This window comes from Pseudomonas sp. GW821-FHT12A04 (assembly GCF_058807755.1).
The window spans coordinates 450,513-508,183 of record NZ_JBXAQZ010000001.1; the positions used below are offsets into that span (position 1 = coordinate 450,513).

The 57,671-nt window shown below is 58.4% G+C and carries 50 protein-coding genes and 1 tRNA gene (2 of these 51 cut by a window edge); 33 read left to right on the forward strand and 18 right to left on the reverse strand.

What is annotated here, in order from left to right:
* From AC1RS8_RS01915 to AC1RS8_RS01935, 5 genes are all read left to right on the forward strand, one after another.
* A protein-coding gene (locus AC1RS8_RS01915; protein ID WP_493162250.1) for a type I restriction-modification system subunit M crosses the window boundary here: on the forward strand, positions 1-1,725 show its 3' portion. The gene continues 255 nt to the left of window position 1, outside the view; only the last 1,725 of its 1,980 coding nucleotides appear in the window; its start codon lies beyond the left edge, outside the window; it ends in the stop codon at positions 1,723-1,725.
* Positions 1,722-3,164 (forward strand): restriction endonuclease subunit S, encoded by a 1,443-nt coding sequence (locus AC1RS8_RS01920; protein WP_493162252.1) that lies wholly within the window; start codon positions 1,722-1,724, stop codon positions 3,162-3,164. The genes AC1RS8_RS01915 and AC1RS8_RS01920 overlap by 4 nt, the downstream gene beginning before the upstream one ends.
* On the forward strand, positions 3,164-6,364 hold the full coding sequence (locus AC1RS8_RS01925; RefSeq protein WP_493162254.1) for a type I restriction endonuclease subunit R: 3,201 nt from the start codon (positions 3,164-3,166) through the stop codon (positions 6,362-6,364). The genes AC1RS8_RS01920 and AC1RS8_RS01925 overlap by 1 nt, the downstream gene beginning before the upstream one ends.
* Before the next feature lie 1,377 nt (positions 6,365-7,741).
* Positions 7,742-8,821 (forward strand): hypothetical protein, encoded by a 1,080-nt coding sequence (locus tag AC1RS8_RS01930; RefSeq protein WP_493162256.1) that lies wholly within the window; start codon positions 7,742-7,744, stop codon positions 8,819-8,821.
* Between the two features lie 71 nt (positions 8,822-8,892).
* Entirely contained in the window at positions 8,893-9,699 is an 807-nt protein-coding gene (locus tag AC1RS8_RS01935; protein WP_057712418.1) for a TSUP family transporter, read from the forward strand.
* A 30-nt stretch (positions 9,700-9,729) separates the two neighbouring features.
* Here the strand turns inward: AC1RS8_RS01935 and AC1RS8_RS01940 are convergent, their stop codons facing one another.
* Entirely contained in the window at positions 9,730-10,179 is a 450-nt protein-coding gene (locus tag AC1RS8_RS01940) for a carboxypeptidase regulatory-like domain-containing protein (RefSeq protein WP_489339585.1), read from the reverse strand.
* Positions 10,180-10,432: 253 nt separating this feature from the next.
* Between AC1RS8_RS01940 and AC1RS8_RS01945 the strand changes: the two genes are divergently transcribed.
* From AC1RS8_RS01945 to AC1RS8_RS01960, 4 genes are all read left to right on the forward strand, one after another.
* On the forward strand, positions 10,433-11,491 hold the full coding sequence (locus AC1RS8_RS01945) for a PDDEXK nuclease domain-containing protein (protein WP_489339584.1): 1,059 nt from the start codon (positions 10,433-10,435) through the stop codon (positions 11,489-11,491).
* A 68-nt stretch (positions 11,492-11,559) separates the two neighbouring features.
* Entirely contained in the window at positions 11,560-12,534 is a 975-nt protein-coding gene (locus AC1RS8_RS01950) for an alpha/beta hydrolase family protein (RefSeq protein ID WP_090452585.1), read from the forward strand.
* Positions 12,535-12,572: 38 nt separating this feature from the next.
* On the forward strand, positions 12,573-12,989 hold the full coding sequence (locus tag AC1RS8_RS01955; protein WP_489339583.1) for a hypothetical protein: 417 nt from the start codon (positions 12,573-12,575) through the stop codon (positions 12,987-12,989).
* A gap of 6 nt (positions 12,990-12,995) precedes the next feature.
* A complete protein-coding gene (locus AC1RS8_RS01960; RefSeq protein WP_057712423.1) occupies positions 12,996-13,448 on the forward strand; it encodes a hypothetical protein in 453 nt (150 codons plus the stop codon).
* Positions 13,449-13,519: 71 nt separating this feature from the next.
* On the opposite strand, the gene gabP is transcribed toward AC1RS8_RS01960, so the two are convergent.
* Positions 13,520-14,911, reverse strand: coding sequence for a GABA permease (gabP, locus tag AC1RS8_RS01965; protein ID WP_057712424.1), 1,392 nt, complete (start codon positions 14,909-14,911; stop codon positions 13,520-13,522).
* A 564-nt stretch (positions 14,912-15,475) separates the two neighbouring features.
* Here gabP and AC1RS8_RS01970 point away from each other — a divergent pair.
* The 13 genes from AC1RS8_RS01970 to AC1RS8_RS02030 all read left to right on the forward strand — a co-directional run bounded on the left by AC1RS8_RS01970 (position 15,476) and on the right by AC1RS8_RS02030 (position 26,748).
* Positions 15,476-16,249: an ABC transporter ATP-binding protein gene (locus tag AC1RS8_RS01970; RefSeq protein ID WP_007972784.1), complete on the forward strand. Its 774-nt coding sequence runs from the start codon at positions 15,476-15,478 to the stop codon at positions 16,247-16,249.
* Between the two features lie 13 nt (positions 16,250-16,262).
* On the forward strand, positions 16,263-17,012 hold the full coding sequence (locus tag AC1RS8_RS01975) for an ABC transporter substrate-binding protein (protein WP_015093061.1): 750 nt from the start codon (positions 16,263-16,265) through the stop codon (positions 17,010-17,012).
* Positions 17,013-17,084: 72 nt separating this feature from the next.
* The gene (locus AC1RS8_RS01980) at positions 17,085-17,780 is read left to right on the forward strand and encodes an ABC transporter permease (RefSeq protein ID WP_057712425.1); all 696 of its coding nucleotides are present in this window, start codon (positions 17,085-17,087) and stop codon (positions 17,778-17,780) included.
* Positions 17,777-18,466 (forward strand): ABC transporter permease, encoded by a 690-nt coding sequence (locus tag AC1RS8_RS01985; protein ID WP_057712426.1) that lies wholly within the window; start codon positions 17,777-17,779, stop codon positions 18,464-18,466. Before AC1RS8_RS01980 ends, AC1RS8_RS01985 begins: the two co-directional genes overlap by 4 nt.
* Positions 18,447-19,676: a methyltransferase gene (locus tag AC1RS8_RS01990; protein ID WP_489339582.1), complete on the forward strand. Its 1,230-nt coding sequence runs from the start codon at positions 18,447-18,449 to the stop codon at positions 19,674-19,676. Before AC1RS8_RS01985 ends, AC1RS8_RS01990 begins: the two co-directional genes overlap by 20 nt.
* A 343-nt stretch (positions 19,677-20,019) precedes the next feature.
* Positions 20,020-20,844, forward strand: coding sequence for an FkbM family methyltransferase (locus tag AC1RS8_RS01995; protein ID WP_057712428.1), 825 nt, complete (start codon positions 20,020-20,022; stop codon positions 20,842-20,844).
* Between the two features lie 78 nt (positions 20,845-20,922).
* Positions 20,923-20,998 (forward strand) — tRNA-Thr (locus AC1RS8_RS02000).
* A 274-nt stretch (positions 20,999-21,272) separates the two neighbouring features.
* Positions 21,273-22,310, forward strand: coding sequence for an Abi family protein (locus tag AC1RS8_RS02005; RefSeq protein WP_057712429.1), 1,038 nt, complete (start codon positions 21,273-21,275; stop codon positions 22,308-22,310).
* A 160-nt stretch (positions 22,311-22,470) separates the two neighbouring features.
* Positions 22,471-22,887 carry a hypothetical protein gene (locus tag AC1RS8_RS02010; protein WP_057712430.1) on the forward strand — a complete coding sequence of 139 codons (417 nt, stop codon included), beginning with the start codon at positions 22,471-22,473 and terminating at the stop codon, positions 22,885-22,887.
* 806 nt (positions 22,888-23,693) lie between these two features.
* On the forward strand, positions 23,694-24,476 hold the full coding sequence (locus AC1RS8_RS02015) for a transporter substrate-binding domain-containing protein (protein ID WP_154861232.1): 783 nt from the start codon (positions 23,694-23,696) through the stop codon (positions 24,474-24,476).
* A 55-nt stretch (positions 24,477-24,531) separates the two neighbouring features.
* Entirely contained in the window at positions 24,532-25,260 is a 729-nt protein-coding gene (locus AC1RS8_RS02020) for an ABC transporter permease (RefSeq protein ID WP_057712432.1), read from the forward strand.
* Positions 25,257-25,967 carry an ABC transporter permease gene (locus AC1RS8_RS02025; protein WP_057712433.1) on the forward strand — a complete coding sequence of 237 codons (711 nt, stop codon included), beginning with the start codon at positions 25,257-25,259 and terminating at the stop codon, positions 25,965-25,967. Before AC1RS8_RS02020 ends, AC1RS8_RS02025 begins: the two co-directional genes overlap by 4 nt.
* A gap of 16 nt (positions 25,968-25,983) precedes the next feature.
* Entirely contained in the window at positions 25,984-26,748 is a 765-nt protein-coding gene (locus tag AC1RS8_RS02030) for an ABC transporter ATP-binding protein (RefSeq protein ID WP_489339577.1), read from the forward strand.
* 91 nt (positions 26,749-26,839) lie between these two features.
* Here AC1RS8_RS02030 and AC1RS8_RS02035 read toward each other — a convergent pair whose 3' ends face one another.
* From AC1RS8_RS02035 to AC1RS8_RS02065, 7 genes are all read right to left on the reverse strand, one after another.
* Positions 26,840-27,469: a LysE family translocator gene (locus AC1RS8_RS02035; RefSeq protein ID WP_057712435.1), complete on the reverse strand. Its 630-nt coding sequence runs from the start codon at positions 27,467-27,469 to the stop codon at positions 26,840-26,842.
* 528 nt (positions 27,470-27,997) lie between these two features.
* Positions 27,998-28,708 carry an SDR family NAD(P)-dependent oxidoreductase gene (locus tag AC1RS8_RS02040; protein WP_057712436.1) on the reverse strand — a complete coding sequence of 237 codons (711 nt, stop codon included), beginning with the start codon at positions 28,706-28,708 and terminating at the stop codon, positions 27,998-28,000.
* A 43-nt stretch (positions 28,709-28,751) separates the two neighbouring features.
* Positions 28,752-29,408, reverse strand: coding sequence for a DsbA family oxidoreductase (locus AC1RS8_RS02045; RefSeq protein WP_489339576.1), 657 nt, complete (start codon positions 29,406-29,408; stop codon positions 28,752-28,754).
* Complete coding sequence (locus AC1RS8_RS02050) at positions 29,405-29,626, reverse strand: tautomerase family protein (protein WP_008046542.1); 222 nt, start codon at positions 29,624-29,626, stop codon at positions 29,405-29,407. The genes AC1RS8_RS02045 and AC1RS8_RS02050 overlap by 4 nt, the downstream gene beginning before the upstream one ends.
* A 789-nt stretch (positions 29,627-30,415) precedes the next feature.
* Positions 30,416-31,003 (reverse strand): PBECR2 nuclease fold domain-containing protein, encoded by a 588-nt coding sequence (locus tag AC1RS8_RS02055; RefSeq protein WP_223473864.1) that lies wholly within the window; start codon positions 31,001-31,003, stop codon positions 30,416-30,418.
* 178 nt (positions 31,004-31,181) lie between these two features.
* The gene (locus tag AC1RS8_RS02060; RefSeq protein ID WP_407515108.1) at positions 31,182-32,468 is read right to left on the reverse strand and encodes an OprD family porin; all 1,287 of its coding nucleotides are present in this window, start codon (positions 32,466-32,468) and stop codon (positions 31,182-31,184) included.
* A gap of 261 nt (positions 32,469-32,729) precedes the next feature.
* Positions 32,730-33,401 carry a DsbA family protein gene (locus AC1RS8_RS02065; RefSeq protein ID WP_489339574.1) on the reverse strand — a complete coding sequence of 224 codons (672 nt, stop codon included), beginning with the start codon at positions 33,399-33,401 and terminating at the stop codon, positions 32,730-32,732.
* Between the two features lie 263 nt (positions 33,402-33,664).
* Between AC1RS8_RS02065 and AC1RS8_RS02070 the strand changes: the two genes are divergently transcribed.
* On the forward strand, positions 33,665-35,758 hold the full coding sequence (locus AC1RS8_RS02070; RefSeq protein WP_489339573.1) for a TonB-dependent receptor: 2,094 nt from the start codon (positions 33,665-33,667) through the stop codon (positions 35,756-35,758).
* A 227-nt stretch (positions 35,759-35,985) separates the two neighbouring features.
* Here the strand turns inward: AC1RS8_RS02070 and AC1RS8_RS02075 are convergent, their stop codons facing one another.
* The 3 genes from AC1RS8_RS02075 to AC1RS8_RS02085 form a co-directional block, all read right to left on the reverse strand.
* On the reverse strand, positions 35,986-36,198 hold the full coding sequence (locus AC1RS8_RS02075) for a hypothetical protein (protein WP_057712441.1): 213 nt from the start codon (positions 36,196-36,198) through the stop codon (positions 35,986-35,988).
* Positions 36,199-36,441: 243 nt separating this feature from the next.
* Positions 36,442-37,548: an agmatine deiminase gene (aguA, locus tag AC1RS8_RS02080; protein WP_057712442.1), complete on the reverse strand. Its 1,107-nt coding sequence runs from the start codon at positions 37,546-37,548 to the stop codon at positions 36,442-36,444.
* Between the two features lie 277 nt (positions 37,549-37,825).
* A complete protein-coding gene (locus AC1RS8_RS02085) occupies positions 37,826-40,738 on the reverse strand; it encodes an aminotransferase (protein ID WP_489339572.1) in 2,913 nt (970 codons plus the stop codon).
* A 191-nt stretch (positions 40,739-40,929) separates the two neighbouring features.
* On the opposite strand from AC1RS8_RS02085, the gene rfbC reads away from it, so the two are divergent.
* The 4 genes from rfbC (at position 40,930) to AC1RS8_RS02105 (ending at position 45,264) form a co-directional block, all read left to right on the forward strand.
* A complete protein-coding gene (gene rfbC / locus AC1RS8_RS02090; RefSeq protein ID WP_489339571.1) occupies positions 40,930-41,475 on the forward strand; it encodes a dTDP-4-dehydrorhamnose 3,5-epimerase in 546 nt (181 codons plus the stop codon).
* Positions 41,476-41,568: 93 nt separating this feature from the next.
* Positions 41,569-43,377 (forward strand): sensor histidine kinase, encoded by a 1,809-nt coding sequence (locus AC1RS8_RS02095; protein ID WP_090457724.1) that lies wholly within the window; start codon positions 41,569-41,571, stop codon positions 43,375-43,377.
* Entirely contained in the window at positions 43,374-44,768 is a 1,395-nt protein-coding gene (locus AC1RS8_RS02100) for a sigma-54-dependent transcriptional regulator (RefSeq protein WP_489339570.1), read from the forward strand. The genes AC1RS8_RS02095 and AC1RS8_RS02100 overlap by 4 nt, the downstream gene beginning before the upstream one ends.
* 40 nt (positions 44,769-44,808) lie before the next feature.
* Positions 44,809-45,264 (forward strand): YiiD C-terminal domain-containing protein, encoded by a 456-nt coding sequence (locus AC1RS8_RS02105; RefSeq protein ID WP_218495330.1) that lies wholly within the window; start codon positions 44,809-44,811, stop codon positions 45,262-45,264.
* Between the two features lie 37 nt (positions 45,265-45,301).
* Here AC1RS8_RS02105 and cysQ read toward each other — a convergent pair whose 3' ends face one another.
* Both cysQ and nudE read right to left on the reverse strand, forming a co-directional pair.
* Positions 45,302-46,129, reverse strand: coding sequence for a 3'(2'),5'-bisphosphate nucleotidase CysQ (cysQ, locus tag AC1RS8_RS02110; RefSeq protein WP_489339569.1), 828 nt, complete (start codon positions 46,127-46,129; stop codon positions 45,302-45,304).
* On the reverse strand, positions 46,126-46,692 hold the full coding sequence (gene nudE / locus AC1RS8_RS02115; protein WP_090452543.1) for an ADP compounds hydrolase NudE: 567 nt from the start codon (positions 46,690-46,692) through the stop codon (positions 46,126-46,128). The genes cysQ and nudE overlap by 4 nt, the downstream gene beginning before the upstream one ends.
* An 88-nt stretch (positions 46,693-46,780) precedes the next feature.
* Here nudE and yrfG point away from each other — a divergent pair, with 88 nt between their 5' ends.
* On the forward strand, positions 46,781-47,443 hold the full coding sequence (yrfG, locus tag AC1RS8_RS02120; protein WP_057712448.1) for a GMP/IMP nucleotidase: 663 nt from the start codon (positions 46,781-46,783) through the stop codon (positions 47,441-47,443).
* A gap of 127 nt (positions 47,444-47,570) precedes the next feature.
* On the opposite strand, the gene lysM is transcribed toward yrfG, so the two are convergent.
* Entirely contained in the window at positions 47,571-48,011 is a 441-nt protein-coding gene (lysM, locus tag AC1RS8_RS02125) for a peptidoglycan-binding protein LysM (RefSeq protein ID WP_007972838.1), read from the reverse strand.
* Between the two features lie 128 nt (positions 48,012-48,139).
* Between lysM and AC1RS8_RS02130 the strand changes: the two genes are divergently transcribed.
* The 4 genes from AC1RS8_RS02130 to AC1RS8_RS02145 all read left to right on the forward strand — a co-directional run bounded on the left by AC1RS8_RS02130 (position 48,140) and on the right by AC1RS8_RS02145 (position 53,150).
* The gene (locus AC1RS8_RS02130; RefSeq protein WP_057712450.1) at positions 48,140-49,027 is read left to right on the forward strand and encodes a LysR family transcriptional regulator; all 888 of its coding nucleotides are present in this window, start codon (positions 48,140-48,142) and stop codon (positions 49,025-49,027) included.
* A gap of 92 nt (positions 49,028-49,119) precedes the next feature.
* Positions 49,120-49,959 (forward strand): formate dehydrogenase accessory sulfurtransferase FdhD, encoded by an 840-nt coding sequence (gene fdhD, locus AC1RS8_RS02135; RefSeq protein ID WP_057712451.1) that lies wholly within the window; start codon positions 49,120-49,122, stop codon positions 49,957-49,959.
* On the forward strand, positions 49,956-52,304 hold the full coding sequence (locus AC1RS8_RS02140) for an FdhF/YdeP family oxidoreductase (protein WP_489339568.1): 2,349 nt from the start codon (positions 49,956-49,958) through the stop codon (positions 52,302-52,304). Before fdhD ends, AC1RS8_RS02140 begins: the two co-directional genes overlap by 4 nt.
* Positions 52,305-52,658: 354 nt before the next feature.
* Positions 52,659-53,150, forward strand: a complete 492-nt coding sequence (locus tag AC1RS8_RS02145; RefSeq protein ID WP_057712453.1) for a glycine zipper domain-containing protein — start codon at positions 52,659-52,661, stop codon at positions 53,148-53,150.
* Between the two features lie 66 nt (positions 53,151-53,216).
* Here the strand turns inward: AC1RS8_RS02145 and AC1RS8_RS02150 are convergent, their stop codons facing one another.
* The 3 genes from AC1RS8_RS02150 to AC1RS8_RS02160 form a co-directional block, all read right to left on the reverse strand.
* A complete protein-coding gene (locus tag AC1RS8_RS02150) occupies positions 53,217-53,639 on the reverse strand; it encodes an acyl-CoA thioesterase (RefSeq protein ID WP_057712454.1) in 423 nt (140 codons plus the stop codon).
* Between the two features lie 174 nt (positions 53,640-53,813).
* A complete protein-coding gene (locus AC1RS8_RS02155) occupies positions 53,814-55,040 on the reverse strand; it encodes a 3-hydroxyacyl-CoA dehydrogenase (protein WP_489339567.1) in 1,227 nt (408 codons plus the stop codon).
* A gap of 229 nt (positions 55,041-55,269) precedes the next feature.
* Positions 55,270-57,204 carry a RecQ family ATP-dependent DNA helicase gene (locus tag AC1RS8_RS02160; protein ID WP_489339566.1) on the reverse strand — a complete coding sequence of 645 codons (1,935 nt, stop codon included), beginning with the start codon at positions 57,202-57,204 and terminating at the stop codon, positions 55,270-55,272.
* Between the two features lie 448 nt (positions 57,205-57,652).
* Here AC1RS8_RS02160 and AC1RS8_RS02165 point away from each other — a divergent pair, with 448 nt between their 5' ends.
* Positions 57,653-57,671, forward strand: the 5' portion of a protein-coding gene (locus AC1RS8_RS02165; RefSeq protein ID WP_407515117.1) for a hypothetical protein. The gene runs 272 nt beyond the window's last position; 19 of the gene's 291 nt are visible here — the first part of the coding sequence; the start codon lies at positions 57,653-57,655; the stop codon falls past the right edge of the window.

Consider the following 57,671-nt stretch of genomic DNA (forward strand, 5'->3'; position numbering starts at 1 on the left):
CCGCTGACTCTCGGCACCCTGTCCGACACTCAGACCTCGGCCGATCTGATGAGCTACGTACAGGCCTTCAGTAAGGACGCCCGCGAGATATTCGAACACTTCCACTTTGAAGACTTTGTTCAACAGCTGGCCAGCGCCAACCTGCTCTATCAGGTGGTGCAACGGTTTGCTGCCACCGACCTAAGTCCTGAGCGCATCAGCAACTTCGGCATGGGCATCATCTTCGAAGAGCTGATCCGAAAGTTCGCCGAAAGCTCCAATGAAACCGCGGGTGAGCATTTCACCCCGCGCGATATCGTGCACCTAACCACATCGCTGGTGATCACCGATCAGGATCACAAACTCGCGCCCAACAGCATCGTCACCATCTATGACCCAACGGCGGGCACGGGTGGCTTTCTGTCCGAGGGTGATGAGTACATCCAGTCCATCAGCGAAAAGGTCAGCGTCTCCCTGCACGGCCAGGAGCTGAATCCTGAGTCCTACGCCATCTGCAAAGCTGACATGCTGATCAAGGGCCAGGACGTGGCCAGCATCAAGCTCGGCAACACGCTGTCCAACGACCAACTGGCCGACAAGCACTTCGATTTCATGCTCAGCAACCCACCGTTTGGCGTGGAATGGAAGAAGGTGCAAAAGCAGATCACCGACGAGCACAGTCAAAAGGGTTTCGATGGCCGCTTCGGCCCTGGCCTGCCACGAGTGTCTGACGGCTCGCTGCTGTTCCTGTTGCACTTGGTCAGCAAAATGCGTGACCCGCGTGAGGGTGGCTCGCGCATCGGTATCATCCTCAACGGCTCGCCGCTGTTTACCGGTGGCGCGGGTTCGGGTGAGTCGGAGATTCGCCGCTATCTGCTGCAGAACGACCTGGTCGAAGCCATTGTCGCGTTGCCGACGGACATGTTCTATAACACCGGTATTGCCACCTATGTGTGGATACTCAGCAACCACAAGGCAGCTGTACGCCAAGGCAAAGTGCAGTTGATCGACGGCAGCCAGCACTACGCCAAAATGCGCAAGTCGCTGGGCAGCAAACGCCAGTACATCACCGAAGATCAAATCAGCGAGCTGGTGCGCCTGTATGGCAGCTTCGAGCGCACCGCGCAGAGCAAAATCTTCCCCATAGACGCCTTTGGCTACCGGCGCATCAACGTCGAGCGCCCGCTGCGCCTGAACTTCCAAACCAGTGCCGAACGTCTCGGCAAGGTGCTGGAAGAAAAAGCCCTGCAAAAGCTCGACAGCGCCGCTCAGCAGCAACTAATGACGGCCCTGCAAGCCATGGACGCAAGCCAGCAGCACCGCAACCGCGAGCAGTTCACCAAACTGCTGAAAAAAACCCTAACCGCCAACAGCGTCAGCCTCAGCGCGCCGGAACTGAAAGCCTTGCTCAATGCCCTGAGCGAGCGGGACCCCGAGGCAGACATCTGTATGACCAAGGGCCAGCCGGAAGCGGATTCCGGCCTGCGCGATTACGAAAACGTGCCGATGGGCGAGGCGGTGTATGACTACTTCCAGCGCGAAGTTATCCCCCATGTACCAGATGCCTGGATCGACGAAAGCAAGACCGACGCCCAAGACGGCGAGGTTGGTATCGTCGGCTTCGAGATCCCCTTTAACCGCCACTTCTATGTGTTCCAGCCGCCGCGCGCGCTGGTCGAGATCGATCGCGACCTGAAAGCCTGCACCGACCGCATCAAGCAGATGATCGAGGGGCTGTCGGCATGACAAATTTGTCGGGGGAAAATTTGAACAAAGGCGCAGCCGTTGGCCCGCAGAGCGAGGGCATGGAAAACCCGAGTACGTTTCCGAAGTACCCTGCCTACAAAGATTCCGGGACTGAGTGGCTAGGGGAGGTGCCAGCGCACTGGTCCGTTACGCGTCTCGGTAGAGTCTCAGATATTGAGTCGGGGTATCCATTTCCAGCAGAACAGTTCGTTGACGATGGAATACCTGTAACAAGGATGTCAGATCTGAAAGAAGGACGAGTCAGCTTTGATTCAATAAAAAAAGTAGCTGAAAATAACGTTCCAATAAAAGCCATGGCCAAGGTTGACGACTTGCTAATTGGGCTTTCTGGCAGTATCTCGAATTTCGCACAGGTTATAGCTACTGATTTACCGTTGGCTGTAAATCAGCGAGTAGGAATCATCAGGTCGGGAAACCCAATCGCAGCCGCTGTCACCAAGTACTTTATCCTCTCTCGGTCGTTTATCTGTCAAATTGAGTCAGCAGTTCCAGAAACGACGATTTTGAATATATCAATGGAGCAAGTTCGCTCATGCGCACTTGCTTGGCCCCCTCGATTCGAGCTAACCCAAATCGCCCGTTTCCTTGACCACGAAACCGCCCGCATCGACGCGTTGATCGAAGAGCAGCAGCGCCTGATCGAACTGCTTAAGGAAAAGCGCCAGGCCGTGATCTCCCGCGCCGTCACCAAAGGTCTCGACCCCACAGTGCAGATGAAAGACTCCGGCGTGGAGTGGCTAGGCGAGGTACCGGTGCACTGGAAAACAAATGCGCTGAATAAACTCACAGTAAAAATCACTAATGGTTATGTTGGCCCTACAAGAGATATTTTGGTTGAGAGTGGGGTTCCTTACGTTCAGGCCACTCATATAAAAAAAGGCGTTGTCAATTTTGACGATGCTTACTTTGTGACTCCGGAGTGGAGCATGAAAATGAGAAAATCCATCCTGCAAGAAGATGATGTTCTGATTGTTCAGACCGGTGCAGGAACTGGAGATGTTGGTGTCGTATCTTCAAGAGAAAGTGGCTACAACTGTCATGCTTTGATAATTTTGCAGACAGATAAGAGCATGCTTTCTGGCACGTATCTTGGTCAGGTATTGCAGTCGCGCTTTGGGCAGTCAGTATTGTTTTCGATCAGAACCGGCGGTATGCATCCACACCTGAACTGTGGCGAAGTAAAGTTTGTGAAAGTTCCAGTCCCACCATTAAAAGAGCAAGAAGAAATATCAAATTTTATTATGGCGTTTTCTGAGCAAGCGGAAAAGCTAATTATCGAGGCGGGCGCGACAGTTGATCTGCTCCAAGAACGCCGTTCCGCTCTCATTTCCGCCGCTGTCACCGGCAAAATCGATGTACGCGGCTGGCATCCAACGGCTAGCGCACGATCCCATGAATTAGAACAAGAGGCCGTGTAATGGCGGACAGCAAGGAAGCGCAATTCCAGCAGGACATTATCGATGCCTTGGCCGCCCAAGGCTGGCTCGTCGGCACGGCCAGCGGCTACGACCGCCGCACCGCGTTGTACACCGAAGATATACTGGACTACTTCAAGGACGCCTGGCCGGAGCGGTGGGACAAGTTCGCCAAGGCCAACCCGAATGCACCAGAAGATGTGCTGGTACAGAAGCTGGTGCGCGAGCTGGAGCAGAGCGGCACCCTGGATGTGCTGCGCCATGGCTTCAAGCTGCCGTCGGTGAAGGTGGAGCTATGCAGCTTCCAGCCCGACCACGGCATGAATCCGGATACCTTGAAGCGCTACCAGTGCAACCGCCTGCGCGTGGTGCCGGAGGTGTCCTACTCGCTGCATGCGCGTGAGGCTGGCAGCAGTGGGCAGAGCTACAATCCACGGCTGGATCTGGTGCTGTTCGTCAACGGCATCCCCACCGCCACGCTAGAGCTGAAAAGCGAGTTCAAGCAGTCGGTGGAAAACGCCAAGCGCCAGTACCGTTACGACCGCCCGGTGAAAGACCCGATAACGGGCAAGCCCGAGCCGCTGCTGACTTTCAAGCGTGGCGCGCTGGTGCATTTTGCCGTAGGGCAGAATGAGGTGGCGATGACCACGAAACTCGCGGGCAAGAACACCTTCTTCCTGCCCTTTAACCTCGGCAACGAGGAGGGTGGTGCTGGAAACCCAATGCCTGCCGACGATAGCCAATACTCCACCGGCTACCTGTGGCAACGGCTGTTGCAGCCAGATGCGTGGCTCAAGGTACTGGGGCGCTATCTGCACCTGGACAAAAAAACCAGCGAAGCCTTCGACGGCACGCTGATGACCAAGGAAACGATGATCTTCCCGCGTTACCACCAATGGGAAGTGGTCAACAAGCTGGTTAACACCACCCGTGCCGAAGGACCTGGCAAGCGCTATTTAATCCAGCACAGCGCCGGCTCGGGCAAGTCCAACTCCATCGCCTGGACGGCCCATCAATTGGCCTCGCTGTACGACGACGCTGGTCAGCGTCTGTTCAACTCAGTGATCGTGGTCACCGACCGCACGGTGCTGGATAGCCAGTTGCAGAACACCATCTACCAGTTCGAGCACGCCCAAGGCGTGGTCAAACCGATCAGTCGTGATGTCGGCAACCAGAGCAAGTCCGAACAACTAGCTGAGGCGCTGGCTGAGCAGACGCGCATCATCATCGTAACCATCCAGACTTTTCCTGCATTGTTCGATGCCCTGGACAAGTACCCGAAGCTGGCTAGCGGGCGTTATGCAGTAATCGCTGACGAGGCGCATTCCTCGCAAACTGGTTCGTCGGCCAGCAAGCTTAAACAGATTCTAGGCAGCGATGCGCTGGACGCAGAGGAAATCAGTGCCGAAGAGCTGTTGGACGCCGCCGTACAGGCACGCCAACCGAATGAGCGCATCAGTTACTACGCCTTCACCGCCACGCCCAAGGCCAAGACCCTGGAGCTGTTCGGTCGCCCAGCCGACCCCACGCTGCCAGCCAGTTCCAGCAACAAGCCGGAGTCTTTTCATTTGTATTCCATGCGCCAGGCTATCGAAGAGGGTTTTATCCTCGACGTGCTGCGCAACTACACCACCTACAACACCGCCTGGAAGATCGCTCACCCGGATGGCGAAGACGACGAAGTGGACAGCAAGAAGGCGCGCATCAAGCTAGCGCGCTGGGTGCGTTTGCATCCATACAACATCAGTCAAAAGGTTGAGGTGATCGTCGAGCACTTCCGCGCCAATATCCGCAATCTGCTCAATGGTCAGGCCAAGGCCATGGTGGTGACCAGCAGCCGCCAAGAAGCGGTGCGTTACCAGTTGGCGGTGAGAGCCTATGTACAGCAGATGGGTTACAGCGATGTGCACCCGCTGGTGGCGTTCTCCGGCAGCGTGCTACCGGATGAGGTGATCCCTGAAGAGGTGACGGAAAGCAGTAGCCTGCTCAACGCCGGCCTGAATGGCCGGGACCTGGCAGTGGCGTTCGACACTCAAGACTTCAACGTGATGATCGCGGCCAACAAGTATCAGACCGGCTTCGATCAGCCCAAGCTGTGTGCCATGTACGTGGACAAGAAGCTGCAAGGCGTGGACTGCGTGCAGACCCTGTCCCGGCTGAACCGCACTTTCGGTGACAGCAAGGAAACCTTCATCCTCGACTTCTTCAACGAGCCACAGGATATTCTCGACGCCTTCTTGCCGTACTACACCAAGGCAGAGCTGACCGATGTAACCGACCCTCAGATCATCTATGACCTACAGAAGAAGCTGGATGTCGAGGGGATCTATCACTGGCAGGAGGTCGAGGCGTTCGCCATGGCCTTCTTCGACCCCAAGGCGGCAGCCAGCAAGCTCAGCTACTACTGCACTCCGGCAAAGGAGCGCTTTGCCAAACGCTACGCCTTCTCGGTGGAGTCGCGCCAACAGGCGCTGGACTTCAAGCGCACGGCCGAAGCTAATGGCGACAGTAGCGGCCTGAAAAAAGCCGAGCACGCGCTAAAAGAGGCCGGCGAGCAGATCGATCAACTCGACCTGTTCCGAAAGAATTTGCAGAGCTTCGTGCGCCTGTACGAGTTTCTCTCACAAATTGTGCCCTATGAGGACCGCGAACTGGAGCAACTCTGCGTGTACGCCAAGCACCTGCACCCGCTGCTGCGCTTGGATCGCCTGCAACAAGACGACGTGGACGTGGGAGAGCTGCAACTGAGCCATTACCGCCTGAGCAAGCGCGCCGAGCATCAGCTGCGCCTGAGCGAGGAAGAAGGCGAATACACCCTCAAACCTGGCAGTGATGTGGGCAGCGGCAAGCCCCATGATCCGGAGAAGAAGCGCTTGTCGGAAATCATCGAGGCGCTGAACGATATCTTCGGTGCCGAGGTTAGCGATGACGACCAGCTGCAGTTCCTCACCGGCATCGCCCAGCGCATCAGCCGCCAGGAAGATGTGATGGCCCAGGTGAACAACCACTCGGTGGATCAAGTGATGCACGGACTGTTCCCCAAGCGCGTTCTGGACACCGTATTAGATGCAATGACCGACCACGAGAAGCTGTCGTTGGAAGTGCTGGATAACGAGACCAAGAGCCGTGCTTTTGCCTTGGTGATTTTGAAGATGCTGAAATCGGCAGCCGCCCTCGATGAATCCGGCTTGCGCGATGCCTGAAACCATATAAATCGCATCAACGAAATACGCGCCGACATCTGCTTTTTGCCGATTTGCTGCCCGTCGTCACCGGCCGCAATGGGTCCAGGCTGTGTGAAAACGCATTCACTGTTTTGAAGTCTGCGTTGCTACGTAAAATCTGCCGATTGTTGGTTGGTCAGCAGGCCGAAAATTTACGTAGGAACGCGATTCTTGCTCCGATTCTGACTGTCAAATTTGCTCTAAAACGTTTTCACACAGCCTGGGTCGTTCTCGGCCAATCACCAAAGCAGACGCTGACCACGGATGGAAATCGCCCCTATGCAGGTAATTCGAGGTCCGGCGCAGGGCCTCATACGGCAGGGCGTGGCGGATTGGTCGTTGATCCGCAGGCAATGTAACCTGGACAGTTGGTGCTGCTCGATAAAGCCATTAGGGAGGGGGGCAGGTTAAAAGTCTGGAGCCTTCGCCTCAAAGACCGCTCCTGAAAACTCTCTCGCATAAATCCGTAGAATTTTTGGGAAAATAGAAAAAGCAGGACATAGGCGCAAGTCGGCGGCCAGAGGCTGTCTCGTCACTCTCTGGCCCCGAAGAAAGGGGGGATTCACGCCAAAGACCGCTCCGATTTTTTCTTCAGGGCTAACCGAAAAAAAACCTTGAAACGCAAACGCTCTGCCGCAAACCATATCAAGCCGCCAGTCGTGCCTATCCTCAGAGCAGCCGATCTGGTGCATTGGGAATCCATCATGCATGCGCGCGAAGCGGCCCCGTCAATGCGTCCAGAGCGGCGTCAGCGCCCCCCAATGACGACTGCAAAACTTGAGGGGCTAGGATGAAGATCAGATCGCACAGTCCTCGAACGAAAGGGAGGACCTTGCTTAATCGCCAACCCGGAAAAATATTGAGTGCGCGCGTACGCGTGTTTGAAACTACTGGCAAAGGTCAGCAGAGACTCGACCGAGGAAGGGGGCACTTTTCATTTCGGGGGCATTTTGGGGGGCATCAGCAAGCGACGACAACCATACAAACCAGTAAATACGCAGCTTGTAGCCTATGGTTCGATTCCGTCTCTGGGCACCAAATACCGAAAACCCTGAATCGCAAGATTCAGGGTTTTTTTATGCCTTGGATTTGATGAAGCACCGATCTCGTCACCCTCGAAACAACAATTCCCACCTCCTGTTACCACGCCAGCCAGTACCCGTAATGGTTGCCGGGACTAAGTCCCGAAAGCTTCAGACATTGGTTATCGGTCCTTCCTGGCAGTCTCTCGGGTCTGTCGGAACACTCCGTATGCTCTAACGGAAATGGATGACATACGCTGAAAATGAAATTGAGCAGAATCGGGGGAGGAGCTGCCGCATAACCGGGAGCAGATACACAACAGGGATATAGACAATGACTGAGGTGATTCAACCAGACGTCGAAACTGCTGAGTTTTTTACTGAACAAGAAATCAGGACTTTCAGCTTTGATATCCACCAGTCAGCATTGCTGCACAAGTTGGCCAAAGAGCTGACCGCCATCGGCGGGCCTCAAGCACCAGGAGCCAGGTCCAAAGCCTCTCTGGCAGCCACCGAATTAACGTTCCTGTTTTCGAAAGACCAATGCGAACTGCTGGATGCCTATTCCGAAGGCCTTGTTTGCGTGTTGATCTTTGAAGGGCTGCAAAAAATCTCAGACGCCATCCCTCCAGATGTACTACCAGACCAGACATCCCTGGAAAACCGATACGACGTCCTTTGCCTGGCCGCCCGTAATCAGATCTTGTTGAAACTGGTGGGTAACAGTGCCTTTGCCTACGACATGGACAATGAAGGAAAACTGGTTCGACTGGTGGCCAACTTCAAGGGCGGCGGGCTGACCAGAATCCCTGCCGAGCCGGACATCAAGGAACTGAGTTCCCATTCCGGCCTCGCGCTTGGCCCGCATACAGAGGCGCCTTACTGGTGCGCCGTGAACGCGAAAGACGGGCACTCGCCCTCTCCATCGTCGCTCATACTATCCGCCTTGTGGAACCCGAGCATTGAGCCTACGCGAGTCATTCCACTACCTCCCATACTCGAAAAAATTGGCGTCACCAACTGCCTCGCACTGACCACGGGTAACTTCCAGTTCACTCGTAGTGACTCCTTTGTCAGTGGCAAAGGGGAAGATGGCCGCAACGTTTCGATTCTGGAGTTCGACGACAAGGCAGGGTTCGCAGCCCGCTTTAACACGTATCGTTTTTCGGTCAATGACAACGCCTCGACCTTTGTGAAAGCGGCTTACACTGCCCTTTGCCAAGGTGTGGGTGAAGCAACTCCGGTCGAGTACACGCTGAACCAGGAATCGGCCATGGTCATCAATAACATCCGGGCTCTGCACTGTCGCGATGTCATCAAAGACAACAGACGGGTCTTGGTTCGTATTTTCGGACTTTCAAAATTTTCTTGCCCCATCGTTGTTTCCGAAGACCCGCTAGTGCTGCAGGGCTGATTTTTTATATCACCAGCTGTTGAACGACCAGTCATGTGATTACCGGCCAATAACCATAAAGAGAGAATGCAATGTCTTGGGATGTAATTGGCATGTTGGCGCTCGTCGCTTTTTTCGCCGGTTTTTTTGATGCGATTGCCGGTGGTGGCGGTTTGATCACCTTGCCTGCATTGTTCCTGGCAGGTGTAGATCCGATCAGTGCAATTGCCACGAACAAGTTCCAGGCCGCTTCGGCAACAGTTTCAGCAACGGTAACCTTTGCTCGCAAAGGAATGATCGAGTGGCGCGAAGGCCGTTTCCTGGTTATCTGCGGATTTGTTGGCGGCGCCAGTGGTGCCTTGCTGGTCAGCACTATTGATAAGCGCTATCTGGAAGTTTGCGTGCCTATCATGCTGATTCTGGTAGCCATCTATTTTGCGCTCTCTCCAAAGCTGGCCAATGAAGATCGACGCAAGAGAATCAGTGTTCTGTTTTTTTCGTTTAGCGTTGCGCCGATCCTGGGTTTTTACGACGGTATATTTGGCCCCGGTGTGGGCTCTTTCTTTATTGTCGGATTTGTACTGCTCTGCGGCTTGGGCATGATGCGGGCCATGAGCTTTACCAAGCTTGCCAACGCCTCATGTAATCTCGGCTCTCTGTCGGTCTTTATCACTAAAGGTGTGATTATCTGGCCGATCGCCATAGCCATGGCTTTGGCGGCCTTCATCGGCGCTCAATTGGGTGCACGGGCCGCTGTCCGGGTCGGACCACGGTTGATCAAACCCATGTTGATCGTGGTCTGCTGCGCTTTGGCCATCAAGCTGCTGAGCGTAGAAACCAACCCTTTACGCGTTGCACTCATCCAAGCGTATGCAGGTGTTAATCACGATAAACCCTGAGTCGCAGGACTCAGGGTTCAGAGCCTCTCGTTAACTCGCATCATTCCAGTGGAAAACCAGGTTACGGGCTGCACCATTGCCAACATCGGCAACGTCCTGCCGTGTTTCGCCGTTACGCGTCGCAATGACCGTATATTTACCGGCAGGCAGTTTCACGTAAACCAGCGGACCGGCGTCATTGAGCGTCAGTACGGTCTGCCCCGGGGCTTTCTGAATAACTACATTCACGTCAGAAGTGTATTCATTTCTCGTCCCGACAGAGAACGTCATGTGCAGGTTGTAGCCAGTGGTCTGCTGGATGGCCTTGGACTCATCCTCGCCGATACCGCCGGACAGGTAGGTGATGCCGTTTTGCTCCTGGCTTTGCACCTGCACCCCCTGGCTATCGATGGGCTCAAGGCTGGCGGCAGGTGTCATCGCTGGAAACATCAGCATGCCTGCAGCGGTGAGGGGCAACAGGAGTGTATGGAGGTATTTCATGATGACGACTCCCGGGTTCTGCGGAACCCAATCGTTACATCCTTTGGATTTCCAGTCGCAGGGAGGGGTTTTAGATTGATTTGGCCTGAGTACGAAACGTACTACGCCATTTGTTCCTCAGCCCTCGCCCGGATTTAGACCCGTCCTGCCGAAGAGCCCGGTATTTCCTGCCTGTTTCTCAGCAACTCCCGGCATCTTCGAAGGGGCTCTCTTGTCATTCTCTTTCGCTGTTCAACCTGCTGCGGAAGACCTCATGACGGCCCCCACCCCCAACGACACTCACGACCCCTATCTCGCATCACTGCTTGGCAACCTTGGCAAATTGATCCTTCAGGCACGCCAGAAAGTGCTTCGGGCGGCCGACACCGTGCAAGTGCAAACCTGTTGGCAGATTGGCCGGCACATCGTTGAGTTCGAACAGAACGGCGCGCGACGGGTCAGGTATGGCAAAGAGTTACCGTCGACCTTGGCCAAAACGCTAACTGCGGAGTTCGGAAAGGGATTTGACGCTTCCAACCTTCGGTACATGCGTCTGTTCTATCAAGCCTTTCCAATTCGTGACGCACTGCGTCACGAATTGAGCTGGACCCACTACCGCCACCTGCTTCGGGTCGACAACGACAGCGCTCGTCTTTGGTACATGAACGAATCAGCCACCCAAAACTGGTCAAGCCGAGCGCTGGAGCGCCAGATCAATACGTTGTATTACGAACGCCTGCTGGCGAGCCGCGATCGCGGCAGCGTCAAGCAAGAGGCCGCCACCCACATTCAAAACATGAAGGCCAGCCCTCGGGATTTCATCCGTGATCCGGTGGTACTGGAGTTTCTTGGTTTACCCAATGCCGGCAAGCTTCAGGAAAGCGAGATCGAACAAGCGCTGATCGAACAATTGCAGGGCTTCTTGCTGGAACTGGGCAAGGGTTTCGCATTCATTGCCCGCCAACAACGCATCAGCACCGACAGCAAAGACTTCTACATCGACCTGGTGTTCTACAACTACCTGCTCAAGTGCTTCGTCATCTTCGATATCAAGCGCGGTGAACTGACCCATCAGGACCTGGGGCAGATGGACATGTACGTGAGTATGTACGACGACCTGAAACGCAGCGCGCAGGACAGCCCCACCGTCGGCATCATTCTCTGTGCGCAAAAGGATGAATCCGTGGTGCATTACTCAGTGCAGGAAGGAAACGAGCAACTGCTCGCCAGCAAGTACAAGCTTGTCCTGCCGAGCGAAGAGGAACTCCGTAATGCACTGGATCGGGAGCGGATGGCACTTGAAGAACGACGGCTCGACCAACCACTGCGTTGAGGCCAATGGATTGTTCATCAACGACATCAAGACTATTGTTGGCAGCTACCCGCAAAGGTCCGACGCCGATGAATTTGCAGGAAACGCCTTCACTCGTCCCAACTCAAATCGAGTTGCCATTGCAACGCGTTGCGTCCGGTGAACCGTTCAAGGAAACCGCTGCAGACGGCTTTGTCCTCGGTGGCTTCACCTGGCGACACCCTTCTCGGGACGCCGCTCGTCCGGTCGTGATCATCAATGCCGCCACCTCGGTCCGTTGTCGCCACTACTCGCGCTTCGCCGACTACCTGTTCGTCCACGGCTTCGATGTCATCACCTATGACTACCGCGGCATCGGCGAGTCGCGGCCGGCATCGCTCAAGGGTCTTCAAGCCTCGTGGACCGATTGGGGAACGCTGGATTTCGAGGCGATGCTCAAGCGCGCACAGCGTGAGTTCCACCAACAGCCTATCGATGTGGTCGGCCACAGCTTTGGCGGCTGTGCAGCGGGTCTGGGGGCGTCCGGGCACCTGATCCGGCGCCTGGTGACGGTCGGTGCGCAATTCGCCTACTGGCGCGACTATGCGCCCGCTCATCGCTGGCGGATGTTCGGCAAGTGGCATGTGGTGATGCCGCTGGTGACGATGCTGTGCGGCTACTTTCCGGGCAAACGGCTCGGCTGGCTGGAAGACACACCCGCCGGCGTGGTCCGTGACTGGAGCCTCTCCACTGCCCGTTACGAGAAACGCTCCAGCGGCCGCACAATCAGCAAAACCGCCGGGCAGCTGCCCTTTGCCGACGTCACCGCGCAAACCCTGGCCATCAGCATCAGCGACGATCCCTACGGCACGGTCCCGGCCATCGAACGCCTGCTCGGCTACTTCACCGGCAGCACAAACTCTCACCTGCGTATCCATCCTGAAGACATCGGCGAAGAAGAAGTCGGACATTTCGCCTTTTTTCGCAGCGCATACCAAGCCACACTATGGCCCATTGCATTGGCCTGGTTGCAAAACGGCGAACTGGTCCCCGGCACACCCGGGCGAACGGTGCCACGCAGCTGAGCCACCCGCCCCTTTCAACGAATTACGGAACGACACCCATGGCCTCCGCCAACAAGCAGCAAAAACGCGCCTCCCGCGCCAAGGTCAAGGCCAAGCAGAACCGCACCCAGCGAGCTGCCGCGCCGGTGGAACTGGACCCGAACGACGATCGCATCGACTTCGAATCGGTGGACCTGACCGAACTGTTCAAGAAAATGATCGACGCCGAAAAGATCAGCCAGCAAGCCCTGTGCACGGCCTTCCTCGAAGACCCGTTGCTGGAGCTGGTGTACGAGCAGGAAGGCGAGGAAGGCGCGATGGACTTCATCCTTGCCGCGCTGATCGAATATCGCCAATGGTCGACCGAAACCGACGAAGCCGGCGCCCTGGCGTGGATCGAATCACCGGCCTTCCAGGCCGACTACGTGGCGGCGTCCGACGCCATTGCCGCGCAAACCCAACAGAAACCGAACTGAGTTCCCATGGCCTCCCTGAACAAGCAACAGAAACGCGCCAAGCGCGCAAAAGCCAAAGCCAAGCAGATCAATATCCACGGCCGCAAACCCGCAGCGCTGGACGATGATCTTGGCCACCTCGCCGAGCCGATCCCGGAATACACCCTGGCGATGTTCAGCAAAATGCGCGACGCGGAAGCCGTCAGCCGCAGCGAAATGCTCTCGGTGCTGCTGACGAACCTGGCCTTTATCATCATCGACCATCCAGAACTGCTGGACATGGAAAACGCCGACGACGAAGGCATGGCCGCCACCCACCTGGCCGCCGACATGCTGATCGACTACCGCATGTGGGCCGACGGCATGGACCGCGAGACCGCCCAGGCGTGGCTGAGCGAACCGCAGTTCATTGCTGACTTCGGTGACGCACTGGATGTCTACCGTGAGTCGCTGGAAGCGCCGGAAGAAAAAGCCGAGTAAGGGTTACGACTCAAACAAAAACGGCCGCTTGTCATCACTGACAGCGGCCGTTTTGCGATACGCGGTATGGATCAGTTCAGCACTACCGCGCCACGCTTTTCCAGTTTGCGACGGCGAGCCACCAGCAAGCCGGCCGCTACCACCAGAGCACTGAGCAAGCCGGTCGCGAGAATTTCCACACGATGGGCTTCCTGGAACAGCATGATGGTCAGGGCCGCGACGATGAAGACGATCACCGCGTAGGTCAGGCCCGGGAACAGCCACATGCTGAAGGCAATTTTCTCCCCGCGCGCTATACGCTGCTTGCGCATGCGCAGTTGCGAAATCGCAATCACCAGGTACACCAGCAATGCGATGGCGCCGGAGCTGGCCAGCAGGAATTCGAACACCGCAGCCGGAGCTACGTAGTTGGCGAATGTTGCCAGGAACGCGGCACCAGTGGACAGCATCACCGCCCAGTATGGCGTGCCACTTTTGTTGGTGCGGGTGGACATGGCCGGCGCATCGCCGCGCTTGCCCAGGGAGAACAACATCCGCGACGAGGTGTAGAGCGCCGAGTTCAGGCAGCTGGTCACAGCGACCAACACCACGATGTCGACGATCATCTTGGCGTTAGGGATGCCCATGCGCTCAAGTACAGTCTGGTAGGAGCCCAGGCTTGCCAGTACCGGGTCGTTCCAAGGCACCAGAGCCACGACGATGAAGATCGACACGAGGTAGAACAAGCCGATCCGCCAGATAACCGAGTTGGTGGCCTTGGAGATTTGCTTGCCAGGGTTCTTCGATTCCGCGGCCGCGATGGTCACGATCTCGGTGCCCATGAAGGAGAACATGGTGGTCAGGATGGCACCCAACACCGCGCCCATGCCGTTTGGCAGGAAACCCTGGGTGTCGAACAGATGGGAAACGCCGCTGACCTGGCTGCCCGGCAGGAAGCCGAAGATCGCCATGAGGCCCAGAACAATGAAACCGATGATGGCCAACACTTTGATCAGGGCAAACCAGAACTCGAATTCACCGTAGTTCTTCACGCTGAACAGGTTGGTCACGGTCAACAGCATCGTGATGACCAGGGCGAAGGCCCAGATGTCCACACCAGGGAACCAGGCATGCAAGATGGTCGCGGCAGCGTTGGCTTCCAACGGGATCACCAGAACCCAGAACCACCAGTACAACCAGCCGATGGTGAAGCCGGCCCAGTGACCGATCGCGCGGTCGGCGTAAGTCGAAAACGAACCGGTGTCCGGCGAGGCTACGGCCATTTCGCCGAGCATGCGCATCACCAGCACCACCAACATGCCGGCGGCGGCGTAAGCCAACAGAACAGCCGGACCTGCAGCGGCGATGGCGTGACCCGAGCCAACGAACAAGCCGGCGCCGATAACCCCGGCAATCGACAGCATGGTCACGTGGCGCGGTTTGAGCCCCTGTTCGAGGCCATTAGAGCTTTGGGTACTGCTCATTAAAACTACCTTTGTAAGGAGAAGCGAATGCGTGCATCCCGTTCGGCGGACCTTCTCGTAAAAAGAAGCCAACAGGGCGTTCTGGATTCTGCACGCAATAATTGCGCCAAAATATTTCAAAACCCTCTAGCCCGGCGATCTCGCCTCGACCGGACGGTCATCGCAACCCTTTGAATTTAATGGCACTTTGCCAAAGCGTTACCCTGCGACCCACTTTTGCGGATACATCAGCGCACCGGAAACACACCTGAAAAGGGCTCCGCGCACATTAAAAGTGCACAAGCGGTGCATTTGGCCGGATAGCGCTTCCAACACCCTGTCAAAGCTGGCAACATCGCGCCTTTTTTTGCGGCAGCCACCGCGCTTTTTATCGACAGGCAAGGTTCAAACGGCTGTTCGGTTGTTGATGGGGCGACAGTCTGCTGCGTCGATGCGACAACCTGCCACACACCAGCCGATTACCGTCCGTAGCGCTGTTGGCTGCCATTGAAACGCTATGCTAGGTTGGCCGCCTCGCCAGGAAGGCCGCCAACAGCAGGAGCGCAACATATATGAGGAACGCACATGGCTGAGGCCACGCCCGCGCTTGAAATCCGCAACTTGCACAAACGCTACGGTTCGCTGGAGGTGCTCAAAGGCATCTCGCTGACCGCCCGCGACGGCGATGTGATCTCGATCCTGGGTTCCTCCGGCTCCGGCAAGTCCACGTTCCTGCGGTGCATCAACCTGCTGGAGAACCCGCATCAGGGCCAGATCCTGGTCGCCGGCGAAGAACTCAAGCTCAAGGCCGCGAAGAACGGTGAACTGGTGGCCGCCGACGGCAAGCAGATCAATCGCCTGCGCAGCGAAATCGGTTTTGTATTTCAAAACTTTAATCTGTGGCCGCACATGAGTGTGCTCGACAACATCATCGAAGCCCCGCGCCGCGTGCTCGGCCAGAGCAAGGCCGAAGCCATCGAAGTGGCCGAAGCCCTGCTGGCCAAGGTCGGCATCGCCGACAAGCGCCATGCCTACCCGGCGCAGTTGTCCGGCGGCCAGCAACAACGCGCGGCCATCGCCCGCACCCTGGCCATGCAGCCCAAGGTCATCCTGTTCGACGAGCCCACCTCGGCGCTTGACCCGGAAATGGTCCAGGAAGTACTTAATGTCATCCGCGCACTGGCCGAAGAAGGCCGCACCATGCTGCTCGTGACCCACGAAATGGGCTTCGCCCGTCAGGTCTCCAGTGAAGTGGTGTTCCTCCACCAGGGCCTGGTAGAAGAGCAAGGATCGCCACAGCAGGTGTTCGAAAACCCGCTTTCGGCGCGCTGCAAACAATTCATGTCCAGCAACCGCTAACGGAGCTACCCACATGCAGAACTACAAAAAGGTCTTCCTGGCTGCCGCCGTCACCCTGGCGTTCAGCGCCGGTGCCATGGCCGAAACCCTGAAGATGGGCATCGAAGCGGCTTACCCGCCGTTCAACAATAAAGATGCCAGTGGCAATGTCGTCGGCTTCGACAAAGAGATCGGCGACGCCCTGTGCGCCAAGATGAAAGTCGAGTGCACCGTCGTGACCTCCGACTGGGACGGCATCATCCCGGCCCTGAACGCCAAGAAGTTCGACTTCCTGATCTCCTCGATGTCGATCACCGACGAGCGCAAGCAAGCGGTGGACTTCACCGACCCGTACTACTCCAACAAGCTGCAGTTCATCGCCAAGAAAGACATCGACTTCAAAACCGACAAGGCCGCGCTCAAAGGCAAGATCATCGGCGCCCAGCGCGCGACGCTGGCCGGCACCTTCCTGGAAGACAACTATGGTGACGACATCACCATCAAGCTCTACGACACCCAGGAAAACGCCTACCTCGACCTGACTTCCGGCCGCCTGGACGGCATCCTGGCCGACAAGTACGTCAACTACGAATGGCTGAAAAGCGACGCTGGCCGTAGCTACGAGTTCAAGGGTGACCCAGTGGAAGAGAGCGACAAGATCGGTATTGCCGTGCGCAAGAAAGACCCGATCCGCGAGAAGCTGAACACCGCGCTGAAAGAAATCGTCGCTGACGGCACCTACAAGAAGATCAACGACAAGTACTTCCCGTTCAGCATCTATTGATACTGACCTGCCTGACCGGCGCCTGATGGCGCCGGTTCTCGGCCTTGCCTGCCGCGATTTGAAAAGAAATCCATGATTATCGACCTCTACGGATTCGGCCCGGCGCTCGCCGCTGGCGCGCTGATGACTGTGAAACTGGCACTCTCGGCCCTGTGCCTGGGGCTGGTACTCGGTCTGCTCGGCGCCTTGGCCAAGACTTCCCCGTACAAGCCGTTGCAATGGCTTGGCGGCACTTATTCGACTCTGGTTCGCGGTATCCCGGAATTGCTCTGGGTGCTGTTGATCTACTTCGGCACGGTCAACCTGATGCGTGCCCTGGGCGAGTTCTTCGGCAACCCCGACCTTGAACTCAACGCCTTCGCCGCTGGCGTGATTGCGTTGGGCCTGTGCTTCGGCGCCTACGCCACGGAAGTGTTTCGCGGCGCGATCCTCGCCATCCCCAAAGGCCATCGTGAAGCCGGCGTGGCCCTGGGCCTGTCGAAATGGCGCATCTTCACCAAGCTGATCATGCCGCAGATGTGGCGCATCGCCCTGCCCGGCCTGGGCAACCTGTTCATGATCCTGATGAAGGACACCGCGCTGGTGTCGGTGATCGGCCTGGAAGAAATCATGCGTCATGCGCAAATCGGCGTGACCGTCTCCAAGCAACCGTTCACCTTCTATATGGTGGCCGCGTTCATGTACCTGAGCCTGACGGTGCTGGCGATGACCGGCATGCACTTCCTGGAAAAACGTGCCGCTCGCGGCTTCGCGAGGAGCACCCAATGAACTGGGAAGTCATCATCAAGTGGCTGCCGAAACTGGCCCAGGGCGCAACCCTGACCCTGGAACTGGTGGCCATCGCCGTGATCGCCGGTTTGCTGCTGGCCATTCCACTGGGCATCGCCCGCTCGTCGCGCCTGTGGTGGGTGCGGGCATTTCCCTACGGCTACATTTTCTTTTTCCGTGGCACGCCGTTGCTGGTTCAGCTGTTCCTGGTCTACTACGGCTTGGCGCAGTTCGACGCGATCCGTAACAGTTCGATGTGGCCGTACCTGCGCGATCCGTTCTGGTGCGCCACGGCGACCATGACCTTGCACACCGCGGCCTACATTGCGGAAATCCTGCGGGGCGCCATCCAGGCGATTCCACCGGGCGAGATCGAGGCGGCACGGGCACTGGGCATGTCCAAACCAAAAGCGCTGTTCTACATCATGCTGCCGCGCGCCGCGCGCATCGGCCTGCCGGCCTACAGCAACGAAGTGATCCTGATGCTCAAGGCCAGCGCCCTGGCCAGCACCGTGACCCTGCTGGAATTGACCGGCATGGCCCGCACCATCATTGCCCGGACCTACCTCCCGGTGGAGATCTTCTTCGCCGCGGGCATGTTCTATCTGGTAATGGCTTACGTGCTGGTGCGTGGCTTCAAGCTGCTGGAGCGCTGGTTGCGCGTCGATGCCTGCCAAGGGCGTTGATAGCGGCGTGTTGACGGGCGAGGCCCTACTCGCCCGTTTCACTGCGCTGGATGCTTTTCTGACAGAGCATCAGGCACTGTGGAAACCCCGACCGTTCACTCATCGGCATCTTCCCTGGGAAACGTACTACCCTGCTCTGGCCGAATGGCTACGCAAGCGGTCGCTGGAAGACGCGGAAAACGCTCACAACCAACCTGCCCTTCTGAATGCACCGGAGCCCTTTGCTTCCCTGGCAACAATGTCCGTTGCCTTGAGTGCCGTGGATGAGTTGCCGGCTCGCACACTCGAAGCGGCGGGCCATCGGTTGAACGTCGATGTACCGGGGCGCAAATGGCAACAGATCGAAGCCTTCGCCAGTCGGTTGCAGTTTTCCGAAGCACCGCAGCATTGGATGGACTGGTGTTCGGGTAAGGGACATCTGGGCCGCCGCCTGCTGCAACCGGGGCAACAACTGACGTGCCTGGAATACGACCCGGCACTGGTAACCAGCGGCCAGGCACTCAGCCAGCGCCATCACCTGCATGCGCTGCATATCGAACAGGATGTGCTCGCGGCAGACGCAGCTTGTTTACTGGGTACGTATCACACGCCCGTCGCGCTTCACGCCTGCGGTGATTTACATGTGCGGCTGATTCAACTCGCCAGCGTCACAGGCTGCAAACAGCTCGCCATCGCGCCGTGTTGCTACAACCGGATCAGTCTTGCCCAATACTCGCCGATTTCCTCGACCGCCCAAGGCTCCGGCTTACAGCTTTCCCTCGACGACCTCGCGTTGCCCATGAGCGAAACCGTTACCGCCGGCGCCCGCGTGCGACGTCAACGCGACACCTCCATGGCCCGGCGTCTGGGCTTCGACTTGCTGCAACGGCAACTGCGCGGAATGGACGAGTACCTGCCAACCCCCTCCCTGCCCAGCGCCTGGCTGGACAAACCCTTCGCCGATTACTGTCATCATCTGGCCACTCTCAAAGAGTTATCCACAATCGGCCCGCAAGATTGGCCAGCTCTCGAAGCCGCCGGTTGGCAGCGACTGGCCGAAGTGCGCAACCTTGAACTACTACGCGGACTTTTCCGACGCCCACTGGAGATTTGGCTGGTCCTTGACCGGGCACTTTTCCTCACCGAGCAGGGCTACAGCGTCCGCGTCGGCACCTTCTGCGAAACTCCGCTCACGCCGCGTAATTTCCTGCTCCTGGCCGAACGCGCTTAAATACATCCGACCTGTGGATAACTCTGTTGATGAAATAATCGTGGATCCAATATCCACGCCTGTTTCAGGGCTAAATCCACACTGTTCATTTTTTATACACTCGCATAAAAAATCGAAAAAACAGGTATTTGCGAACAAACGAGAACGGATCCACAATTTCGACCTAAACCCAGTGCGCTGCCAATGGCATTGTGCATAAGCATTTAATCAAAACGACATAAATGCCTAATCCCGGATCGCAGACAGGGGAAATTGCACCCTTTCATTACTCTTGATATACACACACGCAAGGGCGCCGGCAGCGCGGCCACGAACAAGAACATTCCTCCGACAGGATGCGCCAGTGACGTTCATTTCCTACGCACAGAATTTCGAAGACATACGCCTGTGGCGCGCCCTCAAAACCGTCGAGAACGGCTTCTACATCGACGTCGGGGCAAACGATCCCACCCATGACTCCGTCACCAAGGCGTTCTACGACAACGGCTGGACCGGCATCAACGTCGAACCGATGCCCAACTATTTCGAAGCCCTGAGCCAGCAACGCCCCAAAGACACCAACCTGCAGTGTGCGGCCGGGGAAAGTGCTGACGAACTGACCTTCTACGGCATCGCCGGCACCGGCCTTTCGACCCTGGACCCGGCCATGGCCAAACTGCACCGAGACGCCGGCATGGACGTGCGCAGCCAAACGATCAAGTCCCGCACCCTGGCCTCCATCTGCGAAGAACACGCCCAGGGCCGCGCCATTCACTTCCTGAAAATCGATGTCGAAGGCCACGAAGAAACCGTCCTGCGCGGCATGGACTTCAGCCAATGGCGGCCATGGGTGATCCTTATCGAAACCCCCTGGGCCCGCGACCAGGCCTGGGAAAACCTCGTCACCGACGCCGGCTACCACTCCATCCTGTTCGACGGCATCAACACCTACTACCTCGCCGAAGAACACCTGAACCTCAAACCCGCCTTCGACATCCCGCCGTGCAACCTGGACGAGTTCCAGTTCTGCAAAGGCCACAATTTCAGCCACCCTGTCGGCGACACCGAACACCAACTCGCCGCCGCCCTGCAACGCGCCGAACAGGCCGAAGCACAGCTGCGCGCGATGCAAAACAGTCGAACCTGGCAAGCCATCCAGAAACTCAAGAAAACCCTGCTGCGAGCCTGACCTGAAGCCCGAACAAAAATAGTCAAAATTCAGGGGTTTACAGAAGCCAACCAATCGCTATAATCGTCGCCCTGACACGCCGGTATAGCTCAGATGGTAGAGCAACTGACTTGTAATCAGTAGGTCCCGGGTTCGATTCCTGGTGCCGGCACCATACAAAACGAAGCCCTTGCAGAAATGCGAGGGCTTTGTTGTTTCTGGCATCCGGAAATCCAACTGCTACCCCCCCTGTAAATACCGCATTACCCCTTACCGACAGCCTGCACCAAAATCTACCTGCACACCTACCCGTTACAATTTCACTTCGGGATGACGTTGACGACCTTCTCCAGCTACCTATAATGCACCCCAACACACCCGCCAAGCCTAGGTTGACCCAGTCAGCAAGCTCAAATCGTGCGGGTTTTTTTTGCCTGGAGAAAACTACAATGAGGCCCTTCGACAAGCCGGCCCTCAGCGTAGAACAGCAATTGGAACTGCTAAAGCAACGAGGCCTGCACGTCGCCAACGACGATCGGGCCATGCGCTTTCTCGAAGTGGTCACGCTGTTTCGACTGAGTCCCTACATGCGCCCCTTCCAGGAGCCAGACCCTGAACACACCTTCAAACCCGGCAGCACTCTGAAAGCAGTCGTCGACATCTACCGCTTCGATGGCTCGTTGCGACGCATAACCATGGATGCCATCGAACGTGTCGAAGTCGCCGTACGAGCGACTATCAGCAATCACATGTGCCCTAAGTATGGGCCTGACTGGATAGCTGACGCGTCAGTCTTCTCCTCGTCATACCCACACCTCGAGCTGTTGCGTCCACTGCGAGAGCAATTGAACAAGGAGCGCAATAAACTCAGACGTGATATTGAGCGCATCAAAAATGGCCGACAGGCCGATGGGCTCCAGCAACAGCGGATCGAAAACCGCATGCGCGATAACTACTTCCGATACTACGGAGCGACCTATGCCCACCCTGAGCTGCCGCCCGCTTGGGCGGTCCTGGAAGAACTCAGCCTTGGGACGGTATCTACCCTCTTCAATGCCATAGGCAGAAGTGCCGATAAAAAAGCTATCGCCGCCAGATTCAATCTGCCCTTCGATGTATTGGCCTCCTGGCTACACACCCTGACTTTCATTCGAAACTGCTGCGCCCATCACTCACGGCTATGGAACCGAGAGCTCTCGATTCGACCAGCCTTACCCAAAGAATGGGTCATCCCAACTGCACCTGCCGACCGGCCTCAACCCAAGCAGCGGCTATACATCGTATTGACGATGCTGGCCTACCTAACCGACTTGATCAGTCCAGACAGCCAGTGGAAGCTTCGCTTGGCCGAAATCATGGATCAGCAAGAACCGGGTTATTTGAGACTCATGGGATTTCCAAATGACTGGAAACGTCAGCAGCAATGGTGCTTGGAACAGGGAAGCCAGAAACTGCAGGTATCGCCTCCACCATTCCCCCCAACCTAAATATCCGAAAATAAATCCGTCCCCTTTTCGCACGCACGCGAAAATAAATCCGTCCCCTTTTCGCAGTCCCTTTTCGCACGCTTTTCGCAAGTCCATAGAGCGTTATGTTGGCAGCCCTCAGGCCTTTGAACGAATCAGTGAATTTTTTGAGCATTGCAATGTGCTACAAGAAGCACCAATACTCGATTTAATCGATCACTTAATAGAGATCCCTGAGATCGATGTTGGCAAGCAGGCCCTCTTCCTCCACGCCAAAGATAATCACGATAAAAAGTTTGATTACTTCATGTTGACTGGTGACAAGAGAGCTCTGCGAGCAATCTGCGCCTATGATCAGCTTGATGCCTTTGAGTTCCTTCGAACCAAGGTGGTGTGCTTAGAATCGTGCATGATGGACATCATCGACTATGCCGGCTTCGATTACATAAACAAAAAAATCTCAGCTGCTCGCCCTCAAATTGCTGAAGAAAAATATGACAAAGTCTTGCGGGCAGCCTTTGGGAAAGAGCGAAATCAAGAGCACTGCGTTGATTGCCTTAGGCATTATTGCAGTGACATCCGTTGGTTGCTTTCTTAATTAAAGCTAATAAAACTCAACGAATACTCTCACCGAAATTGATGTTCACTTAGAACTTTGGACTTCGTAGCCTCAAATTTCACCACTTAGTTGAAATTGGCAAAATTTTCACATGTACAGAGCCAAAAAAGCCGCCTCAAGGGCGGCTTTTTCGTTGGGTGCGATTGTTACCAGTTGAAGTAGATCAGCTCATTGGCCTGCTTACCGCCTTGCTCCCCACCATATGCCGGAATGGCACTTCCTTCAGGCGAAGCCCCGAGAACACCTCCCGGATCTGCGGATGATCGTTGATTGAGATGACCATGTGGCCCTTGATCGATGCTGCCAGCTCTCCTCAAGCACCTGACACATCCAACTGGTCAGGTGGAATGCAAATGGGTGGGCGAGTCGACGGAATTATCAGCCGCACGTCGCTCCGTAGTGTCAGGGCTTCGGCAGTACCAGGATGCGATTTTCGCGTCCGCGAAAATGGAAGCTACCTCATGCTAATCACCCTGTGTGCCCCTGCTCAAAAGTTGAACGGGAACAGTTGAACACCTGGGGCAGTTTTCGGTCAGCGGCAGCACGCCAAATCATCACATAGTCAGTATTGCTCGTCATAATGACCATTAATTCGTTAAATCAACGCACTTTTCGTCTTATCGTCGCACTCGCTTGCTTCTAGACTACTTTCCCCCACGGGCTCTGCCTTCTTGTTCACCAGGAGCGCGACCTGTCGAGTGTTACTTCTTCCATAGTGTCATACGAGCTCCATAACAGTACTCATGTGTCACAAGCGCTCATGTTGGTCCTTAGGAATAAAAACAATGAAAAGAAAATTTCTGACCCTTTCTGCGTTGGCTTTGTGTGTAGCTGCCGGTTCCGCGCTGGCCAAGGAGTACAAGGAGTTGCGCTTCGGCGTTGACCCCTCTTATGCGCCGTTCGAATCCAAGGCCGCCGATGGCAGCCTGGTGGGCTTCGATATCGACCTGGGCAACGCGATCTGCGCTGAGCTGAAGGTCAAGTGCAAGTGGGTTGAAAGCGACTTCGACGGCATGATTCCCGGCCTCAAGGCCAACAAGTTCGATGGCGTGATTTCTTCCATGACCGTCACGCCGGCACGTGAGAAAGTCATCGATTTCTCGAGCGAGCTGTTCTCTGGCCCGACCGCGCTGGTATTCAAGAAAGGCGCGGCCGTCGGCACCGATCCGGCCTCCCTCAAGGGCAAGAAAGTCGGCTACGAGCAAGGCACCATCCAGGAAGCCTACGCCAAGGCCGTGCTGGACAAGGCTGGGGTAGAGACGCAGGCCTACGCCAACCAGGACCAGGTGTACGCCGACCTGATCTCCGGACGCCTCGATGCCTCGATCCAGGACATGCTGCAAGCCGAACTGGGCTTCCTGAAGTCGCCACCAGGCGCCGACTTCCAAATCAGCGAACCGGTCGAAAGCCCCCTGTTGCCAGCCAAAACCGCCGTGGGCCTCACCAAAGGCAACGCCGAGCTCCAGGCCTTGCTGAACAAAGGCATCAAGGCACTGCACGACAATGGCACCTATGCGGCCGTCCAGCAGAAGCACTTTGGCGATCTGAATCTCTACAGCGGCCAATAATGACCCTGCGCCCATTTCCGGATGGGCGCTTTCTGGATTGACGTAGGGCTGCCCAATGTTCGAAAACCTGTTGATGATCCTGGGGCTGTCAGGCTTCAGCCTCAAGGGCTTTGGCCCGCTGTTGCTGCAAGGTTCCTGGATGACTGTCAAATTATCCTTTCTGTGCTTGCTGGTGAGCGTTGGCCTGGGCCTGATCGGCGCCAGCGCCAAGCTTTCGAAATCGGCACTGCTGCGCGTCCCTGCGCAGGCCTACACCACGCTGATCCGCGGGGTGCCGGACCTGGTGCTGATGCTGTTGATCTTCTACAGCCTGCAAACCTGGCTGACCAGCCTGACCGAAGCACTGGGCTGGGACTATATCGAAATCAACCCCTTTAGCGCCGGGGTCATTACCCTGGGCTTCATCTACGGGGCGTATTTCACCGAAACCTTCCGTGGCGCCATCCTTGCCGTACCCCGAGGGCAGATGGAAGCGGCTACTGCCTACGGCCTGACCCGCGCCCAGCGCTTTCGCCTGGTGGTGTTCCCGCAAATGATGCGTTTTGCCCTGCCGGGCATCGGTAATAACTGGATGGTGATCCTCAAGGCCACCGCGCTGGTGTCGATCATTGGCCTGGCAGATCTGGTCAAGGTGGCCCAGGACGCGGGCAAGAGCTCCTATCAGCTGTTCTTCTTCCTGATACTGGCCGCCTTGATCTATCTGGTGATCACCACCGTTTCGAACTACGTCTTGCGCCGGATGGAAATCTTCTACGCCGCAGGCACCCGGGAGGCCGTGCGATGATCGAGCTACTGCAGGAATACTGGAAACCGTTCCTGTTCCAGGACGGCACTCACATCACCGGGCTGGCCATGACCCTCTGGCTGCTCAGTGCCTCGATCTTCTTCGGCTTCGTGATGTCGATCCCGCTGTCTATAGCCCGGGTCTCGACCAATGTCTGGGTGCGCTGGCCGGTGCAGTTCTACACCTACCTGTTCCGTGGCACACCGCTGTATATCCAATTGCTGATTTGCTACACGGGGATATACAGCCTGGCCGCGGTACGAGCTCAGCCAGTGCTGGATGCGTTCTTTCGCGATGCGATGAACTGCACCATCCTGGCGTTCGCCCTGAACACCTGCGCTTACACCACGGAGATCTTCGCCGGGGCGATTCGCAGCATGGCCCATGGTGAAGTCGAAGCGGCCAAGGCCTACGGCCTGACCGGCTGGAAGCTGTACACCTACGTGATCATGCCGTCCGCCCTGCGTCGCTCGCTGCCTTATTACAGCAACGAAGTGATTCTGATGCTGCACTCGACCACCGTGGCCTTCACCGCGACCATCCCGGACATTCTGAAAGTCGCGCGGGACGCCAACTCGGCGACCTTCCTGACCTTCCAGTCGTTCGGCATCGCCGCGTTGATCTACCTGGCAGTCACTTTCTCCCTGGTCGGCCTGTTCCGCCTGGCTGAACGCCGTTGGTTGTCCTTCCTCGGCCCGGCTCACTAATTCAGGATGCTTGTTCATGTACAAACTGACCGTTGAAAACCTGCACAAAAGTTACGGCAACCATGAAGTCCTCAAGGGCGTTTCGCTAAACGCCAGGACCGGCGATGTGATCAGCCTGATTGGCGCCAGTGGTTCGGGCAAGAGCACCTTTCTGCGTTGCATCAACTTCCTGGAAACGCCCAACGACGGCGCCATGAGCCTGGACAACCAGCCGATTAAAATGGTCCATGACCACCACGGCATGCGCGTGGCCGACGCCAATGAACTGCAACGCATCCGCACGCGCCTGGCGATGGTGTTCCAGCACTTCAACCTGTGGAGCCACATGACCGTGCTCGACAACATCACCATGGCCCCGCGCCGGGTGCTGGGCGTCAGCAAGAAGGACGCAGAGGATCGCGCCCGGCGCTACCTGGACAAGGTCGGTTTACCGGCACGGGTTGCCGATCAATACCCGGCGTTTCTCTCGGGCGGTCAGCAGCAACGGGTCGCCATTGCCCGTGCCCTGAGCATGGAACCGGAGATCATGCTGTTCGACGAGCCGACTTCGGCCCTGGACCCGGAACTGGTGAGCGAAGTGCTCAAGGTGATCCAGGGCCTGGCCGAAGAAGGCCGCACCATGATCATGGTGACCCACGAAATGAGCTTTGCGCGCAAAGTGTCGAACCAGGTGCTGTTCCTGCACCAGGGACGAGTCGAAGAACAGGGTGCGCCCGAGGACGTATTAGGCAACCCCAAAAGCGAGCGCCTGAAGCAGTTTCTAAGCGGCAACCTGAAGTAAGTCCAATAAGCAGACATATCGTCTCGGTCACGGTGTTCGATAGCACGTATCAGCAAGGAAAAATTGTGCCGAGCCGATATGTCTCGCTCCTTTAAAATGGTCGATCAAGCAGAAGCAACCGTGCCGCCAGAGCTGTCATCACCGCAGCGAAGCTATAGGCACCAAGGCGTTTAGAGATCATGCCTTCGCGAAAGCGCACATGCAGCTGTCCGGCGCAAAATCCGAGCAGGGAATGGAAGATCAATGCGATCAGCGCAAGCAACAAACCCAAGAACATTAATTGCGAGGTGACACTACTGGTACCTACGGTGACGAACTGCGGTAGGAATACCATGAAGAACAACAGCGCCTTGGGGTTTAACAAACTGTTGAGCGTGGCTCGGACAAAGATCTTCTTCAGCGAGGCCTGTGTGGCTTGAGACTCAGTATCCGAAGTAGAAGTCTTCAATGCCTGCCACGCCAGCAACATCAGATAACAAGCCCCGGCCCAGCGCAGCAAGTCAAACGCCGGCGCCCAACTCATCACCAACACACCGAGGCCTGCGCTAACCATGACGGTCATCAGCACATCGGCCAGGGTTATTCCCAGTGCTGCAGCGAGGCCGGCACGCCATCCATGAGCAACCGCATGGCTGCTGACGATAGCCATGTTAGGGCCAGGAACGATCAACAACAGCAAGGCGGCAACAATGAACAGGTAAAGGTTAGTGGTATCCGGCATAGAGCATAAGTCCGTGAGTGAGGAGTAATGCTAACCAGTAGTAAATAGGCAGGAGCAGATACAGTGCGGATGGATTTGGCCGCAACAGTCTGGTTTGGACAGGAAAAATAATCTGGTCGACGGCATGGTAAAGCAGGTGCGGTTGGCCGCTTCTGGCTGTGGATTCAACCGGTCGACGCAACAGATTGGCTAAATCGTTCAGCGGGTGTTTCGTAGTTTAGTGTTTTTCGAGGGCGGCTATTTAGCTGCCTTGCTACTTCATTGAGTGTGGCGTACGAATGAAAAGGCCGCATAGGCAAAAGCGTCGACAAAAAAGCGATCGCTAGCAGATTCAATCTGCCCTTCGAAGTATTGGCTTCCAGGCTCCACACCCTGACCTTCATCCGAAACTGCTGCGCCCACCACTCACGGTTATGGAACCGAGAGCTCTCAATTCGACCATCCTTACCAAAAAGAATGGGTTATTCCAAACAAAACCCTCGTAGCAATACGAGGGCTTTGTTGTTTCAGGGGTTTGAAAAAACGCTTTCAGTGTCCCGCGCTCTGACCACCGTCCACGTGCAGGATTTCGCCAGTGACGAACTTGGCGCCGTCCAGATACACGACCGCTTGCGCAATATCATCGATCTCGCCCATGTGCCCGACCGGGTGCAGATTGCCCAGTGCGGCATGGGTTTCTTCGCCATGCATGGGGGTCTTGATGATGCCGGGGCTGACCGCGTTCACCCGGATCCCGCGCTTGGCGTATTCGATGGCCAGGGATTTGGTTGCTGCGTTGAGGCCGCCCTTGGTCAGTGAAGCCAACACCGATGGCACGCCGTCGATGGCGTGGTCCACCAGGCTGGTGGTGATGTTGACGACGTGGCCGCTGCCCTGCTTTTCCATCTCGGCGATGGCGAGTTGGGTGATGTAGAAGAAGCCATTGACGTTCACCGACAACACATTGGCGTAGTCCTCTGCGGTATACGCGGTGAACGGCTTGGCGATGAAGATCCCGGCGTTGTTGACCAGGGTATCGATGCGACCGAAACGGGAGATCGCTTCACGGATGACGCGCTGGGCGGTTTCCGGCTCGCCGATGTCACCGGCCACGGTGAGAATGTCCGGATCGGTGGACGGCTTGATCGAACGCGAAGTGGCGACGATCCGGTAACCGAGTTCACGAAAAGCTTTGACCATACCGTCGCCGAGACCTTGGGACGCGCCGGTGATAACGATGACTTTTTTCGAAATGCTCATGATGAAGACCTCTGACAATTAAAAGTGGGGTAGAAATCTGTAATCAGGCTTCGGCCGGGGCGTTCACCATTTGTCTCAACATCTGTTCGTAGTACTCGACCGATTGCGAACCGGACACCAGGTGGCGACCGTTCAGCACCATGGCCGGAACCGAGTTGATGCCGTGCTGGCGGTAATACATTTCAAGCTCACGCACGTCGCTGGCGAATGCGTCGGACGCCAGCACCTCTCTCGCCCCTGTCGCATCCAGCCCCGCTTCAGTCACCAGACGCACCAGCGTCGAGTGATCGCTCGGGTTCTGGCCTTCGCTGAAATAGGCCCGTAGCAGCACCCTCTTCAGCTCGACTTGTCGCCCTTCCTGCAACGCCCACAGCAACAATCGGTGCGCATCGAAGGTGTTGTAGAAGTGCGTGCGCTTCTCCAGATCGAACTTGAAGCCAATGGCCTCGCCGCGAGCGATTTGCATGGCCTTGCCGGCGGCGACGTCGTCGGCCGTTCTCCCGTACTTGCGCATCAGGTGCTCGACCGCTTGCTCACCTTCGGCTGGCATGTCCGGGTTCAATTCGAATGGCTTGTAGGTCAGCTCGACCGGGATTTCCCCGGCCACGTTCTCGATCGCCTGCTCCAGCGCCGTCGCCCCCAGTGCGCACCAGGGGCACACCACATCGGAGATGAAATCGATGGTGACGGAGGACGTCATGACTGCCCTTCCGCCTCGGCCAGTTGCTTGCGGTACTGGGTGGTGGTGATGCCGGCGTAACCCCAGTTATCGGTGTCGACTTCTTCGATCACGATGTGGGTCAGGTCAGGGCGTTTATTGAGGACGCGCTCCAGTGTTTCAGTGATCTCGGCAATCACCTGAGCTTTCTGCTCAGTGGTAACGCCATCGCGGGTGATGCGTACGGTTACGAAAGGCATGAGGGAAACTCCAGTGACCTTCCCGTCGGGATGATGGGAGAGGCGTTGGAGCTCAATTTATGGAGTTTGCTGGAAGGGATAAAGGTGGGAGCGGGAACTTCATTCGTTACGCGGTGTAATGAGTACTGTAGGACTCTATACCGTTTTTTCTGTCATCCAATTACTTACGTGTCGCAATTTTCCACTTTTTGCGACACGTCTTCGGGACATGTCGCTGCGGACGACACGTTCGCGATGAATCGCGAATGCATTTGTTAAGGCTTACCCCGCGCGATAGAGCTGATGCGGCTCTCATTCATATCGCGAACAAACTCCAGCAAGTCCTTCTGAAACTGATTTGTTCGATATCCCCTTCTGTTACCTCCCACAGCAACCTCGATCACCTCGTCAACCGAGTCGATATTCCTGCGAATGGTTTGAGCATCAAGCATTGCGCAAGCCCGTTTCACTGCGCACACCAGCTATCCGCATTTCCGCCGAGGAATCATTACCCCCTGTTGTTTCGATCAATTTCTCCATTTTGTAATGGTCCCCATCGTAAAAAAGTCAGATGTCGATGTGCGCGACTTCGCCGATCTGACCAACACCACCACAAGGCTACCGCTCGGGTTGACACAAACATCATCTGTGACAGAGAATTTGCCCAAGAGCGCGAAACCGACTGCCTTCAGGTGGCAATAGTCGGCGTTAGGAACCCCGTTGATGACCTGAAAATCAGCGCTCGGGTGAGACCTCTTCTCCCTTGCTTGAGGGAGCACAATATCAAGCAAGCTTCTCAAAAAAAGCAGCCTACTCAGGCTGCTTTTTTTGTTTGGATAATAGGTAACGTTGATAAACCAACCCGCCGTGTCGGTGCTTGTTCAGCGCCTTTTTGTCACAGTTCATGAAGTTCCAAAGTACATACCCACGGTCAACATGGATTACTACCAACATTTGGTACTTTGTGTGGTATGCGCCAATGAAGGCGAGACGATAGGAGTCATCGCTGTAGGAAACCCGCCAGATTTCTAATGGATTCTTCAGCGTATCTACAGCAAATTCAGTGAAACGCTCTCGGGCGTTAGGGCGTTTTTCCACTATGTGACGTAGATGCTCACGCCGAACCGTCACGGGTAAATATGGCGTTTCGATCAGCACCGTGTCAGTCCCTTCATGCAATCCAAAACCTAGCGCTACCTGCCTTAGAGCGGAGCAGACATCAACGGCCCCTGGTAGCTCTCGAACCACCTTGGTTTCCAAGAGTATTGATATGTCTCGCAGATCCGGCAAACCTAGATCCTTCCAGCTTTCCTGATCAGGAGCTTCCTTTACCCCTGGAGCTTTCATTCGGTGATCTCTCACGGTAACAACTGCTATTTCAGCCTGTTGAATCGTCACGAGAAATCAGGTGGATCCTCTTTTTCCCTCAGAGACTTCCGACAATCTTGAAGGGCATCGCCATTGCCATTGAAAGAGCCGTTTGGAAAATTCCAATTAGTCACAAAAAGCCCCGAACCAGTCGGGGCTTCTTCTTTTTTCTCAGCCTTGCATCAGACCTCGAGACCACAACCCATCATCAGAAGATGTTGATCGGGTAATCCACAAACACTCGCACTTCGTTGCCGCTGACGTTGTACTCGCTCGACTTCTGCGACACACGCAGGACCGAGCTGCGCAGTTTCACGCTGAGGTCTTTGGCCGGGCCGCTTTGGACGACGTATTTGATCTGGTTGAAGATCTCGCGCTCGGTGCCGCCTTCGCTGGTGGAGGTGGTGATGTTGTCACCGCGCACATAGGCCACGTTGTAGCTCAGGCCCGGTACACCGAAGGTGCTGAAGTCCAGGCCGTAGCCCACTTGCCAGCTGCGTTCGTCTTCGGCGTTGAAGTCGGACCAGTATGAGTTCGCCAGGTAGATGGTGTTGCCACCGTCGCCGATGCGGCCTTGATCTTTCTGGTAACCGCCGTAGGCGTAGCCCAGGTTGCTGTCGCCGGTGCTGCGCTGGTGTGCGAGGGTGAACGAGTGCGGGCCGGTGATGAAGGTGGCCGCCAGGCTCCAGATCTTGTTGTCGTCGCCGGTGATTCCGTTTTCGCGGACGTAGGAGTCTTCCAGCTTGGTGCGGTAGCCGTTGAAGTCCAGGGTCAGGGACTGGTCCTTGTCGATCGGGAACACGTAGTTGGCGTTCACGTATTGCTTCTTCAGCACGTCTTCGACGTCGGAAGCGTAGAGCGCGGCCTTGAATTGCTCGGTGAACTGGTAGCTACCGCCCAAGACGTTGATCGACTTCAAGCCACCGCTGTCACGGCCTTCGGCGCTTTTGCGCGATTCGGCGGTGAAGCGGCCGGCGTCCAGTTGCAGGCCTTTGATCTCCTTGGAGGTGATCAGAGTGCCGGTGTAGCTTTCCGGCAGCAGGCGCGAATTGTCGTAGTTCAGCACCGGCAGGGCCGGCATCTGGTCGCCGTAGGTCAGGGTGGTGCTGGACAGACGGAACTTGATCGCCGCGCCGCCCTTGGACAGATCGTCAGCCGGCTGGCCGCTGTCGCCCTTTTTGAAGAAATCGATACCTTGCGCGCCGCTACGGTCTTCATTGCGCTCCAGGTTCAGTGCGTACAACCCGAAAGCGTCCACACCCACGCCCACGGTGCCTTGGGTGAAGCCGGACGAGAACGTGCCGATGGCCGCCTGGCCCCACTCGGATTTATCCGGGTTGCCGTCTTTGTAGTCACGATTGATGTAAGCATTGCGCAGCAGCACTTTGAGGCTGCTGTCTTCAACAAAACCCTTGGATTCGGCCTGGTCGTTCGCCATGACCGGTGTCGCACTCAACATCCCCAGAGCGATCAGGCTGATTCGCTTGTTCAACATTTTGTTCTTTTCCTTATTTCCGGTTGATACGCGCTGTGCCGAACGGCCGAAACGGCGCTATCGCGCTCTTTTTTCATGACGAAAACAAAAAGGCCCGCCCACGATTTCTCGCGGCGGGCCTTTTTATAATTTTTGATCGTGGCGGTTGGCCACAGGCGTTGGGCCGAATCGTAGCTGTGCCCTTAACGATGTGTCAATTTCATGAATCTTCTAAAAATAGGCGAAAACCGTCTAAGAAATTGCTTTACGCAGCAGGAATATTCAATCACTGCAGCCATCGAGGCCGCAGGCTGCTACGGAAATGGATGATCCCTGATCGGGCAGCGACTGACTCAGCCACTGCGCAAATGCTTGGGGTTTGCCCAGCCACGGCCCGATATCGATCAGGGTGAATTGATCATTGTGCTCAAGCGCCAGGGTCGGAAAGCCCTGCCCGCCGACCATGGCCAAAAGCGCCCGGCTGTTCCTGATATGGCCTTCGGTGTCGGCCGCCCTGAAGGCTCTTTCGAAGGTTTGACGGTCCAGCCCCATGCCGTGGGCCAGTTCAAACAGTACCGATTCGTCGGCGATGCGGCGCCCCTCCACGTAGTGAGCGCTTTGCAAACGCCCCAACAACTCCAGCCCGCGACCTCCCATTTGCTCGGCAGCCAGCACCGCAGCGATGGGTGGCGCCGAGTCGAACACAGCCGTGTGATCACGCAACAAACCTTCGAAATAGGCTTCACCGAACGGCTGTCCGCTGTATTCGGCGATGCGCCGGTCATGGGGCATGACGTAACTGCGCAGTTGTGGCGAAACCTTTTGCCGATTGGCCCCCGTCATCATGCCGCCGCCGTGGGCAATCACGGGCAGCACAGCCTGGGCGGCCTGCACCAGCGGTTTGGCGCCGTAGCACCAGCCGCACAATGGGTCGTAGATGTAATGCAGGATCATGGGAAGGCTCCGACAGAAACTCAGGAAAATTCGATGTCGGCAGGTTAGTGCCCCAGCGACCCCGGAAAAACGCCGGATTGGCTTTCAGTCTGTTGCTTGAATCGGTCGAATGGTTGCGCAAGTCCTCTGTATCAACTCAGACACAACTCGAAACAATCAAATGATATAGATTCTCAATTACATCTAACGGCAGCAAATGACAAGCATTACTATTCGCGCCCCTTGCACGCTTCAACCTGAAAATTCTACGGATGCGCTTTTCAATGCCTGCCCCTTTTCGCCTTGCGCCCTACAGCCTTGGGCTTTCTGCCTTGTTGTCTGCCGGTTTTTCCTACGCTGCACCGACTACCTTGCCTGCCACATCGATCAGCGCCGAAGCTGAAGCCGACGACCCGCGCGTAACCCAAACCAGTACAGCAACCCGGACCGCGACACCGGTGCGCTACGTGCCACAAGCCATCGACTCGATCAAAACCTCGAACGTCATGGATTACGGCACCAACGATCTGGGCACGGCGCTCAGTGGTATCCCCAACGTCAGCAGCGGCGCCGATACTCGTTTCGACAGCCTGCGCATCCGCGGTTTCGACGCCAGCAACGACTTCTATCTCGATGGCATCCGCGACGACAGCCAGTACGTTCGCGACCTGCACAACATCGAACGCATCGACGTTTTGAAAGGCCCCGCCGCTGTGCTGTATGGCCGTGGCAGCCAGGGCGGCATCGTCAACCGGGTGAGCAAACTGCCTGAGTTCGGTCGCCGCTCGACTATTGAAGCCCAGGGCGGTAGCGAGGACTTGCGCAGCCTCTATGCCGACCTCAGCACCGACCCGTCCGAGAACATCAGCCTGCGTCTGAACATGGGCAACATGGACGAGAACAGCTTTCGTGATGGTGTGAGTGGCAATCGCCAGTTGTTCGCGCCCTCGATGAGCTGGCAGCTGACCCCCGACCTGAACTGGTTGGTGCAGTACGAATACAGCCGCTACAACCGCACGCCGGATCGTGGCATCCCCGGTGTAAACGGTCGCCCGGCAGACGTGGGGCGCGATACAACCTACGGCAGCGAAAACGATTTCATCGACGACAAGGCACAGTCCCTGCGCTCGAAACTCACGTATGAACTGAGCGACAACTGGCAACTGCGCCAGACCCTGGGTGTGTTCAAACTCGACAGCGATTTCGACAATACTTACTTGACCGGCTATGTCCCGGCCACCAACAAGGTTACGCGCCAGCACTGGCAGCAGGACCTGAACACCCGCAATGTCTACAACAACGTCGAGCTGGAAGGTGGTTTCGATACCTTCGGCCTGGAGCACCGCTTGCTCACCGGCATCGAAATCGGCAGCCAGCGCCGCGACCCACTGCTGTACACCGCCGCCACTTCCGGACCGGGCAGTTCACCAGTGCCGGCGCTGGACCTGAACAACCCGGACCGCAATTTGCGTCATACCGGGCGCATGGTGGTGTCGAGCAACACCCACACCGAGGTCGAGAGCCGTGCGGTGTATGTGCAGGATCAATTGCGCCTGAACGATCAATGGCAATTGCTCGCCGGCCTGCGTTACGACACGTTCGATATCGAGTCGACCAACAAGGTGCGCAACATTTCCGAAGACAGTGACAGTCATAGCACCAGCCCTCGCGTTGGCGTGGTCTGGACGCCGCTGCAAAATCACTCCTTCTACGCCTCCTGGAGCAAGACGTTCTCGCCGGTCGGCGGTGGCTTGATCGGCATCACCCCGGGCGCGGCAGGTAACAGCAATGACCTGAGCCCGGAGCGGACCAGGCAGAAAGAAATCGGGGTGAAGAGCGACTGGCTCGACGATCGCCTGAGCACCACGCTGGCCATCTATGAGCTGGAGCTCTACAACCGTCGCACCAGCGACCCGAACAACCCGACCATTACCCTGCTTTCAGGGCTGCAACGCTCTCGCGGGATCGAGCTGACCGCCGCTGGCAGGATTACCGGCAACTGGTACATGCGCGGAGGCGTGGGTCTGCAGGACGCAACCATCGAAAAGGACAACAACGGCCTGGAAGGCAAGCGCATCAACAACGTCGCCAAGCACAACGGCAGCCTGTTCCTGACCTGGAAACCGGAAATGGGCTGGTACGCCGAAACCGGCTTGACCTTGGTTGGCGACCGCTATGCCGATAACCTCAACACCACTGTGTTGCCGGGTTATGGCCGCTGGGACGCCTTGGCAGGCTTCCGCCAGAAGGATTGGGATTTGCGCGCGGCGCTGAACAATATCAGCGACAAGACGTATTACTCGTCGGCGACCAGTGCCTTTCAGATCCAGCCGGGGGCACCGCGTAGTCTGGTGGTGACGGGGACCTACAGTTTCTAAACAGCATTTATCCCGGTGTGAACCAATAACACTGGTTCACACTATTCCCTTGTGGGAGCGAGCTTGTTCGCGATAGCGGTGGGTCAGTCGATATAAATGCTGACTGGCCGGGCGCCATCGCGAGCAAGCTCTCCCACAGGGGATCGTAGTGATTGCATGAATCTGCACGCAAAAAAAACGCTGCCATCCCGGCAGCGCTTTTTTTGTTCAATCCGTTGTTGTTCTTCTTATCCTTCCATCACATCCCACAACGCATCCAGTTCCGCCTCGCTGAATAAACCAGCAGGGTAACGCTCGATCATTGTCCGGCGCGGATCAGTATCGCTGATCTGACGCATTCCATTGGACTTGAACCAGTGCGCCAGGATCTGGAGCGATTCGCTATTTACTGCCAGGGGATGCAACGCCTTGTCGCTCACTACGTTCACTTCGGCGTTCATTTCAGCGCTCTCTCCCGGTTTGTGAGCGGCTAACTTATCCAAGGTTTATGACAGAACATAGAAGTCCTCCCTCCCCCGAGTTACAACAGCGGAGATACAAGAGCTGTGCCAAGGTTTCTGAAGTGTGGCCTGGCAGATACAAAAAAGCCCGCAGGCCTGTAGGGCCGCGGGCTCCGTGCATTGCGGGAGGCTGATCGACAGCCTGAGGGATTTCGTAATCAACTCAAGCTGTTACGACCTCACTCACTCCTTGTGCGGCGCGGGTTGTTGCTGGGTAAGACAGTGAATATTGCCGCCCCCCAGTAACAGTTCGCGACCAGGCACCATTACCACTTCATGCTGTGGGAACAGGTTCTGCAAGATTTCCTTTGCCGGACCATCCTGCGGGTCGTCAAAGCTCGGCGCGATGATGCCGCCGTTGACGATCAGGAAGTTCACGTAGGAACCGGCCAGACGAACAGTAGGATTACGTTCCTGCGTACCATCAACCGGATCGACACCGGCACACTCTTCCTCGGTCGCAAACAGCGGACCCGGGATCGGCATCTTGTGCACCGTGAACGGGCGCCCCTTGGCATCGGTGCTGCTTTGCAGCGCTTTCATCGCCGCCTGACAGCGCGGGTAGTTCGGGTCCTGCGGATCATCGGTCCAGGCCAGCAGCACTTCACCCGGGCGCACGTAGCAGCAGAAGTTATCCACATGGCCGTCGGTTTCGTCGTTGAACAAGCCATCCGGCAGCCAGATGATCTTATCCACAGCCAGGTTTGCACTCAGGACCGCTTCGATTTCCGCTCGATTCATGTGCGGGTTGCGATTGCGGTTGAGCAGGCATTCTTCGGTGGTGATCAGGGTGCCTTCGCCGTCGACGTGAATCGAACCGCCTTCCAGCACGAAGCCTTCGGTGCGATAGCGGGGGCTGCGCTCGATCTCGAGGATCTTGCCACCAACCTGCGAGTCACGGTTCCACGGCGAATACAGGCCGCCGTCAAAACCGCCCCAGGCATTGAAGTCCCAGTTCACGCCACGGACTTCGCCACTGTTGTTGATGACGAAGGTAGGACCGGAGTCGCGAACCCAGGCGTCGTCGCTGGACATTTCCACCACACGAATATTCGGCACGTCCAGACGGGCACGGGCGTTTTCGTACTGGCCGGCGGAAACCGCCACGGTCACCGGTTCGAAACGGGCGATAGCCTTGGCCACTGCCACGTGAGCGGCTTGTGCCGGCTTGCCACCCAGGCGCCAGTTGTCCGGGCGCTCGGGCCAGATCATCCAGGTCTGGGTTTGAGGTGCCCATTCGGCTGGCATATAGAAGCCGTCGGCGCGAGGGGTGCTGTTCAACGTGGTCATGGCTCAGGACTCCGGAGTGACATTGATACCTGATAGAAATGGAAGCGTATGTGTAAACGCGGTGGGCTGTGGCGACTTTATATCCGATAAATATCGGCTTTTAAAGCACCTTACATCCACCGTTACAAAAACAATCGATTAAAAGCCGATATCAATCGAACTAAAATTCTCCCCCCCTGTGGGAGCGAACTTGTTCGCGATAGCGGTCTTTCAGTCGAAAAATCTGTGACTGGAATGGCCTCATCGCGAGCAAGCTAGCTTCCACAGGGGGATGTGTTTACAGCCCTTCTGCGAGCACCTTCGACAGCATGTCCACGAAGAAATCCACGCTCTGGCGCGAAGTGACCATCGGCGGCTTGATCTTGAGGATGTTCAGGTAATCGCCGGTCGGTTGCATGAAGATCCCCAGCTCACGCAAGCGATCGCACAGTGCGGTGGTTTCTTCGGTGGCCGGCTCCAGGGTTTCACGGTTGCGGATCAACTCGACGCCCAGGTAGAAACCGGAACCGTGCACCGCGCCCACTAACGGATGAATATCGATCAACGCTTCGAGGCGCTCCTTGAAGTGCCCGCCAACGACCTGGGCGTTCTCCCAGAGTTTTTCCTCTTGCATCACATCCAGCACGGCCATGCCGACCTGGCAACTGACCGGGCTGCCGCCGGCGGAAGAGAAGAAATAACCCTCGGCCTCCAGCGCCTCGGCGATTTCCCGGCGGGTGATGACCGCGCCCAGTGGCTGGCCGTTGCCCATGCCCTTGGCCATGGTGATGATGTCCGGCACGACGCCCTGCTCTTCGAAGCCCCAGAAGAAATCGCCCATGCGCCCGTAGCCGACCTGCACTTCGTCGGCGATGCACACACCGCCCCTGGCCCGGACCATGGCATAGACTTGTTTCAAATAACCTGGTGGCAGCGAGATACCGCCGGCATTGCCGTACACCGGTTCGCAGATGAAACCGGCCAGCTGGCGTTTCTGCTCGGCGATTTTCGCCAGGTTGTGTTCGACGCTGCGCACATAATCCGGCGCGCTTTCCGGGCCACGGAACTCACCGCGATAGGTGTTTGGCGCGGTCACCGGGTGCACCCAGTCCGGGCGGCTGCTCAAGGCCTTGGGATTGTCGGCGATCGAGGTCGACACCGAATCCGCGCCCACCGTCCAGCCGTGATAGGCCTCCAGCACGCTGAGCATGTCGCGACCGCCGCTGTAGGCCCACGCCAGACGAATCGCCAGGTCGTTGGCCTCGCTGCCGCTGTTGACCAGGAACACCCGGTCCATGCCATCGGGGGACAGCTTCAGCAAACGTTCGGAGAACTCGGCCACGGCTGCGTAGTTGAAGCGCGAGTTGGTGTTGAGCAACGACCACTGGCGGCTGGCGACTGCCGCCATGCGTGGATGGCCGTGGCCCAATACCGCTACGTTGTTGAGCATGTCGAGGTAGGAGCGGCCCTGCATATCGATCAAATGGTTGCGCCAGCCGCGTTCGATGCGCGGTGGATCAACGTAATAGTGTTTTTGTGTGCGGGCGAAGCTGGCATCGCGCCGGGCCAGCAAGGTCGCTCCGTCGAGCTCTGTTTCGGCATCACAGGCCAGCCCCAGCAACGCGGCCGGCGACGGGCATAACGCTTGCCAGGCGGCGGCGCGCGATGGCGTGCAGAACAACGGCGCATCGATCGACGCGCCACGGCACAACTGCACGATCAATGGCCCGCTGACCGAACCCAGCACCTGGCCTTTGACCAGGGCCGCGCCGCTGTGCAGCGACGGCGTGACACCCCAAAGCCGCACACTCAGTTGCGGGCCATCCAGATGCAGCACGCCCGCCGATGGCTGGTGCACCACCCCGGCAAACGGCGCTTCGACCGCCGTGCCTTGAGGCACACGCAACTCGACGTGCAGCGGGCACGTGTCCGGTTCAGCGGCGCTGTCCGGGCGGGTGTGGGACAGGCGGTATTGCCCGTAACGACTGGCCGCCAAGCCATGTGCCGCGGCCGCTTCATCCAGCAGGCGCTGATCGACACCCTCCTGCTCCCAGTTCCCGGCCTCGAAATGCGGGCTGAGCACACCGAGGTCGATCAAGGCGAACTCACGTCCCACCAGGCTCGGTAACAGCGGGGCGAAGCCTTCGCTGCCGATGGTAGGCAGGTTCTGGCCGACGGCGGTGAGGATCGCTGCTTCCATCAGCGCCAACGGCACCGACGTGGCTACACGGAAGATTTCCCATTCATGGACAAGGTTGTCGCGGCTGTAGGCATTGCCCGGATCAATGCTGACCTGCTGTTCGCCGCTGAGCACCAACACCGCTGCGCGGGCGACGATCAGCGGCCACAACGCCAGCAGCTCTTCGTGTTGCAACGGGTTGACCGCGTGATACGCCTGGATTGCCGGCAAAATGCAGAACGGATCGCCCTCGCCATGATGCAGCAGCGCGGCACAGGTCACCGACAGATCGGTGATGCGCCAGGTGCGCACCAGGTCGCCGAAATCAATCACGCCTTGCAGTTGCCAATGGCGCTGCGCATCACGCTGCCACACCACGTTGTCGTCGGTGATGTCCATGTGAATGGCCTGCACCGGCAGTTTGTCCTGCAGTGGCTGCAAATGCCGCTCGGCTTGCCCGGACGCTTCGACGATCAGTTTGCGTTGGGCTTCATCCTTGATCACCGGCAGCAAATGCGCGATCAGGGCGTGCGCATGGCGGGCGTCCCATTGCAGGGTTCGCACCAGCCCCGGATGGTCGAAATCCGCCAGGGCCAGGTCCATTTCTCCGCACAGGCGGCCGAAGCCGGACACCACCGTCGGGTTGAAATGGCCCAGGCTCGTCAGTGGCTGGCCTTCGATGTAATCGAGCAGACGAACGTGCACCGCCTGGCCACCCACGTCCAGCGACAGCAGGTCTGCACCGTTTTTCGCCTCGATAACACGCGGCACCTGTACATCGGGGTGCTCGCCCAGATGCTTGAGCCCGGCATGTTGTGACTGAAGCTCCAGTACCGAGTAGTCGCCACGGCAGATTTTCAGGACGAAACGTCCCCGCTCGCTGTCGACGCGATAGTTCAGGTCTTGCTGGCTGCCAAGGGCCTGCAACCTGCCGCTGAACCCGTAATGTTCTTCCAGCAGCTCTAGCGCTTGCTCCGCAGACACCTGCGGGCTGGGCAAACTGGCGCGATGAATCAACGTGGCGAGCGGCATACAACAACCCCTGAAATTTTATTAGGCGCCTATATCGCCACTGGTTCGGGCGATACGCAACCCCCCCGGAACCGGTAATGGTCATTTGCAGGGGCTGGAACAGGCCGGTAGATTTTTACTTGAGCACTCGCCCCGGTCGGCGCTTTGCGCAAGAATGGCGGCCATTAAACGCACGATGCTGGAGAGCCGCCATGAATGTAGTGACCACCGACCTGCCCGGTGTTCTGATCCTCGAACCCAAGGTCTTTGGTGACGAACGTGGTTTCTTCTATGAGAGCTTCAACGCCAGGGCTTTCAAAGAGGCCACCGGACTAGACACTGAATTCGTTCAAGACAACCACTCCCGTTCGCAGAAGGGCGTGCTGCGCGGTCTGCATTACCAACTGGAAAATACCCAGGGAAAACTGGTTCGCGTCACGGTCGGTGAAGTGCTGGACGTCGCCGTAGACATCCGTCGCAGCTCACCGCACTTCGGTAAATGGGTCGCTGTGCGCCTGTCTGCCGACAATCATCGCCAACTCTGGGTTCCGGAAGGTTTCGCCCACGGGTTCGTGGTCTTGAGCGAGTTTGCCGAGTTCCTTTACAAAACCACCGACTACTACACGCCCTCTGCCGAGCGCAGCATTCGCTGGGACGACCCGGACCTGGCCATCGACTGGCAACTGCAAGGCACGCCGCAGCTGTCGGCGAAAGATCAGGCCGGGGTATTTTTCAAGAATGCCGACGTCTTTGCCTGAAAGGTCGGCTGAAGCTCGCCGATCAAGATGCAGCTGACCCAAGGCGGGCAAGCCTAGGCATAATGCGCCTGTACCCACAGGCGCATGCTGCTCATGAAACCGACCCTCCCTCCCAGACCCCGTTGGCGCAGCCTGGCCCTGCTGGCACTGTGCCTGGCGCCGTTGCTGTGGCCGCTGGAACATCTCGCCGAGCGTTACTACCGCAGCGAGCTGGCCAGTCAGAATCGTCAGACCCTCGACCTCTACGTCGCCAACCTGCTGGGTACCCTGCATCGCTATGAAGTGTTGCCGCAGATCCTCGGCGACCTGCCGGCCCTGCGCGCCGTGCTCGGCGCACCGGACGATGGCGTCACCCAAGGCAACGCCAACCGCCTGCTGAAAAACATCGCCGCCCAGACCGGTGCCGAAGTCATGTACCTGATGGACACCACCGGCAAGACCCTGGCCGCCTCCAACTGGGACAAACACGACAGTTTCGTCGGGCGCAATTTTTCCTTCCGGCCGTATTTCAGCGAAGCCATGGCCGGGCGGCTCGGGCGCTTTTTCGGCCTGGGCACGACCTCGGCCAAGCGCGGTTACTTCTTCGCCGCTGGCGTGCGCGACGGTGAAAAAATCGTTGGTGTGCTGGTGGTCAAGGTCGACCTCGACCACACCGAAAGCCTGTGGGGCAAAACCCCGGAACAACTGCTGCTGACCGACCACAACGGCGTCGTCATTCTCACCTCGCGACCGGAGTGGCGATTCCGCTCGACCCGCCCGTTGAGCGAGGACGAAAGCAAGGCCATCACTGCGATCCAGCCCTATCCAACCCGCGATCCAAAACCGCTGAAGCTCAACCCGGACGCCTGGCTGACCCAGACCCAGCAGATCGCCGAAACCGGCTGGGACGTCAGCATCCTCGCCCCGCGCACCTTGATCGACCGCCCGGTACGTACGGTGGTGGCCATCGGTGGCGCAGCGCTGCTGGTGTTGATGCTGCTGCTTGGCCTGATGATGCAGCGCCGCCGCCATTACCTCGAGCGCATTGCTTTCGAAGCCAAGGCCCGCCGCGAACTGGAAGGCCGGGTTGCCGAGCGCACCAGCGATCTCGAAGGCCTGAACCGGCGCCTGAAACAGGAAGTGCTGGAACGCGAACAGGCCCAGCAGGAACTGGTACGCGCCCAGGATGATCTGGTGCAGGCCGGTAAATTGTCGGCACTGGGCACCATGTCGGCGAGCATCAGCCACGAACTCAATCAGCCGCTGGCAGCGATTCGCAGCTACGCGGAAAACGCCGAAGTGTTGCTCGATCACCAGCGCACCGACGATGCCCGTGGCAACCTCAAGCTGATCAGCGAATTGACCGGTCGCATGGCCTCGATCATCGCCCACCTGCGCGCCTTTGCCCGGCGCGACCGGCATGCCCCGGAAAGCGTCGCCCTGCAACCGGCGCTGGACGATGCCCTGGCCTTGCTGGCCAAGCGTCGACGCAGCATGGAAGTCGAGCTGATCCGCGACTTGCCCGCCGCCACCCTGTGGGTCGAAGCCGGGGAAACCCGCCTGCGCCAGGTACTCGGCAATCTGCTGGCCAACGCCCTGGATGCCCTGACGGAAAAAGGCCCGCCACGTAAACTCTGGCTCAGTGCCCAATCCACGGCCGATGGCGTCAACCTGTACATTCGCGACAACGGCCCCGGCTTTTGCATGGAAGCCCTCGGGCGCGCCAGCGAGCCGTTCTACACCACCAAGACCCGCACCCAGGGCCTCGGTTTGGGGCTGGCGATTTGCGAAACCCTGATGCGCGCCTTCGGCGGTGAACTGTCGTTCGCCAACCACAAGGAGGGCGGCGCCCTGATTACCCTGAAGCTGCGCGCAGGCGCACCGGGCGTGAGCCTGCAACCGTCCGAGGACCGAAGTGCATGACCATCGACAACCGCATTCAGGTCGTGTTGATCGACGACGACCCTCATTTGCGCCAGGCCTTGAGCCAGACGCTGGATCTGGCCGGCCTGAAAATCCTGCCGCTGGCCGAAGCCAAGGGCCTGGCCGCGCAACTTGAACGTGATTGGCCAGGGGTGGTGGTCAGTGACATCCGCATGCCCGGCATGGACGGTCTTGAGCTGTTGAGCGAACTGCACGCCCAGGACCCTGAGCTACCGGTGCTGTTGATCACCGGCCATGGCGATGTGCCGCTGGCGGTGCAGGCCATGCGCGCCGGAGCCTATGACTTTCTGGAGAAACCCTTCGCCAGCGACGCCCTGCTCGAAAGCGTGCGCCGCGCATTGGCCCTGCGCCGGCTGGTGCTGGACAACCGCAGCCTGCGATTGGCCTTGAGCGACCGCAACGAGCTGAGCACGCGGCTGGTTGGCCACTCACCTTCAATGCTGCGACTGCGCGAGCAGATCGGTGCCCTGGCGGCGACCAGGGCCGACGTGCTGATCCTCGGCGAAACCGGCGCAGGCAAAGAAGTCGTGGCCCGGGCGCTGCACGATTTATCCAGCCGTCGCAACGGTCCGTTCGTGGCGATCAACGCCGGTGCACTGGCCGAATCAGTGGTCGAAAGCGAGTTGTTCGGCCACGAGCCCGGCGCCTTCACCGGCGCGCAGAAACGCCGCATCGGCAAGTTCGAATTCGCCAATGGCGGCACGCTGTTCCTCGATGAAATCGAAAGCATGAGCCTGGATGTGCAGGTCAAATTGCTGCGTTTGCTGCAAGAGCGGGTAGTCGAACGCCTGGGCGGCAATCAACTGATCCCGCTGGACATCCGCATCATCGCCGCCACCAAGGAAGACCTGCGCCAGGCAGCGGATCAAGGGCGTTTCCGTGCCGACCTGTATTACCGCCTGAACGTTGCGCCGCTGCGGATTCCACCGCTGCGCGAACGGGGCGAAGATGCGCTGATGCTGTTCCAGTATTTTGCCGATGAAGCCAGTGCCCGCCACGGCTTGCCGCCCCATGAACTGCAACCGGGGCAACGTGCCTTGCTGCTGCGCCACACCTGGCCCGGCAACGTGCGCGAGCTGCAAAATGCGGCCGAACGTTTTGCCCTCGGGCTGGAACTGGCCCTCGACAACAGCACGCCGGAAGGCAGCGCTGGCAACAGGGTCGAAGTCGTCAACGGCGGTTTGAGCGAGCAAGTGGAGAACTTCGAAAAATCACTCATCGCCGCCGAACTGGCACGTTCGCACAGCTCCGTGCGCAGCGTCGCCGAAGCCCTCGGCATTCCGCGCAAGACCCTGCACGACAAACTGCGCAAGCACGGTCTGAGTTTCGCCGACAGTGGCGCCTCGGCCCACCCTGACGATCTCGATTGAGCTACCGTCCAATCATCCACTTCAAGCGAGAGCCCCCTGAATGAGCCGCGACAGTCGACAACTGGAATCCATTCTCCATCACGACATTCCCCTCACCAGGGACATGGGCCTCAAAGTGCTCGACTGGCATGACCAGCAACTGCGCCTGCACTTGCCGCTGGAAGCCAACGTCAACCACAAGAGCACCATGTTCGGCGGCAGCCTGTATTGCGGCGCGGTCCTGGCCGGTTGGGGCTGGCTGCATTTGCGCCTTAAAGAAGAAGGCATTACAGACGGGCACATCGTGATTCAGGAAGGACAGATCAGCTATCCGCTGCCGGTGACGGGGGATGCCAACGCCATTTGCCAGGCGCCGGACCCGGTGATCTGGAAGAAATTCCTGACCACCTTCCAGCGATACAGCCGTGCTCGGTTGACGCTGCATACACGGGTGGTCAACGAAGGTCGTGATGAGGATGCGGTGAGGTTTGTCGGACAGTACGTGCTGCACCGCTGAATGTGAGGGTGTTGTACAACCTGTGGCCAGGGTGATTTCAGGAGCGGGCCAATTCCAGCAGTTTCTCCCGCCAGGCCGCCTTCGCCGGCAATGCCAGGAAGAACGCATTCAACAGCGACGCCCGCGCCGGATAGCTGAACGGCTCGCCGCTCAATTCCAGCACTTCCCCGCCCGAACCTTCCAACACACCTTGCGCCGCCGCCGTGTCCCACTGGGAAGTCGGTGCCAGGCGCGGATAGCAATCCGCCGCCCCTTCGGCCAGCAGGCAAAACTTCAGCGAACTGCCGATATTGGCCAGTTGCAGCTCGCCAAGGCTGGCGCTCAACCCGGCCAGCAATCGCTCTTGCTCCGGACTCGAATGACGACGGCTGGCCACCACGGTGAACGACTCGCCGGGCGCTAACGCCTCACGCACCTTGATCGCCACGGGCGTGCCACCTTTATCGCCACGCCAGGCGCCGAGTCCCGCACCACCGACGTAAAAACGCCCGTTGGTCGGCATCGACACCACACCGAACACCACCCGACCGTTTTCGATCAGGGCGATATTGACGGTGAACTCTTCGCTGCCGCTGATGAACTCCTTGGTGCCATCCAGCGGATCGACCAGCCACCAGCGCTGCCATCCGGCCCGCACGTCTTGGGGGATGTTGGCATCTTCCTCGGAAAGCACCGGGATGCTCGGATCAAGCGCCGTCAACCCGGCCAGAATCAAGTGGTGCGCAGCCAGGTCGGCAGCGGTCACCGGCGAGTCATCAGCCTTCGCCGTGACGGCCGTGCCTGTGCGCCAGAACGGCAGGATCGCCTCACCGGCCTGCAAGGCCAGCTCAATGACCGGCGCCATCAACGGATGCGGGAAATTCATGGCTGGAACGCTCCGCGCTGAGTCAACAGGTCTCGGGCCAGGTACAGCGCCGCCAAGGCGCGGCCTTCGGTAAATTGCGGGTTTTGCGCCAGCGCCGAGAGCTCACGCAAATTGACCCTGTCCACCCGCATCGGCTCTGGCTCGTCGCCTTCCAGACGCTCTTCGTAGAGGTCGGTAGCCAGCACTACTTGGATCTTCTGGCTCATGTAGCCGGGGGACAGCGACAACTCGGTCAGGTGCTCCAGTTGCCGCGCGCCAAAACCGGCCTCTTCCTTGAGCTCGCGCTCGGCCGCCGCCAGCACGTCTTCGCCCGGCTCGATCAAACCCTTGGGCAATGACATTTCATATTCATCCGTGCCGCCGCAATACTCCTCGACCAGCACCGCATGCTCGGCGTCGAGCATCGCCACGATCATCACCGCGCCGTACCCGGCACCCTTGCCGACCAGGCGTTCATACGTGCGCTCCACGCCATTGGAAAAGCGCAGCTTCAGCTCTTCCACGCAGAACAATCGACTGGTGGCGACAATTTCGCGGGCGAGTATGGTGGGTTTCTGGCGCATGCAAAGCTCCTTGGCGTGAACGCGCTACTATAACGCGGCTTTCCCGATTGTTTACGCCAGAAATCTTTCTACTGCCCGAGACGTTGCCATGCCTTCATTACCCTGGTCCGACATCGATACCGTTCTGCTGGACATGGACGGCACGCTGCTGGACCTGCATTTCGACAACCACTTCTGGATGGAGCACCTGCCCCAACGCTACGCCGAACTGCACGGGGTCAGCCGGGCCATGGCCGAGATGGAATTGCAGCCGTTGTTCGAGCGCAATGCCGGCCAGTTGCAGTGGTACTGCCTGGACTTCTGGAGCGCCGAACTGAAACTGTCGGTGCGCGACCTGAAACTGGAAACCGCGCATCTGATAGCCCTGCGCCCGGATGCCGACACCTTTCTGTCGGCGATCAAACGGGCCGGCAAGCGCGTGGTGCTGATCACCAATGCCCATCGGGACGCGCTGTCGTTGAAGCTGGAAAAAATCGAACTGGCACCCTACTTCGAGCGCTTGATCAGCTCCCATGACTACGGCTTTCCCAAGGAAAATCCGCAGTTCTGGGATGCGCTGCAAGCCGATATCGATTTCGATCCGGCGCGCAGCCTGTTCATTGACGACACCCTGCCGATCCTGCGCAGTGCACGGGACTTTGGCGTGGCGCATTTGCTGGCAGTGCGAGAGCCGGATAGCCGCAAGGGACCGAAGGATACGGCGGAGTTCGCGGCGGTTGGGGATTATCGGGATTTGATTGCAGGGCTCTAGACCGAGTTGCCTGCTATCGCGAGCAAGCTCGCTCCCACAGGATCTGCGTCGTTCGCAATCTTCGTGATCGACTCAGGTCCTGTGGGAGCGTGGCTTGCCCGCGATGGCCATCACGCGGTTTGACGACTTACTCAGGAATCCGCAATGACTGCCCCGGATAGATCTTGTCCGGGTGCGACAGCATCGGTTTGTTGGCTTCGAAAATCTTGTTGTACTTGTTGGCATCGCCGTACACGCGCTTGGAAATCGCGCTGAGGGTATCGCCCTTCACCACGGTGACAAACACTGCCGCCTTCACCACCGGTCCAGTCACGGTGATCTGATCATCCACGCTGCCCACCCCGGCGATGTTGCCCACCGCCAGCAGGATCTTTTCCTTCTCTTCCTGGCTGGCGACTTCACCGGTCACCGTGACCTTGTCGCCATCGACCGTCGCCTGCACATTCGGGTTGCCCAGGCCGACCTTGCTGATGTGCTCCTTCAACTGCTCACTGGCGTTGGCGTTACCTGGCGTCAGCAAATCCAGCAATTTTTCGCCTGCTTCCTTCACAAAGCTCAAAAGACTCATGGTGCACTCTCCTTGGGTTTCGGGTTCCAGACATCAGAGCCTAGACCACGGTCGTCACCTACGAATCCAACCCGACCAATGACCCCGCTTGCGATAGAATCCGCACCTTCCCAACCCTTGGAGCGCAGATGGACATCAAGCAGCTGAAATTCCTCATCGCGCTCGACGAAACTCGCCATTTCGGCCAGGCCGCCGCACGCTGCCACATCACCCAGCCGACCCTGTCCATGCGCCTGCGCAGCCTCGAAGAAGAACTCGACCTGCCACTGGTCAATCGCGGCCAACGCTTCGAAGGTTTCACCGCACCGGGCGAACGGGTGCTGGCCTGGGCGCGCACCGTCCTGGCGGCCTATGACGGCTTGTACGCCGAGGCAGCCGCCTGTCGCGGCAATCTGGTCGGCACCTTGCGCCTGGGCGTAGTGCCGTTGTCGAGCTTCGATCCGCTGCCACTGATGCAACGCTTGCACGCCGAACACCCGAACCTGCGCTTCGAACTCTCGGCCCTGAGTTCCGAACAGATCCTCGAGCAACTGGCGAACAATCGCCTGGATCTGGGCGTGTCATACCTGGAACGCCTGGATGCCGAACACTTCGACTCCCTGGCCTTCAGCGAAACCCGCATGGGTTTGCTCTACGATCAACGCTTCTTCACCTTTGGCGAAGCGCCATTGAGTTGGGAATCGTTGATCGAACTGCCGCTGGGCATGCTCACCAGTGGCATGCACTTTCGCCAGTCCATCGACCATAACTTCCACAGCCGTGGCTTGACCCCGCAGCCGTTGTTGCAGACCGATGCCGTGCACCAACTGTTACAAGCCGTGCACGGTGGCTTGTGTTGCGCCGTGATGCCATTGGACGGCGGCCTCGAAGGCCTGACCGAGCATTTGCGCCTGCAGCCGATCGAGAACGCCCAGACCCTTGGCCGCCTCGGGTTGATCATGCGTCGCAGCGCACCGCGCTCGGCGCTGGCAGAAGCCTGTTTTGCCCTCTATCAGCAATCGCTGATTGGCGGTTGATCGACGGCATCTATCGGCAGATCAGTATTAGCGATTAGACGCGACAAGTTGCCGCGCCTAGTCTTAAAGCTGATCAAACCGTCGGTGATGCCATGAACACCAAGCGCCCTGCATGCGCGGCGCCTGCCCTCGAAACGCCCGCGCCCGCCGCAAGCCAGACGTACAGCTATAGCAATCTCGAATACTCCGAATCGGCCAGCACCGCGCTGGCAGAGGAAGTCGCGCTGGCGATTGCCTTCAACGGCATCAGCCAGGCGGTCATGCTGGTCACGCCCACGGACCTGGAAGATTTCATCGTCGGCTTCAGCCTGGGCAGCGGCATCATCCAGGACGCCACGGACATCTACGACCTGCAACTCAGCGGCTCGGGGTCGGCGCAATACGCGCAAGTGACCATCGCCAACCGCGCGTTCTGGAACCTCAAGCAGCAGCGCCGACAACTGGCAGGCACCAGCGGTTGCGGGTTGTGCGGCGTGGAAGCGGTCGAGCAGGCGTTGCCGGACCTTCAGGTATTGCCTGGCGCCCCGTTGCCGCCGATCGAATGGCTTGATGGCCTGCGCGAGCGCATCGGCGCCTTCCAGCCCTTGGGCCAGCATTGCGGCGCGGTGCATGCCGCAGTGTTCATGAACGACAAGGGTGAGTTGTTGCTGGGCCGCGAAGACATCGGCCGGCACAACGCCCTCGACAAACTGATCGGCGGATTGATCCGCCAGAAAATCCCCACCGCTGGCGGGCTGGCGATTGTCACCAGCCGCTGCAGCCTCGAATTGATCCAGAAAGTATTGCGCGCAGGCATCCAGACCCTGGTCAGCCTGTCGTCGCCCACGGGCCTTGCCGTGCAATGGGCCCGTCGCCACAACCTCAATCTCATCCATCTGCCACAGAAGAATGCGCCGCGGGTCTACAGCCCAACGTTGGAGAATCAAGCGTGAGTCAACACCGTCAAGCCGACCAGAAACCCGTCCCTCGCTTCAAGCCCTACAAAGGCCCGGCCGGCGGCTGGGGGGCACTGATCAGCGTTGCCCAGGCCTGGTTGACCAGCGACAACGCGCTGAAGAACCTGCGCATCATGCTCAAGACCAACCAGAACGGTGGCTTCGACTGCCCGGGTTGCGCCTGGGGCGATTCTCCGGAAAAGGGCATGGTGATGTTCTGCGAGAACGGCGCCAAGGCGGTGAACTGGGAAGCGACCAAACGCCGTGTCGATGCCAAATTCTTCGCCAAACACAGCGTCACTTCGCTGCTGGAACAAAGTGACTATTGGCTCGAGTACCAGGGCCGCCTGACCGAGCCGATGAGCTACGACGCTGAGACTGATCGCTACAAGCCGATCAGTTGGGACGACGCATTCGCCCTGATCGCCAGGCATCTGAACGGCCTGTCGAGCCCCGATCAGGCCGAGTTCTACACCTCGGGCCGGGCCAGTAACGAAGCGGCGTACCTCTATCAGCTGTTCGTGCGCGCCTACGGCACCAACAACTTCCCCGACTGCTCAAACATGTGCCACGAGGCCAGCGGTGTCGCGTTGTCGCAAAGCGTCGGGGTCGGCAAAGGCACCGTGACCTTCGACGACTTCGAACACGCCGATGCAATTTTCGTCTGGGGTCAGAACCCCGGCACCAACCACCCACGGATGCTCGAACCACTGCGCGAAGCGGTGAAACGCGGCGCTCAAGTGGTGTGCATCAACCCGCTCAAGGAGCGGGGCCTGGAGCGCTTCCAGCATCCACAGCACCCGATCGAAATGCTGATAAACGGCTCCGAGCCGACCAACACCGCGTTCTTCCGCCCGGCCCTGGGCGGCGACATGGCGATCATCCGCGGCATGGCGAAATTCCTCCTGCTGTGGGAGCGCGACGCGCAGAAAACCGGCGACCCGGCGGTGTTCGACCACGACTTCCTCAACGAGCACAGCGTCAACGTGCTGGATTACCTGGCCGTCATCGACGACACCCCGTGGGAGCAGATCGTCGAGCAGTCCGGCCTGAGCCTGGTAGAAATCGAGCAAGCGGCGCGCATGTACGTCAAGGGCAAGAACGTCATCATGTGCTGGGCCATGGGCATCACCCAGCATCGTCATTCGGTGGCGACCATCCAGGAAATCGCCAACCTGATGCTGCTGCGCGGCAACATCGGCCGGCCGGGTGCGGGCCTGTGCCCGGTGCGTGGCCACAGCAACGTGCAGGGTGACCGGACCATGGGCATCAACGAACGCCCACCTGTCGCGTTCCTCGATGCCCTGGAGCGTCGCTTCCAGTTCAAGGTGCCACGCGACAACGGCCACAACGTGGTCGAAGCGATTCATGCGATGGCTGAAGGCCGGGCCAAAGTCTTCATCGGCCTGGGCGGCAACTTCGCCCAGGCCACGCCGGACAGCCCGCGCACGTTCCAGGCCCTGCAAAACTGCGACCTGACCGTGCAGATCAGCACCAAGCTCAACCGCAGCCATTTGACCCACGGCAAGGACGCGCTGATCCTGCCGTGCCTGGGCCGCACCGACATCGATATCCAGACCCAAGGCCCGCAAGCGATAACCGTCGAAGACTCGTTCAGCATGGTCCACGCCTCCAATGGCCAGCTGCAGGCGCTGTCGAACCAGATGCGCTCGGAACCGGCGATCCTGGCCGGCATCGCCGCCGCGACCCTGGGCAGCCACCCGGTGGACTGGAACTGGCTGGTGGCCGACTACAGCCGCATCCGCGACCTGATTGCCGAGACCATTCCCGGCTTCAAGGACTTCAACGAGAAGATCAAGAGCCCTGGCGGTTTCTACCTGGGCAACAGTGCCGGCGCACGCAAGTGGAACACCGCTTCGGGCCGGGCCAATTTCCGCTCGAACGCGCTGCCCAAAGACCTGGTGCACGAACGCACCCGCGCCACCGGAGTACTGCCGGACCTGATCATGCAATCGATGCGTTCCCACGATCAGTACAACACCACTATCTATGGCCTCAACGATCGTTATCGCGGTGTGAAGGGTCAGCGGGATGTGTTGTTCGTCAACGAAGCCGACCTCATTCGCCTGGGCTTCAAGCCGGGGCAAAAGGCGGACATCGTTTCGCTCTGGGACGATGGCGTTGAACGTCGGGTAAAAGGTTTCACGCTGCTGGCGTTTGATATCCCGGCCGGGCAAGCGGCGGCCTACTATCCGGAAGTGAACCCGTTGGTGCCGCTGGAAAGCACCGGCGATGACAGCCATACGCCGACGTCGAAATTCGTGGCGATCCGGTTGGAAGCGGCGAGTGAGACCGGGTTGATCATGGCCAGGTCGGCGTAACACGTTGTCTGAACTGGCCCCATCGCGAGCAAGCTCGCTCCCACAGTTTTTTTCTGCTGTTCACATAATCTGCGTTCGACTGAAATCCCTGTGGGAGCGAGCTTGCTCGCGATGAGGCCAGACCAATGACCAAAAACTCCGGATCCAGCACTTTCCAATCGCCCACAAAAAAGGCCGTTTCCTCATGAAAACGGCCTTTGCGAAGTAGTAAAAGACCGGCAAAAAAACGTTAAGTTCCGTCCAAAAAACAGTAACTTGCAATATTGTATACAGGTCGTGTTATTCGTCGGATTTCGATTGTCACGCCCATTCCAGAGCCTCAGGATCGCGCCGTCATCCCCTTGAGGTTCCTCCATGAAGTTCTCCTCGATTCTCTTGTTGTCCCTTGGCCTGGTCAGCGGTATCGCATCTGCTGGCGGCACCACCGAAGCCGGTGTAGGCGGCGCATTGGGCGGGGTTCTAGGCTCGGTCGTCGGTCAGTCGTTAGGCGGCAGCACAGGTTCCACCATCGGCGCGGCCCTGGGTGGCGCGGGTGGTAGCGCCGTCGGCGCAAACAAACACAGCCGTGGCGAAGCCGCCCTTGGCGGTGCGTTGGGCGCAGCAGGCGGTAACGTGGTCGGCCGCAGCATGGGCGGCACCACCGGTAGCCTGATCGGCGCCGCAGCAGGCGGCGGTGCCGGTGGCGCGCTGGGTAACTACATGGGCAAAGAGTACGATCATGATGACGACGACGATCGTCGTTCGTATCGCGGCCATGGTGATCGTCGTTACTACCGTGACGGCCATCCGGGCCGTGGTCATGCCTATGGCCATCGCAAGAAGCACCACAAGTACTACCGCGACTAAGGCCTCGAGCGCCTCGCTGGTAAGTACAACAAAAATCGCAGCCCGAGGGCTGCGATTTTTTTTGCCTTACTGAACCACCAGACGCTCCAGCGCCCCGCGCAACCCTGCAGGAATCGCCACAGGTTGATTCGACGCACGATCGACAAACACATGAACGAAGCGCCCCGCCGCGCAGGCCTCGTCTTCCCCTTGCTTAAACACCGCCAGTTCGTATTGCACCGAGCTGTTGCCCAACTTGCCCACCCGCAGACCGATCTCGATGCGGTCTGGGAAAGCAATGGAAGCAAAGTAATCACAGGAGGAGCTCACCACGAACCCCACCACCTCACCGTCATGGATATCCAGGCCGCCGACTTCGATCAGGTAAGTGTTCACCGCCGTATCGAAGAAGCTGTAGTAGGTAACGTTGTTGACGTGACCGTAAGTGTCGTTGTCGTGCCAGCGGGTGGTGATGGGCTGGAAGTGCGGATAGTCGGTGCGTTGGGGCATCAGCGTTGATTCCTGAGTGGGTTCGCCAGTCTAAGGCGAAAACCGCGTTATCGTTCTTCGCGAGCAAGCCCGCTCCCACATTTGATCTTCGGTGAACACAGATTTTGTGTACGACCGATATCCAATGTGGGAGCGGGCTTGCTTACGAAGGCGCCCTTGCAGGCGCCGCATCCATCACTTGTCAGCAAAGCCCTTGCCAGTCGCCGCCAGCTCCCCAATCACCCGCGCCGGATTCCAGTGATCACCCTGACGCGTCTCAAGGTCGATCAAGCGCCGATGAATGTCCGCCAACCCTTGCTGATCCGCCCAGGCCATCGGCCCGCCCTTGTCCGCCGGAAAACCGTATCCGTTGAGGTAGACCAGATCGATATCGTGAGCCGACCCGGCGATGCCTTCCTGAAGAATCTTCGCGCCTTCGTTGACCAGTGCCAGCAAGCAGCGCTCGAGAATCTCCTCCGGGCCAATCTCGCGGCGCTGGAACCCCAGCTCCTCACTGACTTGAAGCACCAGTGCGTCGACCTGCGGATCGTGTTCGGCCTGACGACTGCCCGGTTCATAGTGGTAAAAGCCGTTGCCACTCTTCTGGCCGAAACGTCCCTGCTCACACAAACGGTTATCCACCTGAACTTGCGGCGCATCCTGCCCGATGCCGGATATCTGGCGCGAGCGCCATTGCAGGTCGACGCCCACCACGTCGAACATGCGGAACGGCCCCATGGCAAAACCGAAGGCTTGCAGCGCTGCGTCCACCTGGTAGGGAAAAGCGCCTTCGAGCAGCATTTTTCGCGCTTCGAGCACATAGGTATTGAGCATGCGGTTGCCGATGAAACCGTCGCAATTGCCCGACACCACACTGACCTTGCCCATGCGTTGGCCGAGCGCCAGTGCCGCGTCGAGCACCGCCGGTGCAGTCTGCGCGCCACGGACGATTTCCAGCAGTTTCATGATATGCGCCGGGCTGAAGAAGTGCAGGCCCAGCACTTGCTGCGGCCGGCGGGTGACCTCGGCGATGGCGTCGATGTCCAGCGCCGAAGTATTGCTGGCCAGAATCGCCTCAGGTTTGAGCAGGCCATCGAGCTCGCGGAAAATTTTCTGCTTGAGCTCAAGGTTTTCGTACACCGCTTCGATGACCAGGTCGACATCGCGGATGGCCACATAACCATCCGCCGCCGTAACGCGCGCGACACGGGCATCGGCTTCGCCCTGATCAATGCGGCCCTGACGCACGTTGTGGGCATAGGTGTCCGCCACGGTGGCCAGCGCTTGCTCCAGCATTTGCGGATTGTTGTCCACCCACTGCACGGCCACTCCGGCGTTGGCCAGGCACATGACAATGCCACGGCCCATGGTGCCCGCGCCGATGACGGCGGCGCGCTGAATATTCGACGGTGTCTGGCTCATGTTTTGTTCTCTTGTTGGCGATCCGAAGACAGCCACCACCATAGTCAGCCACCGGCTTTTTTTGAAATTTATTCCTGTGATGAGCAACATTCAGCGGATGGATGTAGCCCTGCCAGGCACTGAGTTCCCTGTGGGAGCGAGCTTGCTCGCGATGGCGGTGTGTCAGTCGCCATCAATGTTGAATGTGCCAGCCTCATCGCGAGCAAGCTCGCTCCCACAGGTTTTTGGTTCAGCCGGCAAGATGTTGCTCTGCCCAACTGCGCACCCCGGCATACGGATAATCTTCCAGCGCCGCAAACCCGGGAATCGACCGCGCCTTGAGCTTGGTGAACAACGGCACGCTGATCCCGCACAGAAACCGTGTTACGCGTTCAGCCGAGGGCACGTTGCCCGTGTGCTGCTCGTGCCTGTGGATAAAACCGCCACACAGCGCCTCGAAATTCTTATCCACAAGCGCCGGCAACTCCGGTGGTGCCGGTAGCCGCGCCACTTGCCCGTGACACACCGAACAATGTCCGCATTGCTGCGGGGCATTGTGGTCGCCGAAATACTCGGCCAGGCGATAACCCAGGCAACGGTCGGTGGCGAACAGGTCCAGCATCGCGTGAATCCGCGCGATCTCGGTGCGCTCATGCCGAGTGAAATAGCCGTGCAGTTCCTCGCTCAACGCAACGTTGTCGAACCCGCTTTGCAGCACGCTGTAGACCTCGGTCATCTGCTTGCTTTCGAGCTCCACCCAGCCTTTCTCCTGGAAGTAATCCAGCGCCTTGACTACCCGACTGCGCTCAGCCTGATGCTGCTCGTACAGCGCCTCGAAATTCACTGTGGCCCAGGTCCGGGCGCGGCTGGAGGTCTGGATGATCGCAGCGACAAAATCCCTGCGCTCGCCTTCGAAACGCGCCAATAGCACCTCGGGCTCCTGCACATACTTGAAACGGTACTCGGCGTAGTACGCGTAGCGCGGGGCGATCAACCCGCGCAATTCGAGTTGCACCAGCAAGGTCTTGAGCGGCAACTGGCGAATATTGCTCTGGTCTGCCAACGGCCCCAGCAGAAACTCCCACTGCCCTTCGGTTGCAGCGGCATGCATCTCGTCAAGCACGCAACGGATGCCATCCAGTTCGGGTGTGTCGCCGTAGACGAAATTCTCCAGCACGTTGAGGCTGTCGCGGTTGGCCAACACCAGGCAGTCCGACGACTGCCCGTCACGCCCGGCGCGGCCGATTTCCTGGCTGTAGTTTTCGATGGATTTGGGCAGGTCGAAATGCACCACGTTGCGGATGTCGCTTTTGTCGATGCCCATGCCGAAAGCGATGGTGGCGACGATGCAATTGGACTGCCCGCCCATGAAGCGACGCTGGATCGCTTCCCGTTGCTCATGGGGCAACCCGGCGTGATAAGCCTCGGCCTGAATGCCGTTGCGGTTCAGGTGTTCGGCGATGTGCTCAGCGGTTTTCTGCAAAGTGACATAGACGATGCTCGGCTGGTCCGGACGCTGGCTCATCCATTCGTCCAGGCGTCGGCGCTTGTCCACTCCGCGAACCGGTTCCACCAGCAAATTGAGGTTCGGGCGATAGAAACCGGTGGTCACCACATCGTCGGCGGCGATGGCGAATTTCGCCTGCATGTCGGCGATGACCTTGGGCGTCGCCGTTGCGGTCAACAGCAACACCTGCGGGATGTTGAACTGGCGTTGATAGTCGGGAAGCTTGAGGTAGTCCGGGCGAAAGTTATGCCCCCATTCGGAAATGCAGTGCGCCTCGTCCACCACCAGCAGCGAGATCGGTACTTGCTGCAAAAAATGCCGGAAGCGCTCGTTCTTCAGGCGCTCCACGGAGATCATCAAAATCTTCAGTTCGCCGGATTTTGCCCGGGCCATGACGTCGCTGGCGTCATCGCGGCTCTGAGCCGAATCGATACTGCCCGCCGAGATGCCGTGGCGTTGCAGGAACGCCAGTTGATCCTGCATCAACGCCAGCAAGGGTGAGACCACCAGTGTCAGGTGCGGCAGCAACAACGCCGGTAATTGGTAGCAAAGGGATTTGCCGGAACCGGTGGGGAAAATCGCTGCCGCCGAGCGCCCGGCCAGCACGGCACTGACGGCCGCCTCCTGACCGGGTCGAAATTGTGGATAACCAAAAACCTGTTCCAGGGTGTTGTGCATAAGCTGTCACTCCGTTGACTGCTGCGGAGTCAAAAGCCTAGCCGGCGATCGCAGCGAGTCGAGAAAAGGTCGGGGGCAAAAACGATACCGGATGATACAGCGGATGGCTGGAAGGGCTTGAGATCGCTTTCGCGAGCCTGCTCGCGAAGAGGCCAGCACACCCACCGCAAAACTCGAAACACCCGACAGCGTCCAAAGCCCTCTCTGCCGATACTTGCTAAACAGCGACTGATAAGCCCGTAGGCATTTTTACCGGCAGCGGCTACGGCGCACAAACCTCCGAAAATGTGTAAGCCTTTTCCTCGGAACACGATAAATACCCTACAACGCCTGTCCATTTCAGCCATCTTGTCCTGCAACGCCAGGTCCTCCTATAGTTTCCGGCGCGGCTGAAAACAGTGTCTCGGCCTGCCGGGAACACTTGCCGATTTCGCACAGGACCCACTCGATGAAAAAAGCCGACACGC

Bases quoted from the DNA above. Each gene is read 5' to 3' on its own strand.
- AC1RS8_RS01960 (WP_057712423.1), top strand. From the start codon at position 12,996: ATGGCCTCCCTGAACAAGCAACAGAAACGCGCCAAGCGCGCAAAAGCC.
- AC1RS8_RS02160 (WP_489339566.1), bottom strand. From the start codon at position 57,204: ATGCACAACACCCTGGAACAGGTTTTTGGTTATCCACAATTTCGACCC.
- AC1RS8_RS01950 (WP_090452585.1), top strand. From the start codon at position 11,560: ATGAATTTGCAGGAAACGCCTTCACTCGTCCCAACTCAAATCGAGTTG.
- AC1RS8_RS02105 (WP_218495330.1), top strand. From the start codon at position 44,809: ATGAGCCGCGACAGTCGACAACTGGAATCCATTCTCCATCACGACATT.
- lysM (WP_007972838.1), bottom strand. From the start codon at position 48,011: ATGAGTCTTTTGAGCTTTGTGAAGGAAGCAGGCGAAAAATTGCTGGAT.
- AC1RS8_RS02020 (WP_057712432.1), top strand. From the start codon at position 24,532: ATGTTCGAAAACCTGTTGATGATCCTGGGGCTGTCAGGCTTCAGCCTC.
- AC1RS8_RS01935 (WP_057712418.1), top strand. From the start codon at position 8,893: ATGTCTTGGGATGTAATTGGCATGTTGGCGCTCGTCGCTTTTTTCGCC.
- fdhD (WP_057712451.1), top strand. From the start codon at position 49,120: ATGAACACCAAGCGCCCTGCATGCGCGGCGCCTGCCCTCGAAACGCCC.
- AC1RS8_RS02095 (WP_090457724.1), top strand. From the start codon at position 41,569: ATGAAACCGACCCTCCCTCCCAGACCCCGTTGGCGCAGCCTGGCCCTG.
- AC1RS8_RS02040 (WP_057712436.1), bottom strand. From the start codon at position 28,708: ATGAGCATTTCGAAAAAAGTCATCGTTATCACCGGCGCGTCCCAAGGT.
- AC1RS8_RS01985 (WP_057712426.1), top strand. From the start codon at position 17,777: ATGAACTGGGAAGTCATCATCAAGTGGCTGCCGAAACTGGCCCAGGGC.
- AC1RS8_RS02075 (WP_057712441.1), bottom strand. From the start codon at position 36,198: ATGAACGCCGAAGTGAACGTAGTGAGCGACAAGGCGTTGCATCCCCTG.
- AC1RS8_RS02025 (WP_057712433.1), top strand. From the start codon at position 25,257: ATGATCGAGCTACTGCAGGAATACTGGAAACCGTTCCTGTTCCAGGAC.
- AC1RS8_RS01980 (WP_057712425.1), top strand. From the start codon at position 17,085: ATGATTATCGACCTCTACGGATTCGGCCCGGCGCTCGCCGCTGGCGCG.
- AC1RS8_RS02035 (WP_057712435.1), bottom strand. From the start codon at position 27,469: ATGCCGGATACCACTAACCTTTACCTGTTCATTGTTGCCGCCTTGCTG.
- AC1RS8_RS01970 (WP_007972784.1), top strand. From the start codon at position 15,476: ATGGCTGAGGCCACGCCCGCGCTTGAAATCCGCAACTTGCACAAACGC.
- AC1RS8_RS02050 (WP_008046542.1), bottom strand. From the start codon at position 29,626: ATGCCTTTCGTAACCGTACGCATCACCCGCGATGGCGTTACCACTGAG.
- gabP (WP_057712424.1), bottom strand. From the start codon at position 14,911: ATGAGCAGTACCCAAAGCTCTAATGGCCTCGAACAGGGGCTCAAACCG.
- AC1RS8_RS02130 (WP_057712450.1), top strand. From the start codon at position 48,140: ATGGACATCAAGCAGCTGAAATTCCTCATCGCGCTCGACGAAACTCGC.
- rfbC (WP_489339571.1), top strand. From the start codon at position 40,930: ATGAATGTAGTGACCACCGACCTGCCCGGTGTTCTGATCCTCGAACCC.
- AC1RS8_RS02100 (WP_489339570.1), top strand. From the start codon at position 43,374: ATGACCATCGACAACCGCATTCAGGTCGTGTTGATCGACGACGACCCT.
- AC1RS8_RS01990 (WP_489339582.1), top strand. From the start codon at position 18,447: ATGCCTGCCAAGGGCGTTGATAGCGGCGTGTTGACGGGCGAGGCCCTA.
- AC1RS8_RS01940 (WP_489339585.1), bottom strand. From the start codon at position 10,179: ATGAAATACCTCCATACACTCCTGTTGCCCCTCACCGCTGCAGGCATG.
- cysQ (WP_489339569.1), bottom strand. From the start codon at position 46,129: ATGAATTTCCCGCATCCGTTGATGGCGCCGGTCATTGAGCTGGCCTTG.
- AC1RS8_RS02085 (WP_489339572.1), bottom strand. From the start codon at position 40,738: ATGCCGCTCGCCACGTTGATTCATCGCGCCAGTTTGCCCAGCCCGCAG.
- AC1RS8_RS02145 (WP_057712453.1), top strand. From the start codon at position 52,659: ATGAAGTTCTCCTCGATTCTCTTGTTGTCCCTTGGCCTGGTCAGCGGT.
- AC1RS8_RS01925 (WP_493162254.1), top strand. From the start codon at position 3,164: ATGGCGGACAGCAAGGAAGCGCAATTCCAGCAGGACATTATCGATGCC.
- AC1RS8_RS01930 (WP_493162256.1), top strand. From the start codon at position 7,742: ATGACTGAGGTGATTCAACCAGACGTCGAAACTGCTGAGTTTTTTACT.
- AC1RS8_RS01920 (WP_493162252.1), top strand. From the start codon at position 1,722: ATGACAAATTTGTCGGGGGAAAATTTGAACAAAGGCGCAGCCGTTGGC.
- AC1RS8_RS02045 (WP_489339576.1), bottom strand. From the start codon at position 29,408: ATGACGTCCTCCGTCACCATCGATTTCATCTCCGATGTGGTGTGCCCC.
- AC1RS8_RS02060 (WP_407515108.1), bottom strand. From the start codon at position 32,468: ATGTTGAACAAGCGAATCAGCCTGATCGCTCTGGGGATGTTGAGTGCG.
- AC1RS8_RS02155 (WP_489339567.1), bottom strand. From the start codon at position 55,040: ATGAGCCAGACACCGTCGAATATTCAGCGCGCCGCCGTCATCGGCGCG.
- AC1RS8_RS02030 (WP_489339577.1), top strand. From the start codon at position 25,984: ATGTACAAACTGACCGTTGAAAACCTGCACAAAAGTTACGGCAACCAT.
- AC1RS8_RS01955 (WP_489339583.1), top strand. From the start codon at position 12,573: ATGGCCTCCGCCAACAAGCAGCAAAAACGCGCCTCCCGCGCCAAGGTC.
- AC1RS8_RS02015 (WP_154861232.1), top strand. From the start codon at position 23,694: ATGAAAAGAAAATTTCTGACCCTTTCTGCGTTGGCTTTGTGTGTAGCT.
- aguA (WP_057712442.1), bottom strand. From the start codon at position 37,548: ATGACCACGTTGAACAGCACCCCTCGCGCCGACGGCTTCTATATGCCA.
- nudE (WP_090452543.1), bottom strand. From the start codon at position 46,692: ATGCGCCAGAAACCCACCATACTCGCCCGCGAAATTGTCGCCACCAGT.
- yrfG (WP_057712448.1), top strand. From the start codon at position 46,781: ATGCCTTCATTACCCTGGTCCGACATCGATACCGTTCTGCTGGACATG.
- AC1RS8_RS01945 (WP_489339584.1), top strand. From the start codon at position 10,433: ATGACGGCCCCCACCCCCAACGACACTCACGACCCCTATCTCGCATCA.
- AC1RS8_RS02150 (WP_057712454.1), bottom strand. From the start codon at position 53,639: ATGCCCCAACGCACCGACTATCCGCACTTCCAGCCCATCACCACCCGC.
- AC1RS8_RS02070 (WP_489339573.1), top strand. From the start codon at position 33,665: ATGCCTGCCCCTTTTCGCCTTGCGCCCTACAGCCTTGGGCTTTCTGCC.
- AC1RS8_RS01975 (WP_015093061.1), top strand. From the start codon at position 16,263: ATGCAGAACTACAAAAAGGTCTTCCTGGCTGCCGCCGTCACCCTGGCG.
- AC1RS8_RS02005 (WP_057712429.1), top strand. From the start codon at position 21,273: ATGAGGCCCTTCGACAAGCCGGCCCTCAGCGTAGAACAGCAATTGGAA.
- AC1RS8_RS02065 (WP_489339574.1), bottom strand. From the start codon at position 33,401: ATGATCCTGCATTACATCTACGACCCATTGTGCGGCTGGTGCTACGGC.